This is a genomic window from Halorubrum sp. SP9, assembly GCF_005435015.1.
GTDB classification, from domain to species: domain Archaea; phylum Halobacteriota; class Halobacteria; order Halobacteriales; family Haloferacaceae; genus Halorubrum; species Halorubrum sodomense.
In genome coordinates this window covers 135,214-185,880 of the sequence record NZ_SGXU01000002.1, presented here as the reverse complement: position 1 = coordinate 185,880, position 50,667 = coordinate 135,214, and the positions used below count along the sequence as shown (strand labels likewise).

General features: G+C 70.8%; 54 protein-coding genes. 36 read left to right on the top strand and 18 right to left on the bottom strand.

Annotated elements, in window-relative coordinates; all coding sequences use genetic code 11:
* Nucleotides 1–299, bottom strand: a 299-nt coding sequence (locus EXE45_RS20280) for a hypothetical protein (protein WP_199233590.1), incomplete at its 3' end; no start/stop codon positions are given.
* Between the two features lie 417 nt (nucleotides 300–716).
* Between EXE45_RS20280 and EXE45_RS02700 the strand changes: the two genes are divergently transcribed.
* On the top strand, nucleotides 717–1,379 hold the full coding sequence (locus tag EXE45_RS02700; RefSeq protein WP_321167244.1) for a transcriptional regulator: 663 nt from the start codon (nucleotides 717–719) through the stop codon (nucleotides 1,377–1,379).
* A gap of 452 nt (nucleotides 1,380–1,831) precedes the next feature.
* On the opposite strand, the gene EXE45_RS02695 is transcribed toward EXE45_RS02700, so the two are convergent.
* The 4 genes from EXE45_RS02695 to priS are packed head-to-tail and all read right to left on the bottom strand — an operon-like array spanning nucleotide 1,832 to nucleotide 6,033.
* On the bottom strand, nucleotides 1,832–3,082 hold the full coding sequence (locus EXE45_RS02695; RefSeq protein WP_137693443.1) for an MBL fold metallo-hydrolase: 1,251 nt from the start codon (nucleotides 3,080–3,082) through the stop codon (nucleotides 1,832–1,834).
* A gap of 25 nt (nucleotides 3,083–3,107) precedes the next feature.
* Nucleotides 3,108–3,767 carry a DUF998 domain-containing protein gene (locus EXE45_RS02690; RefSeq protein WP_092919990.1) on the bottom strand — a complete coding sequence of 220 codons (660 nt, stop codon included), beginning with the start codon at nucleotides 3,765–3,767 and terminating at the stop codon, nucleotides 3,108–3,110.
* Between the two features lie 9 nt (nucleotides 3,768–3,776).
* Nucleotides 3,777–4,853 (bottom strand): hypothetical protein, encoded by a 1,077-nt coding sequence (locus EXE45_RS02685; RefSeq protein ID WP_092919991.1) that lies wholly within the window; start codon nucleotides 4,851–4,853, stop codon nucleotides 3,777–3,779.
* Between the two features lie 16 nt (nucleotides 4,854–4,869).
* On the bottom strand, nucleotides 4,870–6,033 hold the full coding sequence (gene priS, locus EXE45_RS02680; protein WP_137693442.1) for a DNA primase small subunit PriS: 1,164 nt from the start codon (nucleotides 6,031–6,033) through the stop codon (nucleotides 4,870–4,872).
* 516 nt (nucleotides 6,034–6,549) lie between these two features.
* On the opposite strand from priS, the gene EXE45_RS20275 reads away from it, so the two are divergent.
* The 6 genes from EXE45_RS20275 to EXE45_RS02655 all read left to right on the top strand — a co-directional run bounded on the left by EXE45_RS20275 (nucleotide 6,550) and on the right by EXE45_RS02655 (nucleotide 11,657).
* Entirely contained in the window at nucleotides 6,550–6,696 is a 147-nt protein-coding gene (locus EXE45_RS20275) for a hypothetical protein (protein ID WP_167603289.1), read from the top strand.
* Nucleotides 6,697–7,164: 468 nt separating this feature from the next.
* Nucleotides 7,165–7,440 carry a helix-turn-helix transcriptional regulator gene (locus tag EXE45_RS02675; protein ID WP_092919993.1) on the top strand — a complete coding sequence of 92 codons (276 nt, stop codon included), beginning with the start codon at nucleotides 7,165–7,167 and terminating at the stop codon, nucleotides 7,438–7,440.
* A gap of 130 nt (nucleotides 7,441–7,570) precedes the next feature.
* Complete coding sequence (gene gatD, locus EXE45_RS02670) at nucleotides 7,571–8,893, top strand: Glu-tRNA(Gln) amidotransferase subunit GatD (RefSeq protein ID WP_137693441.1); 1,323 nt, start codon at nucleotides 7,571–7,573, stop codon at nucleotides 8,891–8,893.
* Nucleotides 8,890–9,927, top strand: a complete 1,038-nt coding sequence (locus tag EXE45_RS02665) for a GNAT family N-acetyltransferase (protein ID WP_137693440.1) — start codon at nucleotides 8,890–8,892, stop codon at nucleotides 9,925–9,927. Before gatD ends, EXE45_RS02665 begins: the two co-directional genes overlap by 4 nt.
* Nucleotides 9,928–10,033: 106 nt before the next feature.
* A complete protein-coding gene (locus tag EXE45_RS02660; RefSeq protein WP_092919996.1) occupies nucleotides 10,034–10,246 on the top strand; it encodes a hypothetical protein in 213 nt (70 codons plus the stop codon).
* 115 nt (nucleotides 10,247–10,361) lie between these two features.
* A complete protein-coding gene (locus tag EXE45_RS02655; RefSeq protein ID WP_092919997.1) occupies nucleotides 10,362–11,657 on the top strand; it encodes a DUF6498-containing protein in 1,296 nt (431 codons plus the stop codon).
* A gap of 6 nt (nucleotides 11,658–11,663) precedes the next feature.
* Here EXE45_RS02655 and EXE45_RS02650 read toward each other — a convergent pair whose 3' ends face one another.
* Entirely contained in the window at nucleotides 11,664–12,200 is a 537-nt protein-coding gene (locus tag EXE45_RS02650) for an HPP family protein (RefSeq protein WP_137693439.1), read from the bottom strand.
* A 161-nt stretch (nucleotides 12,201–12,361) separates the two neighbouring features.
* Here EXE45_RS02650 and EXE45_RS02645 point away from each other — a divergent pair, with 161 nt between their 5' ends.
* Nucleotides 12,362–13,372, top strand: coding sequence for an A24 family peptidase (locus EXE45_RS02645; RefSeq protein ID WP_137693438.1), 1,011 nt, complete (start codon nucleotides 12,362–12,364; stop codon nucleotides 13,370–13,372).
* Nucleotides 13,373–13,584: 212 nt separating this feature from the next.
* Here EXE45_RS02645 and dnaG read toward each other — a convergent pair whose 3' ends face one another.
* Nucleotides 13,585–15,141 (bottom strand): DNA primase DnaG, encoded by a 1,557-nt coding sequence (dnaG, locus tag EXE45_RS02640; protein WP_092920000.1) that lies wholly within the window; start codon nucleotides 15,139–15,141, stop codon nucleotides 13,585–13,587.
* Between the two features lie 177 nt (nucleotides 15,142–15,318).
* On the opposite strand from dnaG, the gene EXE45_RS02635 reads away from it, so the two are divergent.
* Nucleotides 15,319–15,618: a hypothetical protein gene (locus EXE45_RS02635; RefSeq protein ID WP_241988305.1), complete on the top strand. Its 300-nt coding sequence runs from the start codon at nucleotides 15,319–15,321 to the stop codon at nucleotides 15,616–15,618.
* On the top strand, nucleotides 15,615–17,099 hold the full coding sequence (locus EXE45_RS02630; RefSeq protein WP_092920001.1) for a sodium:solute symporter: 1,485 nt from the start codon (nucleotides 15,615–15,617) through the stop codon (nucleotides 17,097–17,099). Before EXE45_RS02635 ends, EXE45_RS02630 begins: the two co-directional genes overlap by 4 nt.
* Before the next feature lie 44 nt (nucleotides 17,100–17,143).
* Here EXE45_RS02630 and EXE45_RS02625 read toward each other — a convergent pair whose 3' ends face one another.
* Entirely contained in the window at nucleotides 17,144–17,575 is a 432-nt protein-coding gene (locus tag EXE45_RS02625) for a DUF1810 domain-containing protein (RefSeq protein ID WP_092920002.1), read from the bottom strand.
* Nucleotides 17,576–17,717: 142 nt separating this feature from the next.
* On the opposite strand from EXE45_RS02625, the gene EXE45_RS02620 reads away from it, so the two are divergent.
* Together EXE45_RS02620 and EXE45_RS02615 are read left to right on the top strand one after the other, a co-directional pair.
* Nucleotides 17,718–18,578 carry a YqcI/YcgG family protein gene (locus EXE45_RS02620; protein ID WP_092920003.1) on the top strand — a complete coding sequence of 287 codons (861 nt, stop codon included), beginning with the start codon at nucleotides 17,718–17,720 and terminating at the stop codon, nucleotides 18,576–18,578.
* Entirely contained in the window at nucleotides 18,571–19,140 is a 570-nt protein-coding gene (locus tag EXE45_RS02615) for a cysteine hydrolase family protein (RefSeq protein ID WP_137693437.1), read from the top strand. Before EXE45_RS02620 ends, EXE45_RS02615 begins: the two co-directional genes overlap by 8 nt.
* A gap of 16 nt (nucleotides 19,141–19,156) precedes the next feature.
* Here the strand turns inward: EXE45_RS02615 and EXE45_RS02610 are convergent, their stop codons facing one another.
* Entirely contained in the window at nucleotides 19,157–20,623 is a 1,467-nt protein-coding gene (locus EXE45_RS02610) for an MATE family efflux transporter (protein WP_137693436.1), read from the bottom strand.
* A 268-nt stretch (nucleotides 20,624–20,891) separates the two neighbouring features.
* Between EXE45_RS02610 and EXE45_RS02605 the strand changes: the two genes are divergently transcribed.
* Complete coding sequence (locus EXE45_RS02605; RefSeq protein ID WP_137693435.1) at nucleotides 20,892–22,361, top strand: HEAT repeat domain-containing protein; 1,470 nt, start codon at nucleotides 20,892–20,894, stop codon at nucleotides 22,359–22,361.
* Between the two features lie 130 nt (nucleotides 22,362–22,491).
* Nucleotides 22,492–24,168, top strand: coding sequence for a phospholipase D-like domain-containing protein (locus EXE45_RS02600; protein WP_137693470.1), 1,677 nt, complete (start codon nucleotides 22,492–22,494; stop codon nucleotides 24,166–24,168).
* 36 nt (nucleotides 24,169–24,204) lie between these two features.
* On the opposite strand, the gene EXE45_RS02595 is transcribed toward EXE45_RS02600, so the two are convergent.
* On the bottom strand, nucleotides 24,205–26,178 hold the full coding sequence (locus EXE45_RS02595; protein ID WP_137693434.1) for a DHH family phosphoesterase: 1,974 nt from the start codon (nucleotides 26,176–26,178) through the stop codon (nucleotides 24,205–24,207).
* A gap of 139 nt (nucleotides 26,179–26,317) precedes the next feature.
* On the opposite strand from EXE45_RS02595, the gene EXE45_RS02590 reads away from it, so the two are divergent.
* From EXE45_RS02590 to EXE45_RS21660, 6 genes are all read left to right on the top strand, one after another.
* The gene (locus EXE45_RS02590) at nucleotides 26,318–26,833 is read left to right on the top strand and encodes a Mov34/MPN/PAD-1 family protein (protein WP_137693433.1); all 516 of its coding nucleotides are present in this window, start codon (nucleotides 26,318–26,320) and stop codon (nucleotides 26,831–26,833) included.
* A complete protein-coding gene (locus tag EXE45_RS02585) occupies nucleotides 26,830–27,282 on the top strand; it encodes an adenylyltransferase/cytidyltransferase family protein (RefSeq protein ID WP_092920009.1) in 453 nt (150 codons plus the stop codon). Before EXE45_RS02590 ends, EXE45_RS02585 begins: the two co-directional genes overlap by 4 nt.
* Nucleotides 27,283–27,378: 96 nt before the next feature.
* Nucleotides 27,379–28,782, top strand: a complete 1,404-nt coding sequence (locus tag EXE45_RS02580) for a heme o synthase (protein ID WP_137693432.1) — start codon at nucleotides 27,379–27,381, stop codon at nucleotides 28,780–28,782.
* 80 nt (nucleotides 28,783–28,862) lie between these two features.
* On the top strand, nucleotides 28,863–29,105 hold the full coding sequence (locus EXE45_RS02575) for a SelT/SelW/SelH family protein (RefSeq protein WP_092920011.1): 243 nt from the start codon (nucleotides 28,863–28,865) through the stop codon (nucleotides 29,103–29,105).
* 321 nt (nucleotides 29,106–29,426) lie between these two features.
* On the top strand, nucleotides 29,427–29,711 hold the full coding sequence (locus tag EXE45_RS21195) for a hypothetical protein (RefSeq protein ID WP_241989414.1): 285 nt from the start codon (nucleotides 29,427–29,429) through the stop codon (nucleotides 29,709–29,711).
* Nucleotides 29,681–29,806, top strand: coding sequence for a hypothetical protein (locus tag EXE45_RS21660; protein WP_274595464.1), 126 nt, complete (start codon nucleotides 29,681–29,683; stop codon nucleotides 29,804–29,806). The genes EXE45_RS21195 and EXE45_RS21660 overlap by 31 nt, the downstream gene beginning before the upstream one ends.
* A gap of 13 nt (nucleotides 29,807–29,819) precedes the next feature.
* On the opposite strand, the gene EXE45_RS02565 is transcribed toward EXE45_RS21660, so the two are convergent.
* Both EXE45_RS02565 and EXE45_RS02560 read right to left on the bottom strand, forming a co-directional pair.
* Complete coding sequence (locus tag EXE45_RS02565; protein WP_137693431.1) at nucleotides 29,820–32,243, bottom strand: cation-translocating P-type ATPase; 2,424 nt, start codon at nucleotides 32,241–32,243, stop codon at nucleotides 29,820–29,822.
* 105 nt (nucleotides 32,244–32,348) lie between these two features.
* Nucleotides 32,349–32,549, bottom strand: a complete 201-nt coding sequence (locus EXE45_RS02560) for a hypothetical protein (RefSeq protein WP_092920013.1) — start codon at nucleotides 32,547–32,549, stop codon at nucleotides 32,349–32,351.
* A gap of 97 nt (nucleotides 32,550–32,646) precedes the next feature.
* Between EXE45_RS02560 and EXE45_RS20270 the strand changes: the two genes are divergently transcribed.
* The 8 genes from EXE45_RS20270 to EXE45_RS02525 all read left to right on the top strand — a co-directional run bounded on the left by EXE45_RS20270 (nucleotide 32,647) and on the right by EXE45_RS02525 (nucleotide 37,583).
* Complete coding sequence (locus EXE45_RS20270; protein WP_167603291.1) at nucleotides 32,647–32,823, top strand: hypothetical protein; 177 nt, start codon at nucleotides 32,647–32,649, stop codon at nucleotides 32,821–32,823.
* A 6-nt stretch (nucleotides 32,824–32,829) separates the two neighbouring features.
* Complete coding sequence (locus EXE45_RS02555) at nucleotides 32,830–33,339, top strand: cytochrome c oxidase subunit II (RefSeq protein ID WP_092920014.1); 510 nt, start codon at nucleotides 32,830–32,832, stop codon at nucleotides 33,337–33,339.
* Nucleotides 33,336–35,126, top strand: a complete 1,791-nt coding sequence (locus EXE45_RS02550) for a b(o/a)3-type cytochrome-c oxidase subunit 1 (protein WP_137693430.1) — start codon at nucleotides 33,336–33,338, stop codon at nucleotides 35,124–35,126. Before EXE45_RS02555 ends, EXE45_RS02550 begins: the two co-directional genes overlap by 4 nt.
* Nucleotides 35,123–35,338 (top strand): CbaC protein, encoded by a 216-nt coding sequence (locus tag EXE45_RS02545; RefSeq protein ID WP_092920016.1) that lies wholly within the window; start codon nucleotides 35,123–35,125, stop codon nucleotides 35,336–35,338. The genes EXE45_RS02550 and EXE45_RS02545 overlap by 4 nt, the downstream gene beginning before the upstream one ends.
* A gap of 82 nt (nucleotides 35,339–35,420) precedes the next feature.
* Nucleotides 35,421–35,672: a hypothetical protein gene (locus tag EXE45_RS02540; protein ID WP_137693429.1), complete on the top strand. Its 252-nt coding sequence runs from the start codon at nucleotides 35,421–35,423 to the stop codon at nucleotides 35,670–35,672.
* A gap of 134 nt (nucleotides 35,673–35,806) precedes the next feature.
* Nucleotides 35,807–36,202 (top strand): co-chaperone YbbN, encoded by a 396-nt coding sequence (locus EXE45_RS02535; protein ID WP_137693428.1) that lies wholly within the window; start codon nucleotides 35,807–35,809, stop codon nucleotides 36,200–36,202.
* 129 nt (nucleotides 36,203–36,331) lie between these two features.
* Nucleotides 36,332–36,754 carry a Fe-S cluster assembly sulfur transfer protein SufU gene (gene sufU / locus EXE45_RS02530; protein ID WP_092920019.1) on the top strand — a complete coding sequence of 141 codons (423 nt, stop codon included), beginning with the start codon at nucleotides 36,332–36,334 and terminating at the stop codon, nucleotides 36,752–36,754.
* Nucleotides 36,755–36,845: 91 nt separating this feature from the next.
* A complete protein-coding gene (locus tag EXE45_RS02525; RefSeq protein ID WP_137693427.1) occupies nucleotides 36,846–37,583 on the top strand; it encodes an Sjogren's syndrome/scleroderma autoantigen 1 family protein in 738 nt (245 codons plus the stop codon).
* 92 nt (nucleotides 37,584–37,675) lie between these two features.
* Here EXE45_RS02525 and EXE45_RS02520 read toward each other — a convergent pair whose 3' ends face one another.
* Nucleotides 37,676–37,963, bottom strand: coding sequence for a hypothetical protein (locus EXE45_RS02520; RefSeq protein WP_092920021.1), 288 nt, complete (start codon nucleotides 37,961–37,963; stop codon nucleotides 37,676–37,678).
* Nucleotides 37,964–38,131: 168 nt separating this feature from the next.
* Nucleotides 38,132–39,496, bottom strand: coding sequence for a phosphoglucosamine mutase (gene glmM / locus EXE45_RS02515; protein ID WP_137693426.1), 1,365 nt, complete (start codon nucleotides 39,494–39,496; stop codon nucleotides 38,132–38,134).
* Nucleotides 39,497–39,626: 130 nt separating this feature from the next.
* Between glmM and EXE45_RS02510 the strand changes: the two genes are divergently transcribed.
* Nucleotides 39,627–40,217, top strand: coding sequence for a hypothetical protein (locus EXE45_RS02510; protein ID WP_092920023.1), 591 nt, complete (start codon nucleotides 39,627–39,629; stop codon nucleotides 40,215–40,217).
* 47 nt (nucleotides 40,218–40,264) lie between these two features.
* Here the strand turns inward: EXE45_RS02510 and EXE45_RS02505 are convergent, their stop codons facing one another.
* From EXE45_RS02505 to EXE45_RS02490, 4 genes are all read right to left on the bottom strand, one after another.
* Nucleotides 40,265–40,873, bottom strand: coding sequence for a hypothetical protein (locus EXE45_RS02505; RefSeq protein ID WP_092920024.1), 609 nt, complete (start codon nucleotides 40,871–40,873; stop codon nucleotides 40,265–40,267).
* 43 nt (nucleotides 40,874–40,916) lie between these two features.
* Nucleotides 40,917–41,309 (bottom strand): hypothetical protein, encoded by a 393-nt coding sequence (locus EXE45_RS02500; protein ID WP_092920025.1) that lies wholly within the window; start codon nucleotides 41,307–41,309, stop codon nucleotides 40,917–40,919.
* On the bottom strand, nucleotides 41,309–42,004 hold the full coding sequence (locus tag EXE45_RS02495) for an RAD55 family ATPase (RefSeq protein WP_092920026.1): 696 nt from the start codon (nucleotides 42,002–42,004) through the stop codon (nucleotides 41,309–41,311). The genes EXE45_RS02500 and EXE45_RS02495 overlap by 1 nt, the downstream gene beginning before the upstream one ends.
* A gap of 130 nt (nucleotides 42,005–42,134) precedes the next feature.
* Complete coding sequence (locus EXE45_RS02490) at nucleotides 42,135–42,608, bottom strand: chemotaxis protein CheW (protein WP_092920027.1); 474 nt, start codon at nucleotides 42,606–42,608, stop codon at nucleotides 42,135–42,137.
* 102 nt (nucleotides 42,609–42,710) lie between these two features.
* Here EXE45_RS02490 and cheB point away from each other — a divergent pair, with 102 nt between their 5' ends.
* The 7 genes from cheB (at nucleotide 42,711) to EXE45_RS02455 (ending at nucleotide 50,628) form a co-directional block, all read left to right on the top strand.
* The gene (gene cheB, locus EXE45_RS02485) at nucleotides 42,711–43,805 is read left to right on the top strand and encodes a chemotaxis-specific protein-glutamate methyltransferase CheB (protein ID WP_199233588.1); all 1,095 of its coding nucleotides are present in this window, start codon (nucleotides 42,711–42,713) and stop codon (nucleotides 43,803–43,805) included.
* Nucleotides 43,805–46,222, top strand: coding sequence for a chemotaxis protein CheA (locus tag EXE45_RS02480; RefSeq protein WP_137693424.1), 2,418 nt, complete (start codon nucleotides 43,805–43,807; stop codon nucleotides 46,220–46,222). Before cheB ends, EXE45_RS02480 begins: the two co-directional genes overlap by 1 nt.
* Entirely contained in the window at nucleotides 46,219–47,034 is an 816-nt protein-coding gene (locus EXE45_RS02475; protein ID WP_092920030.1) for a protein-glutamate O-methyltransferase CheR, read from the top strand. Before EXE45_RS02480 ends, EXE45_RS02475 begins: the two co-directional genes overlap by 4 nt.
* Nucleotides 47,034–48,248, top strand: coding sequence for a HEAT repeat domain-containing protein (locus EXE45_RS02470; RefSeq protein WP_092920031.1), 1,215 nt, complete (start codon nucleotides 47,034–47,036; stop codon nucleotides 48,246–48,248). The genes EXE45_RS02475 and EXE45_RS02470 overlap by 1 nt, the downstream gene beginning before the upstream one ends.
* Nucleotides 48,249–49,121 (top strand): CheF family chemotaxis protein, encoded by an 873-nt coding sequence (locus tag EXE45_RS02465; protein ID WP_092920032.1) that lies wholly within the window; start codon nucleotides 48,249–48,251, stop codon nucleotides 49,119–49,121.
* Between the two features lie 86 nt (nucleotides 49,122–49,207).
* Nucleotides 49,208–49,921 (top strand): HAD family hydrolase, encoded by a 714-nt coding sequence (locus EXE45_RS02460; protein WP_092920033.1) that lies wholly within the window; start codon nucleotides 49,208–49,210, stop codon nucleotides 49,919–49,921.
* The gene (locus tag EXE45_RS02455; RefSeq protein ID WP_092920034.1) at nucleotides 49,918–50,628 is read left to right on the top strand and encodes a class II aldolase/adducin family protein; all 711 of its coding nucleotides are present in this window, start codon (nucleotides 49,918–49,920) and stop codon (nucleotides 50,626–50,628) included. The genes EXE45_RS02460 and EXE45_RS02455 overlap by 4 nt, the downstream gene beginning before the upstream one ends.
* Nucleotides 50,629–50,667 lie beyond the last annotated feature (39 nt).

Below are 50,667 nucleotides of genomic sequence, written 5' to 3'. Positions count from 1 at the left end.
AACACAACGACGAGCAATACGTCGGCCAGTAACACAACGACGAGCAATACGTCGAGTACCAACACAACGACGAGCAATACGTCGAGTACCAACACAACGACGAGCAATACGTCGGCCAGTAACACAACGACGAGCAATACGTCGAGTACCAACACAACGACCAGCAACACGTCGAGTACCAACACAACGACCAGCAACACGTCGGGTAGCAATACGGACGCTAACCCGACCACTGAGAGATTTGGCAGTGAGGGTTTAGAGGCGCGAGGTTCAGCGGAAGCGTTCTCGGAGACTACCACTTCACATCCCCTATCTGGCGGACTATCACGGCCCGCGTCAGCGAGTCCGGACGCGGATCTGAGCAGGCGGACAAGCGAGGTGAACGTGTGACCGGTTCCGACTGATTTTTGAACTCTGTCAGGACATGAGGCCGTCGACTGGAAAGAGCGAAGTACGGTCTATTCCGAGCGGCTCTGGCTAGCAGTACCCTGAAATCTTGGGCCGGATCTACGGCTTCTCAGACACGCGAAAAGTGACTCCAGCCAATGACCTCAACTTTAGGATAACATCTCAACTGCTGTAGAAGCATTAAGAAATACCATACCCAGCAAATATCGCTGTAAGACCTCCCTACGTCGTCGCTAATGCGATCGGATACAGCAAAGTAACATCGGATAAAATAAATTATCAAGAAAATAATAACGACAATTTATAATATGGGTGTTCGAATTGGCTATTGGTTCCTGTCAAGCGTACTGGACGAACTGGCGATGAGAAATGAAACAATGAACGTACCATTTGTCAACGGCACAGGAGAGGAACCGAACCTACCAGGAAGTGAACTATCTAGAAATGAGTTATTCGACCTGCTATCGAACCGACGACGGCGGTTTGTTCTCCATGCGCTCAAACGCATGGAAGAACCAGTTGAGCTCACCGAGCTTTCCACGCATGTTGCCGCGTGGGAGATGGAAATGGAGCCGGAAGAGATCGATGGCGAGGACCGACGAAGCGTCCACGTGACGCTCCGGCGAACACATCTCCCAAAACTGGATGAGAAGAATGTGATACAGTTTAATGAGTCGGAGAATACGATCCGATCAGCAGATCTACTCGACGACATAGAGGTGCATATCGAGGTGCTTCAAGAAGAAGAGATCTCCTGGAGCTTATACTATATCGGACTCGCCGGTGTCTGCGGTCTGTTATTGATCGCAGTCATCACGGAGGCACCGATATTTGATGCGTTCGAACCGCTCCACGTCGGTTGGCTCACCGCCATCGTGTTTGGAGTGTCGGCTGTCATCCATCGGTACGTCGAACAGCACAGTCGACTCGGCGTAACGGAGCAGCCACCGGAAGTCCATCAGCTAAACTAGCCTGATACCCAATCGGACGGGAGCCCGGGTTCGTCCGTTCGATCGCCACAGTCTGCCTCGATCGCTCTTCGAACAGTACGAACCGGCTGCTAACCACTCGGAACGGTATCAGGTTCGCGACACCACATCGACCATTGCGAGGATGCTCACTCGTGCTACTAGCAGTCACGTCACGATCTCCCTCGATGGTCTGCGAGGCAGAGCCTACCAAGCAGGTCCATCGCGCATGTGACGACACGGGCTTGATTACCGGCCTGCCTCCCCCCGGTCGTCGATCACTCGTTCGCGTCTCGTTCGTGGCGTCGGTCCTCTGCGTCTGTCTGCGGTGGACCGCGCGCAGACGAGTACTCAAAAAAAATATCGTTTCGTATTGAGCGCCGCGGTCGAGAATCACCGATATACGGCTACAGCGACAAGAGGAGTGATCGAGGCCGTCTCAGGCGTCCCCGTCCCTACAACTTGACCCGCTCGCCGACCGCCGGCGCGCTCGTGTCGAATCCGTCCTCGCGCAGATCCGCGGCGAACGCCTCGCAGCGGTCGCCGTGGTTCACCAGCACGCGCGCCCCGCGATACGACGCCAGGAACGACTCCAGCCCCTCGCGGTCGGCGTGCGCGGAGAAGTCGTACGACTCCACCCGCGCGCTGACGGGCTGAACCCGTCCGTTCAGCTCCAACTGCCCGCGCTCCTGAAGCTCGCGGCCCGGCGTCCCCTCGACCTGATACCCCGTCAGCGTCACGAGGTTCGTCGGGTTCGTCCGGATCTCCGGGAGGTACGTCTGGACCGGGCCGCCGGCGAGCATCCCCGATGTGGTGACGACGAGCGCGTTCTCGGCCGCGATCCGCTCGCGCTGTCCGTCGCGGCCCGTCACCGTGCGCGCCCGGCCGACCGCCTCGCCGAACGCGTCCGCGTCGCGCAGGAACGACGGGTACCGCCGGAGGGTCTCCGTCACCTCGACGCCCATCCCGTCGACGTACGGCGTGAGGTCGTTCGCGGCCGCGACGAGGAGCAGCTCCTGCGTCCGGCCGATGGCGAACGCGGGCGCGACGACCGTCCCGCCCTCCCAGATCGTTCGCTCGACGCCCTCGGCCCACGCCGACTCCACCGCGGCGCGGTCCTCGTGGGTCACGTCCGCGTAGGTGGACTCGCAGACGACGACGTCGGCGTCCGGGCGCGCGGTCGTCCCCGCGACCAGCCGCTGGTCGTCGGTGTGGAAGTCGCCGGTGTACAGCAGGCGCGTCTCGCCGTCGTCGACGAGGACGTGCGCGGAGCCCGGGATGTGGCCGGCCGAGAACAGCGTCACCTCGTACCCCCCGTCGTCGATCCCGCCGGCGACCGCGAAGGGTTCCTCGTAACCGTGCCGCCGCTCCACCTCGCCCAGCCGAGCGATGTGTTCCGCGCCGAACGGACACAGCGGGCTGTTGCCGTGGAGCTTCAGCGTGTCCTCGGCGAGCGTCCGCGCGAGCTCGCCCGTCGGCGGCGTCCAGTGGACCGGCGGTCGCCGGTCGCCCTTCAGCAGCGCGGGGACGGCGCCGACGTGGTCGAGGTGCCCGTGCGAGACCACGACCGCGTCTGGCTCCGGGTCCCGAACCGGGTACTGCGGCGGGTCGGCGGTCTTGAGTCCGTAGTCTAGGAGGAGGGTCTCGTCGACGAGGAGGGCGCTCCGACCGACCTCGCGGGCGCCGCCGAGGAGCTCCAGTTCCATCGGAGATCCGTAGCCGCCCGCGGGGTTAGTGTCCGTCGGTCGGGTCGCCGGCGGGAGACCGAACCGCTTCGGTGACCGGCGCCGGCCCGACGACCCAGACCCACGCGGCGAGCATCAGCGCGCCGGGGAGCTCCGGCAGCGCGAGCCCGGTCACGGGCCACCACCCGGCGACGAACGTCGCCCAGACGGCGACGTGGACCGGGGCGAACGCGAGCGCGACGCGGCCGGTCGCCTCGCCTCGCCTGAGCCACCCGTCGACGGCGAAGACCGCCGTGATAAGTCCGTAGAACCCGACTGCCGCAGGGCCGTGAAGCGGCTCGGTGAGATCGAAGGTGCCGATCCCGGCCATCGCGACCATCGCGAGCGCGAGCAGGAGCGCCCGGAGCGGTCGACCGGCTCGTCCGAGGCCCGCGGCGTAGCAGACGCCCGCCGCCCCGCCGACGATCAGTCCCCAGTTGAACGCGACGGCGCTTCCGTCGCGGACGCCCAGGTCGGAGAGGGCGTCGGCCGTCCACGAGAAGGTCGGATCGAGGAGCACCGCGAGCGCGATGCCGCCGAGCGCCGAGAGCGTCGCGACGGCGCCGAACGCGGCCGCGACACGCCCGAATTCGTCGACTTCGGGAGAACGGGAGTCCGCGTCGGTGCCGGCCCGACCGTCGGCTGAGGAGGGCACGGAGGGCGCCATCGACCGCGGTCAGTCGAGCCGCTCGGCCGCGTCGCGCTGGACCAACGGGTCGGCGTTCTCGACCGGGAGGGAGACGACGTCCTCGCTCGCGAGCTCGTACTCCCGCTCGTCGACGCCGAAGATGGCCCCGACGTCGCGGGTGATCCGGACGGTCGCTCGCTCGGTTCCTGCGGCCGGGTCGGCGTCGGCGGTCGTCGGCGAGTCGGCCGCCGGCTCGCCGGCTGGCGCTCCCTCGGGCACCGCTCCGCCGTCCGTCGTCGCGTCAGCGGTCGATTCCTCGTCGGCGTCGCCCGCGGGAGTCCCGTCGCGCTCCTCGTCGACGCCGACCGCTCCCGGAGGCGCCGGATCGGGCGGCACCGGCGTCGGCTCGTCGCCGTTCGCCCCGGTTCCTTCGGCCGGCTCCGATTCGGAGGGATCCGGGCCGCTCTCGGTCGGCTCGGGCGGCGTGGGCGGAGCGTCGGCGGACGGATCGGACTCCCCGCCGCCCATCGCACCGGCGAGCGCGTCCGAGGCGGCGGGGCCGTCGGCGGCGTCCGCCACCTCGGTACTCGGATCCGTCGGCTCCGCGCCCGTCGGGGACGCATCGGTTTCGGATGTCGGGTCGCTCGGCGTCGGGTCGCGCGACCCCGCGGCGTCGGGTGCGGCAGCGGTCTCGTCGGCGATCTCGTCGGTGGTCTGGGAATCGTCCGGGACCGGTGACTCGCCCGCGAGCACGTCGAGCACCTCCGACTTGTTCGCGGTGATGCGCTCGACGAGGTCGTCGAACAGCCGCCGCTCCTCGGTCGTCATCCCCTCCTCGTCGACCGACATGTCGGCCGCGGCGAAGGAGGCGAGCTTGACGACCTTGCCGACCCGGCGCTCGTAGAGGGCCTCCGCGACCTCTTCGGCGGTCTCGACCTCGTCGGAGAGCCGACGGATGTCGTCGTCCTCGAAGGGGTTGTCGACCTGCTCGGCGCGGCGGTCGCGCGCGGCCCGGAGGTCCGCGACGTACGCGCCCACGTCGTCGTAAAACGAGTCCCGCAGGTGCTGGAGGCTGTCCTTCCGGCGCTCTTTCGCCTGCGCGGATCGGAGTTCGTCGAGGTTCATTCGTCGGTGTACTCCGTCATCGTTCGGGGGCTTTCCGCGCCTCGCCGCGGGCCATCAGGAAGACCCCCGCGAACTCCGGCACGGTGTCTCTACCGGATTCAACTCTGACGCGCTCGCCGTTTAATTCTACCGTCCGATCCGCGTCGGTCTCGATCCGTATCTCGCGGCCGACGAACCGGTCGGGAACCGCGTCTCGGAGCGGGTCGAAGTCGGCCAGTTCGCCGCGGTCGAGCGGCGTGACGACGAGCCCGGACCCGCCGTGGAGCGTCCCCGGCAGCCGGATGAGCCGACGGGTGTCGGTGGTCACCGGCTCGTCGATCGGCGCCGCGTCCTCGGCGGCGACGCGCGTCGCGAGCGCCGAGACGAGTCGCCTGACGCCCGGACCGCCCGCCTCCACGTTCCCCTCGCGGACCGCGGTCGGGTTCCGGTCGAACGCGCCGAGGATCGTCTCCGCGCGGCCCTCCCCGATCCCGTCGAGCTCCATCAGCCGCTCGCGGGCGGCCTCCTCGTCCATCTCGCGGAGGTCGTCGGCGTACTCGACCAGGGCGTCGTGGACGCGCGCGCCCCACCCGCCCTCGGTCCGGAGGACGCGCTTCGTCGTCCCGCGCTCCGAGACGGTCCGGATCAGGGCGTCGGTGTCGAGGTCGATCGCGCGCACGTAGTCGACGATCTCACGGCGCGCGTCGCTGTCTAACTCCCGGACGCTCTGATCGCGGACGTGGACGTGGTAGCCGCGCCCCCCGGAGAAGACGACGGTCACGTCCTCGAACGCGAAGTCGTCGTCGAGGAAGTCCAAGAGCCGAAAGAGGGCGTCCTTACACGCCGCCAGCATCTTGGGGTACGAGGTGGTCTCGGGGTCGACGCCGGGGAGGTGGTCGGCGTCTAAGTCGAAGACGAGGTCGGCGTTCCGCCACCCCTTCTGTCCCATCGTCGCAGCCCCCGGCTCGTCGTAGCGCGCGGCCGAGAAGTAGGCGTGTCGCGGCGCGTTGTCCGCGAAGAACGTGTCGACGTCGCCGAGGTCGAACAGCGACCGGTGGCGGACCATCGTCGTCCCCGACCCCGGGGTCCACGGGATGTGGCCCCACTCGCGGAGGTTCGCGTCGGGCGGGAGCGACAGCGACACCGACCGGTAGTAGTCGCCGAACCGCCCCCGGAGGTACTCGCGGGTCCGGTCGTCCATCGTCTCCTCTCGTACCCGCGGTCGACGTATCAACGTTACCGTTCGCGGGCGACCGCGGAAGAAGCGAGATGAGCACGGGGGAAGAAGCGAGATGAGCGCGGGGGGACGACGGATCACGACCCGAGACGCGGTGGCGCGTGCCTGCGAGCGGCCGGAGCGAAGCGGAGGCCGCGAGGAGCACGCGCGAGGGAGTCGGTCGCCCGAGCGGAGCGACGGGCGACCGACGAGGCTGGGGAGGTGTGAGGCTGCGGTGCCGTGTGGGGGGTGGGGCTCAAAGGGGCAGCCGCGAGGGCGAAGCACGACGACGCAAGCACTGGAACGAGGGAGTGAACGGAGTGAGCGACCGAGTGAAGCGCGCAGCGAGTCGCGCGAGTCCTCGCGGCTGGGGCTTTGGAAGTGTTTGCCGCGGCGACGTTACCGACGTACCGGTGAGCATCTGAGACTTCGACGTCGACAGTCGGGTTCACCACCACCTTCGGCCAAACACTATCCGGGACGGCTCCCTATCCCTCTCGTATGCGATCCGAAGAGGAGGTCAGAGAGCAGTACGAGTTCCTCCGCGAGCAGCTGGACGACGAGGAGATGAGCCACCGCGGCGTCGAGGAGCTGTTCACCCACTACAAGCGCGCGATCGGCTGGGTGTTAGAAGAAGAACATATGTGAGCGCCGTACGACACGTTTATGACTCTCTACGCTGTACAGTCTAGTGACGCTTCGTCTGGAGGGCCGAAGCGTCAGCGGGGACCAATCGGCAGGCCTGACGCGGCTTTTTTCCGCGTCGGGCGTGCCTTCTTCGGAAACTCGACCCCTTAGCGTTCCGCTCGTCGCCTCGCGCCCGAGCGGAGTCGCGCGCAGTTCCACGTTCCACGCCGAGCGGCGCCGCCGAGACGCGGCGAGGTTCCGTTTCCGCCTTGCCACGGCAGGTGGTACCGTTCGACTCTCGAACGGATGCGTATCAGTAGATCGAAACGAGTTCCGGCCGCGAGCACGCGGTCCGGACTCGCGTGACAGTTACGGAATTGACAGAACGGACGTCGGTGTTCCGGGGACGTAAGCCCCGCTGTTCGGTCGTACGTGGACTGATATAACGGTATATTTATTTATTTTCGACAGGTATGTATAGTCAGTTGTATGTACGACCTCACAGGTTTTCAGCGCGACCTGCTCTACGTGATCGCGGGGCTCGACGAGCCGCACGGGCTGGCCATCAAAGAGGAGCTCGAAGGGTACTACGAGAAGGAGATCCACCACGGCCGCCTCTACCCGAACCTCGACACGCTCGTCGAGAAGGGGCTCGTCGAGAAGGGCCAGCGCGACCGCCGCACGAACTACTACACGCTGACCCGCCGGGGCCGCCGCGAAATCGAGGCCCGCACCGATTGGGAAGCCGAGTACATCGAGCACTGACGCGGCCGCCCGTTACCCCCGCGACCGGCCGATAGCCGCCGGCCTCCGTCTCCTCTCCTGTTTCCCGCCGGCCTCCCGCCCCGCGCCGCGAACGGTTGGATTCAAGTCGACCCCGAGGGAACTCCGTCGTATGCAACCGGGAGATCGCGTCCGCGTCGACCGCGGGGGCGTCACCAACGAGGGCGTACTGCTCCCCTCCACGACGCGCGACCACCTCGTCGTCAAGCTCGACGGCGGGTACAACGTCGGCATCGACCGCGAGGAAGCCGACGTCGAGGTGCTCGAATCCGGCGTCCGCGAGGTCGACCCCGCCGCCGAGACCGACGACGCGGGCGAGGCGACCTCCGAGATCACCTTCGACGACGGCCTGCCCACGATTTCGCTCATCTCGACCGGCGGGACCATCGCCTCCACCGTCGACTACCGGACGGGGGCCGTCACGGCCCAGTTCGACGCCGAGGACGTCCTCCGGGCCGTGCCCGAGCTCGCCGGGCGCGCGAACTACCGCGGCCGAGTCGTCGCGAACATCCTCTCGGAGAACATGGAGCCGTCGATCTGGCGCGAGCTCGCCGAAGCCGTCGCCGAGGAGATCGAGGCCGGCGCCGACGGCGTCGTCGTGATGCACGGCACCGACACGATGCAGTACTCCGCGTCCGCGCTCTCGTTCATGCTCGACTCGCCGGTCCCGGTCGTGTTCACCGGGAGTCAGCGATCCGCCGATCGCCCCTCCTCCGACAACGTGATGAACGCGGTCTGCGCCGTCGAGGCCGCGAAGGCCGACCACGCCGAGACGCTCGTCTGTATGCACGCGGGCCCCTCCGACGACGCCTGCGCGCTCCACCGCGGCACGCGCGTCCGCAAGAACCACACCTCTCGCCGGGACGCCTTCGAGACGGTCGGCGCCGCGCCACTCGGGCTGATCGACTACGCGGCCGCCGCCGAGGCGGGCGCGGAGGGCGACGCGGCCGACGCGGCGATCGAGTGGAACCGCGAGCCGCGTCCGCGGGGGGCGGACGACGCGGACGCCGCCGGGACCGACGACGCCGCCCCGGAACTCGCGCCGGACCTCGCGGGCGACGTCGAACTCGTGAAGTTCACGCCCGGGATGGACCCGGCCGCGTGGGCGTACCTCGACGACGCGGACGGGGTCGTGATCGAGGGGACCGGGCTCGGTCACGTCCACACCGACCTCATCCCCCGGATCGAGGAGCTCATCGCGGGCGGCACCGTCGTCGCGATGACGAGCCAGTGTCTCGCGGGCCGCGTCTGCGACCGGGTGTACGACACCGGCCGCGACCTCCTGGACGCGGGGGTCGTCGAGGCCGGCGACACCCTCCCCGGCACCGCGAAGGTGAAGCTGATGTGGGCGCTCGCGAACGCCGCCGACCCGGCCGACGCGATGACCCGGGACCTCGCGGGCGAACTGACCGAGGAGTCGCGCCCCTGGCGATGACGGGGGCGGGAGGCGAGTCCGACGTCGTCGTCCGCGAGGCCCGCCCCGCCGACGCCGACGCGGTCGCGGCGTTCACGCGCGACACCTGGGGCGAGCGCCACGACGACTACATCCCGCGGGTGTTCCCCGACTGGGCCGCCTCCGACGACCCCGACCGCGGCACCTTCGTCGCGACGCTTCCCCCGGACGCCGTCGACGTCTCCGGCCTCGACGGCCGAGAGCCGGGCGACACGCACGTCGCGGGCGACGGCGCCGGCGCCGCCGACGCGGAGCCCGAGGCGGTCGTCGGCTGTATTCAGGCCGTCTCGCTCTCGGAGTGGGAGGCGTGGGGACAGGGGATCCGCGTCGACCCCGCCGCGCGCGGCCACGGCGTCGGCACCGCGCTCTCGGCTGCCGCGCTCGACTGGGCCCGCGACCGCGGCGCCGCAGTCTGCCGAAACATGGTCTTTTCGTGGAACGTCATGGGACTCGGCCAGTCGCGCGCGGTCGGCTTCGAGCCCGAGACCGAGTTCCGGTTCGCGGAGCCGGAGCCCGATCCGGACGCGATCGACGATTCGGGGGTCGATCTCGAACCCCTCGTCGACCCCGACCCGAACGCCGCGTGGGCGTTCTGGAGCGACAGCGACGCCCGCGACCGCCTGCGCGGCCTCGCGCTCGACCCCGACGAGCCGTGGGCCTGCTCCCAACTCACCCGAGAGCGACTCGCGACCGCGGCCGCCGAGGACCGACTGATCGCGGTCGCCGGTCCGAGGTCGGTCGCCGGCTTCGCGGTCCGGACCCGCGTGACGGAGCGCGAAGCCGACGGGGAGACCACGCGGACCGCGACGTACGGCGTCGCCGCGTGGCGCGACCTCGACGCCGCGGGGGCGCTGTACGACGCCGTCGCTGCCGACGCCGCGGCCGCCGACGCCGACGCCGCCCGCGTGCTGATACCCGAGACGGTCGAGCACGTGAGCGACACCGGCGCGAACCGCGTCCCGGTCGCGGCCGAACCCGACTTCGTGATGTCCGCGGATCTCACCGGCGGGTCGTGAGCGGTCGCCGACGGCGAACCGACCGCCGGGTCGTGAGCGGTCGGTTTCTCACGACCGGATCCCCCCGATCGAAGGGCTCAATCCGTTCGACCTCCACTAGTGGGGTATGACCCTCTTCGGCGTCGCCCTCCCGTGGTCGCTCCCGCTCACGCTCGTGATCTACGGCGTCGTCGTCGCCGCCGCGGCGTGGATCTTCCGCGACGCGAGGGCGCGCGGGAGCCGCTACGCGGTCGTCTGGGGGCTCTCGACGCTCCTCTTCACGATCGTTCCGGTGCTCGCGTACCTGTACCTTCACCGCCGCGCCGGTCCGGCGCGCTGAGACGGCCGCCTCGCGCGGGAGGGAGGTCGGTCCGGTGTCGCGCCGACCCGGTCCGCCATCGCGACGCGCGACCGCTCCGGACCGCTTATGTGCGGCGCCGCGGAACGACCGGCGGATGCCCTCCCTCCGCTCTACCGACCGACTGCGCGCGCTCGGTCGCGGTCGCCGGCCGCGCGCGCTCTCCGTCGCGCTCGCCACCCTGCTCCCGCTCGTCGGCGTGGTCGCGCTCGGCTGGAACGCGGCCGCGCTGATGACGCTGTACTGGTTCGAACTCGGCATCACGTCGCTCTGGGCGCTCGTCCGCGCGCTGTTCGCCGGGCGCCCCTCGGAGATCGAACGCGACGGACTGATCGTCGGCCCGCTCGCGCAGCGACGCGCCGGGCTGTCGATCCCGTGGACCGGGGTCGAGATCCGGGTCTCGTCGCTGCTCGTCCTCCCGATCGCCGCGCCGATCCTCGCGGCCGTCTGGGCCGTCGTCGGCGCGCTCACGGTCGGCGTCGTCGCGGACGGCGGGCTGTCGGCCGACGCGCTCGACACCGTGACGCTCGCGGTCATCGCCGTCTTCGTCGGCGAGGCGGCGACGACGCTCGTCGAGTACTTCGGTCGCGGCGAGTACCGCGACCACAGCGCCCAGACCGCGATCCAAGGGGTGTTCGCCCGCGGCGCGGCGATCTTTCTCGGCGCGCTGTTCACCGTCACGATCGTCGCCGCGAGCACGCTGGAGGGCGACACGCCGATCTCCGCGCTCGACCCCGACGCGATCGGGCTCCCGCTCCTGCTCGGCATCGTCGCGGTGAAGTTCGCCTTCGACCTCGCGGGGCTGTACGGCGACCGACTGGCGGCGTTCGACGAGTCGTCGGCGCTCGACCTGGGATTCTCGTACGACCCGCCCGCGGCGGAGTCTGTCGACGGCTCGACCGCGGAGCCGGTCGAAGCGGTCCGACAGCCCGGCCGCGCGCGACTCGCCGGGGCGTCGGCGACGCTCGTTCGCCACCCAGGGCTGTGGTACCTCGCGGCGCTCCCCGCGCTCGTCGGCGTCCTGTTCGCGATCGGTGGCGACCGGGGGACCGCCGCCGCCCTCGCCGCGGTCGCGGTCGCGCTCCCGCTGGGGCTCGCCGCGCTCGACCGCGAACTCCGGTACGGGCTCGTCGAGTACCGCGCCGCCGACGGCGCGCTCGTCGCCCGCGACCGCCTGTTCGGCGTCGTGCTGTGGCGCGTCGAGCCGTGGGACGAGACCGACCTGCGGGTGGAACGCGGGCGGCTCGACCGACGGCTCGGAACCGAGACCGTCGTGATCGAACTCCGCGACGACGAACACCGGATTCCGGGACTCGCCGATCCCGAGCCGGTCCTCGACGTGTTCGACAGGCGACCGGACCGCCCCGACGGACCGGACCGACCGGACGAGTGAGTCGCGTCAGCCGTTCGCATCGCCCGCGTCGTCGCGCCCGTAGAGGGGGTGTGCGTCCCCGGCGAGGCGCTCGAACAGCAGGACGACGGCCCCGTGGAAGGCGACGAGGACGGTCACGCTCGCGACGATGATCGCCACCTCGGCCGGCGTCGAGAGCAGGCCGAGCGAGACGATGAGCGTCGTCGCGCACGCCGGCGGGTGGACCGTCTCGGTCGCGATCATCGCCCAGCTGGTCGTCACGAGGGAGACGACCGCGCTCGCGGTCAGCCGGAACCCCTCGGGGGAGAAGGCGGGGGGCGTCGCCGTCAGCGCGGCGCCGTCAGCGATACCCGCCCACGCCGCGAGCCCCGCGAGCCCGCCGATCAGGTGGCTCCCCACGACGCGGACGGCGCGCTCGCGCTCGCTCCGGCGGTCGAACGCGAGGACGAACGCGGACGGGCCGAGGCTCGGAAAGACGAACGGCTGGCCGGTCGCCCACGCGACCAGACCGAGGACGGTGAAGAGCAGGCCGGCGTAGAGGCTCGTCCCGAGGCGGCGACGCATTGCGCCCCGGTCGACCGGCGACCCACAAATGCCCGGCGGATCGGCCTCGGCACCCCGCGAATCGGCCGCGACACCCCGCGGATCGGCCGTCGGGAACCGGCGCTATCGCTCGCGATAGCCGAACCCGAACGCCTAATTGGTCCCGTCTCGCCCGTGGAGACATGTTCGCGACGCTGCCGGACCTCCTCCGACTGCTCGTCGTCCCCGTGTTCGGGTGGGCGGCCCTTCGGGACGTCCGGACCCGCCGCCTCCCGAACCGGATCTGGCCGCCGCTGTACCTGTTCGGCGCGCTGCTCCTGATCTGGGAGGTCGCCTCGCTGTGGCCGTTCGCCGGGTACGACGGGCGGATCTTCCTCCTGCGGGCCGCGATCAGCCTGCTGTTCGTCGCGCCGCTCGGCTACGCGTTCTGGTACCTCGGCGCGTTCGGCGGCGCCGACGCCAAGGCGATGATCGCGCTCGCGGTGATATTCCCGACGTTCCCGGCCTACGAGATCGGGGCCTTCGCCCTCCCGCTCGTCGACACCGAGGTCGGCGTGTTCTCGCTGACGATCCTCACGAACACCGTCCTGCTCGGCCTCGCGTACCCGGTCGGTCTCGCCGCTCTCAACCTCGTCCGCGGCGAGGCCTCGCCGAGCATGTTCTTCGCGCGACCGGTCCCGACCGACTCGCTGCCCGACCGGCACGGGCGACTGTTCGAGGCCCCGGACGGGCCGACTCGGAACGGTCTCGACCTCGACGCGCTCCGGATGTACCTCCGCTGGCGCGGCCTCGCGCTCGCGGACCTGCGGGCCGACCCGGAGGGGCTCCGCGATCCGGCCTCGGTCGACGAGACGTTCGACCCGACCGACGGCGGGACCCACGTCGGCCCTCGGACGGACGGCGGGACCGCGGTCGACGCCGAGGCCGGCGGCGACGCGGAGCGAGGCGCTCCGTCCCGCTCCGACTTCGACGACCCGTGGGCCGCCGAGCGCTTCCTCGACGAGATCGACCACGGCGCCTACGGCACCGACGCCGCCACGCTCCGCGACGGCCTCGACGTCGTCGCCCGCGAGGCCCGCGTGCTGGTCTCGCCCGGGATGCCGTTCGTCGTCCCGATGGCCGTCGGGCTCGTCGTCTCGCTGACGTACGGCGACGCGCTGTTCGCGGTGCTCGGCGCGGTCGGGCTGGTGTGAGCCGACGGGACGAGCGTATTTATAAATAGAACCGCGGTGGCGCGCGAGCGACCGAGTGAGGACCACAGCGAGTGTGCGCCCGCCTCGCGACTGGGGCTTTGAAAACAATCACCCTACCAAGAGCGATTTATAAACGACTGAGTGGGGAACTCGGGGATTCTCTGTCCGGCTTCGCGAGTCGCTATTTATATATGACCGACGACGGCCTCGTCTTAATTCCCGGCCCAGACGTCGTCCGCGGCGAGGACGCGCGTGCCGACCGGGCGCTTCACGAACTCGCCGAGGTCGCGGCCGACCAGGTCGCCGACGCCGCGCTGGGCGGCCACGTCGAGCAGCCGCTGGTCGACGATCCCGTCGACGACCACGGCGTGCGGCGCGGGCTCGGCGCCCTCGACCGCGTCGAACGCCTCCGCGGCGTCGACCTCGCTGAGAACCTCGAATCCGTCGTCGAGGAGCCGCGCACGGCCGGTCTCCCCGTCGACGACCTCGTCGACATGCGCCGCCATCGATCCCGGTTCGTCGGACTCGCCGTCGCGCTCTGTCCCGGCGGCTTCGTCGCGGTCGGCTTCGGCGCACTCGTCGGATTCTGATTCCAGATCGGCGTCCGTGTCGGGTTCGACGGTTGAGGCCGCGTCGGTGTCGGGCGTCGAGTCGAGCTCGTCCTCGTCGGTCGGCGTCGACTCCGGCTCCGGCGCTTCGCTCGTTCCGTCGGCCGGGGGCGGATCGCCGGTCTCGGTCGCCGCGTCGCGCGCTTCGGACCCTTCGGACTCTGACGGTTCGGACTCGTCCGATTCGGTCTCCGGCTCGATATCGGGCGAGGCGGCCGACCGGGTCGACGGTCCGGCCGAGTCGTCGTCCGAGGAGTCGTCCGGGACCGCCCCGCCGTCGCCGACGCGGGCGACCGACCCGGGGTCGTCGCCGTCGGCGATCTCCTCGTCGCTCGCTGCGGCTCGGAGGTCGGCGGCGTCCGCGAGGCTGGCGTACGGCACCTTCCCGCGGAGCGCCTCGAAGACGGCGTCGCGGTCGAGGTCCTCGACGGACTCGCCGGGCGGCGCGAACGCGACGTAGTCGACCTCGCCCACCTGGGCGAGCTCGCGGAGGATGAGCTCGCCGCCGCGGTCGCCGTCGAGGAACGCGGTGACGGTCCGGTCGGCGGTCAGGTCGGCGACCGACTCCGGGACGTTCGTCCCCTCGACCGCGACGGCGTTCTTGATCCCGCAGTCGAGCAGCGTGAGCACGTCCGCGCGCCCCTCGACGACGATGACGGCGTCGGAGTCGCCGACGCGGGGGCCCGCCGGGAGCCCCTCGTAGTCGACGATCCCCTCGACGCGGGCGGCGTCGCGGACCTCGTCTAAGACGTCGCTGCTGGCGAGGCTCGTCTCCTCGAAGCCGCCGGCGATCAGCTCCTTCGCGCGCTCGACGACCTCGCGGCGCTTGGCCGCCCGCACGTCCTCGATGCTCGTCACCTCCACGGAGGCGTGACAGGGTCCGATGCGGTCGATGGTCTCCAGCGCGGCCGCGAGGATGGCGGTCTCGACTTTGTCCAGGCTCGACGCGACGGTGACCTCGCCGAACGACTGACCGTTCTCCGACTCGACGGAGACGTCGATTCGGCCGACGCGCGAGGACTCTTGGAGGTCTCGGAGGTCCAACTCGTCTCCGAGGAGCCCCTCGGTCTGCCCGAACACCGCCCCGACGACGTCGCTCCGCTCGACGACGCCGTCGGCCGCGATGGTGGCGTGTATCAGGTATTTTTCTGTGTCTTTCATGAGTGGTGAATGGTGATGTCGGGCGGTAGCGCCCGTCCGTGTGTGGTTGCGCTCCTCGCGGAAAGTAGTTATCGCCACGCCCCTCCGGCCGCGATTGTTGAAGAATAATTTTTTTCGATACGCATATCCGAACCCGTCCAACAGTTCTTAGTGTTTATAGACACATTATTATCTCACATGACGCGCTCACGGAGCGATCTCGTGTGGATACCGACGTTCGCGATACTCGTGGCGTTCGCCGTGCCGTGGCCGCTGTGGGGCATCGACCGCGTCGTCGCGGGGCTCCCGGTCTGGATCTGGTGGCACGTGGCGTGGCTCGGGCTGTGCGCGGCCCTGTTCGCGCTGTTCGTCCGGAGCGGCGCGTGGGAGCGCGGGATGGGGCAGCGCCCGACCGCTGGCGCCGCCGGAACCGCGGAGGAGATCACGGACCGGGCCGCCGCCGCCGAGGCCGCCGACCGGGAGGTGGAGCGCCGATGACGCTCGGCCTCTCGCTCGGCGTCGTCGTCGGGTACCTCGTCGTCGCGCTCGCGCTCGGGCTGGTCGCGTACCGCGTCTCGGAGACGACCGCCGAGGACTACTACCTCGCGAGCCGGTCGATCGGGACGCTCGTGCTGCTCTTCACGACGTTCGCGACGCTGCTGTCGGCGTTCACCTTCTTCGGCGGCCCGAACCTCGCGTACCGCGCGGGCCCCGAGTGGCTGATCGTGATGGGGACGTTAGACGGCGTCCTGTTCGCCGTGCTGTGGTACGTGATCGGCTACAAGCAGTGGCTGATCGGCGCCCGCAACGGCTACGTGACGCTCGGCGAGATGCTCGGCGACCGGTTCGGCTCGACCGGGCTGCGCGCGCTCGTCGCGGGCGTGAGCCTCCTGTGGCTGTTCCCGTACGTGATGCTCCAGCAGATGGGCGCCGGCGAGGCGCTCGTGGGGCTCACGAACGGCGCGGTTCCCTACTGGGGCGGCGCGGCGCTCATCACGGCGTTCATGATCCTCTACGTCGCCGTCGCGGGGCTCCGCGGCGTGGCGTGGACCGACACGCTTCAGGGGCTGTTCATGCTCTCCGTCGTCTGGCTCGCGGCCGCGTGGGTCGTCTCGGCGCTCGGCGGCGTCGGCGCCGCGACCGAGGGGATGCTGGCGGCCCGGCCCGAGTTCGGGGGCTTCGGCGGCGGGACGTACACGCCCGGGTTCATCATCTCGACCGCGATCACCATCGCGTTCGGGGTGACGATGTTCCCGCAGATCAACCAGCGGTTCTTCGTCGCGAAGTCGGCGGCGACGCTGAAGCGGTCGTTCGCGTTATGGCCCGTGCTGGTGCTGCTCCTCTTCGTCCCCGCGTTCATGCTCGGCGCGTGGGCGGCGGGCACCCCGCTGACCGTCCCGGAGAACGCGAACGTGCTCCCGGTCGTGTTGAACGAGTACGCGCCGACGTGGCTCGCCGCGGTCGTCGTCGCCGGCGCGATGGCCGCGATGATGTCCTCCTCTGATTCGATGCTGCTCTCGGGGTCGTCGTACTTCACCCGGGACCTCTACCGCCCGCTGATCGACGCGGAGGCCTCCGAGCGCCGCGAGGCGTGGATCGCGCGGATCGGCGTCGGGGCGTTCGCGGCGCTGGCGTTCGTCGCGAGCCTCTTCCGGCCGGGAACGCTGATCGAGGTCGGTGGCACCGCATTCTCCGGGTTCGCGCTGCTCGCGCTCCCCGTGATCTGCGCGCTCTACTGGCCCCGGACGACGCGCACCGGGATGATCGCGGGCGTCGCGGTCCCGCAGGCGATCTACCTCGCGGTGGTGCTGTCGGCGGTCGTCGGCGCCGTTCCGACGCTGCCCCGTACCGTCGCCGGCGGCTGGGACGTGGCGCTCGGGCTGATGGTCCTGTCCGGGGCGCTCACGGTGGGCGTGTCGCTCGTGACCGCGCCGAGCGAGGAGAGCGACGCCTCGCGGTTCGCGGTGGCCGGGGACTGAGTCCGGGCTCACACGGCTGCCACCGTCGGGGATCGGCTCCGACCTCAGTTGTCGCGCAGGAACCGGAGCGTCTTCGGGTCGGGCTCGTCGTAGTACCGCTCCAGCGCCGTCCCGAACGGTTCGGACTCGTCCGCGACAGAGTCGAACAGCGTCATCGACGACCGGAACTTCAGGTCGTCCGGCGACCCAAACACTTCGTGCGCTGTCCGTCCCTCCAGGGCGTTGACGATCTCCGTACACTCCCGTAGCCGCGGCCCCAGCGTCGAGTGTGCGAGGTACGCGCTCGCCTCCTCGCGGGACCCGATCGCGTAGCGCCGGGAGGTCCGGCTGCTCCCCAACCCCTCGACCTGCGGGAACACGTACCACATCCAGTGGCCGCGCTTCCGTCCCGATCGCAGCTCCTCTTTGGCCGACTCGATCACGCCGGCCTGCGCTTCGACGAAGCGGTCGAGGCCGTGGGGGTCGCCGTCGGACATCTCGTCGGACGACGTTCCCGCCGAGCCGAAATAAATCCGGGTACCGGACCGCCGGGTCTCCGTGTCTCGAACTCGACCGCGCCGGTTCCCACCGCGCCGAACCCGGCGAAAGCCAAAAGACCGTCTCGCCCCGATAACGCGCATGAACGAGCCCGGAACCGAGGGCGTGCTGCTGGACCAGGAGACGCTCCGCGGTCGGCTCGACGACGCGCCGCCGTGGCTCCGCGAGCACTACCGAACCTTCCGGGAGTCGATGCTCGGCGAGCGCGACGGGTCGCCGTTCCCCTGCTACTTCGGCATCGAGGCCGAGCGCGAGGGCGACCTCCTCTACGCGGCCTGCGAGTCGACGACGGACCCAGCCGCGCTGTTGCGGCTGCGCGACGTCCTCTTGGAGTACCTCGACACCTACGCGGACCACGCCGACCGCGCGCCGCTCGCGGTGTTCTTCAGGCCGCCGGCCGGGGACCGGGGCGAGGCGCACTACCACGAGCGGCTCTGGCACGTGCTGGAGTTCCTCCACGTCCACGACCCGGAGCCGTGGCCCGACGACATCCCGACCGACCCGGACACGCCGCGCTGGGAGTTCTGCTTCGGCGGCGAACCGCTGTTCCCCACGTCGCGGGCGCCCTTCTACGACGAGCGGAAGAGCCGGTACTCGCCGGTCGGGCTGGAGGTCACCTTCCAGCCCCGCGCCGTCTTCGAGGGGATCACGGCCGACACCGAGGCCGGCGAGCGCGCCCGCGAGGCGATCCGCGACCGGATGGGCGAGTACGACGGGGTCTGTCCCCACGCCGACCTCGGAGACTGGGGCGCCGAGGGCGACCGCGAGTGGACGCAGTACCTCTTCCGCGAGGACGACGAGGCGAGCCCCGACGCCTGCCCGCTCGACCCCGCGCGAGATCACCCGCGGGCGCGCGAGTCCCTGCTGGAACCCGGCGCGTGGCGTCGGTTCGCGGGCGGAGACCGGAGCGACCCGCCGGTCGCGGAGAGCGCGGATGACTGAGCCGATCGCGCTCCCCGACGACGCCGTCCTCCTCCTCGTCGACTTCCAGACCGGCTTCGACGAGCCGGGCTGGGGCGAGCGCAACAACCCCGACGCCGAGGCGGTCGCGGCCGCCCTCCTCGACCGCTGGCGCGCCACCGGCCGCCCCGTCGCGCACGTGCGACACGCATCGACGGAGCCGGACTCGCCGCTCCGCCCCGACGCCCCCGGCTTCGCGTGGAAGCCCGAGACGGCCCCCGCCGACGGGGAACCGACGTTCGAGAAGTCGGTCAACGGCGCCTTCCTCGACTCAGGGCTCGACGAGTGGCTCCGCGAGGCGGGCCACGAGTCGCTCGTCGTCTGCGGGCTCACCACGGACCACTGCGTCTCGACGACGACGCGCGAGGCCGAGAACCGCGGCTACGACGTCCGCGTGGTCGCCGACGCGACCGCGACTCACGCCCGCGAGGCGCCGGACGGCGAGCGGATCGACCCCGAGACCTCTCACCGCGTCGCGCTCGCGCACCTGCGCGGCGAGTTCGCGACGGTCGTCGAGAGCGCGGAGCTGCTGGCGGAGGCCTGAGCCGAGGCGCCCGCGGTTAGTCGTCGTCGGCCGTCCCGGCGACCGCTTCGCCGCCGCTCGCGCGCTCGGCGGCGTTCGCGAACATCCCGCGCCGCGTCGCGTACAGGAAGTACGCGCCGAGGCCGAGGAAGCCGAGGACGTTCGAGGCCGCGACCGCCCAGAAGACGGCCGCGACGCCCCAGCCCAGCCCCGGCGTCACCGTGACGCCGAAGGCGCCGAACGTCGTCGCGGCGGGAACGGCCGCGAGCGCGATCGGGAACCGGACCGCCCAGTACTTGATCAGGTCGGCGGCGAACGAGGTGCGGGTGCGGGAGGCGCCGTTGAACGCGGCTAACAGGGTGTAGGTCCCGCCGAGCGCCCAGTACGAGGCGCCGAGGATCCGGAGGTACGTGACCGCGAGGTCGCGTCCCGCCGCGGTGAGGTCCGGGGCGAGCAGGTCCGCGATTCCCCCGGCGAACAGGAACTGGACGGCGCCGAGCGCGAGGAACCCCGCGACGACCATCGCGGTGCCGACGGTGGTCGTCCGGCGGGCGCGCGCGGGAGCGTCCGCGCCGACGTTCTGCCCGATCATCGACTGGGCGGCCTGCTGTATCCCGAGCGCCGGGACGATCGCCAGCGTCGCGACCCGCGCGCCGACCGTGTACGCCGCGACGCCCGCCGTCCCGCCGGCGATCGCGACGAGGCCGACGACGAGGACCCTGACCAGCTCGCTCACGCCGCGCTGGCCGCCGAGCGGGAGGCCGACGGAGACGACCTCGCGGACGGTCGCGGGATCGAACGCGAACGCCCGGCGGGTGAGCCGGAACGTGTCGCGGCCGATCCCCGCGGCGTACCCGAGGATCCACAGGAGTCCGGCGACGCCGGCGAGCGCGGTGCCGATCGCGGCGCCGGCGACGCCGAGTTCCGGGGCCGGCCCGACCCCGAAGATGAGCACCGGCGCGGCCACGAGGTTGACGAGGACGCCCACGAGGCTCACGTGGAACACCGCGCGGGTGTCGCCGTACGCCGTGAAGCAGTTCTCGACGGTGTCGCCGACGGCGCCGACGGGGAGGACGGCGACCACGATCGCGAGGTACGTCGCCGTCGTCCCGGCGAGCGCCGGGTCCGCCCCGAGCAGCGTTACCACCTCCTCGGCGTAGACGACAACCGGAACCGCGACCGCAGCGGTGACCGCGAGCGCGACGAGCGCGCCGTTGACCGCGACGCGGCGCGCGCCCGCCTCGTCGTCGTCGCCGGCGCGCTGCGCGACGAGGATCTGGGTGCCGACCGCGCCGATCACGACCGTCGCGCCGAGCAGCGACTGGATCGGGAGGCTGAGGCCGACGGCGGCGACCGCGTCCTCGCCGACCCGCCCGAGCCAGAACGTGTCGATCAGCGCGTTGGCGACGTACACGACGTTCTGCGCGACGAGCGGCGCGGCGAGGACGAGCAACACGCGCCCGACCGGCCCGTCGGTGACCGCCTCTCGGTCGACGTCCCACATCGGATCGTTTCGGTATTAGAAGGAGATAATAAAAGAGTGCTGGTCGTGAACACGACACTCGAACCGGAGGGTCCGCCGTCGGTTCGTCCCGGCTCACCGGCGGTCCGACCGTCCCGCGGCGGCGGTCGGTCTCCGGTCGCAGGCGGTCTGTCCGCCGCGCACACCGTCCCGGTTCCGCGCGCTCGGCGCCGGCCCGGTTCCGCGCACAGGCCGCTTGCCGCCCGCGAAGGGAAACCTCTTAATGGACTACACACGGACTCTGTGATATATGAGCAACGGCGACGACGACCCGGCCGACGCCTCCGAGGAGGCCGACGCCGCGGACGACGGCGGGGACGCCGGCGAGTCGGCGGAGACGGCCGCCCCGACGCTCCCCGATGACGCGACCGAGGAGTCCCTGACCGAGTACCTCGACGAGATCGCCGGCCGCCTCGAGGCCGCCGAGACGGAGGCCGACCTCGACGACGTCGAGGCGCTCTTAGACGACGCGGAGACCGGGATCGAGGAGGCGGACCTCCCCGAGCCGGACGAGGACGACGAGGACGCCGACGACCCCCGCGGCGACCTCGAAGCCCGCGTCGCGGAGCTCCGCGAGGGGGTCGAAGACGCCCGCGGCCCCTACGGAGAAGACGTCGTCGACGCGGTCGAGGCGGCCGCCGGGACGGTCGAGGACACGGAGTGGACCGACGCCGGGCACGACGACGTCGCGGCCGCCGTCGCGTCGTTCGTCGCCGAGGCCGCCGACGCGATCGACGACGCGGCCCCTGACGCGATCGACGTGGCGCCCGACGCGATCGACGGGGCCGAGGAGGACCCCGAGGCGCTCTTAGACGAGGTCGCGGACGGCGAGGAGACCGACGACGCCCCCGGGCCGATACCCGTCGATCGGCTCACCGCGGCGCTCGACGCCGTCGCCGCGGCGGTCGCAGACGCCGGCTTCGACGCGGACGACGACGCGGACGTGATCGCCGCGCTGCTGGAGGCGACCGGCGACCTGGAGGCCGCCCTCGACGACGCCGAGGAGTGGGACGACCTCGAGACCCACGAGCAGCTCCGGGCGCAGGAGTACTACGACGTGCTCGGCCACTACAAGGACTTCCCGGTGGAGTGGGCCGCGCTGAAGGAGCACGAGGCGCGGGGGAACGTCGACATGATCCTGCTCGCGCTCGACTCGCTCCAGTCCGAGTTCATGGAGCGCCACTGCCTGGAGGCGTTCGAGCGGATGGGCAAGCGCGGCAAGACGGACGACTCCGTCGAGGAGGTCCTCGGCCGCGCCGAGAAGCGCGACCGGCCCGCGATCCGGATACTCGGGAAGATGGCGGCCGCGGAGGCGACCGACACCCTGATCGAGTACGTCGGCGAGGACTCGAACCCGCAGCTCCAGAAGGCGACGTTCAAAGCCCTCGGCGAGATCGGCGCGCCCGAGGCGGTCCAGCCGCTCGCGGACCGGCTCGACCCCGACGGCGACACCGACGAGCTGGTCCGTCCCCACGCCGCCCGCGCGCTCGGGCTGATCGGCGACACCCGCGCCGTCAAGCCGCTCGCCGACGCGCTCGAAGCGCACCCGTCCGACGACGTCCGCGCGGCCGCCGGCTGGGCGCTGCGGCAGATCGGCACCCGCGAGGCGCTCGAAGCGGTCGCCGAGTACGCCGACGAGCGCTCGTTCGTCGTCTCGACCGAGGGCGAGAAGGCGCTGGACGCGCTCGACGACGAGACCGAGCCCGCGGCGACGGCCTGAATCGCCCGCGACTGTCCGTCTCGGGTCCGAGTAATCGTCCCGGTCGCGAACCCTTTTATCAGATACCGGCGACAGGTCCCCCGTGTCGCTCCGTCCTCCGAAACGCCCGTCTCGCGTCGCGACGCTCGTCCTGCTCGTCGCGGTGACGAGCGTCGCCTGCTGTTCCACGGCGGCTGCCGCCCCTCTCGACGGGGGTGAACCGACGCCGACGAACGCGTCCGACGCCGCCCGTGAGCCGCGGATCGTCGAGCTGTACCCGAACCCGGCGACGGAGGAGGACCGCGGCGAGTACCTCGTCGTCTCCCTCCCGGAGCGCGGGAACTGGTCGCTCTCCGACGGCTACTACGACGCCGACATCCCGGCGAACGCGAGCGGAACCGTGACGCTGTCGATGGCGCCGAACCGGACCGCGTCGATCCTCGGCGGCTCCGCGGGGGATACCGAGGCGACGGGTCCCGACACCCCGGAGATCCGTCGCCTGAACGACTATTTTCCCCTCTCGGCCTCGGGCGAACGGATCGAACTCCGTCGTGACGGAGCCGCGGTCGACGTCGCCGCCTACGACCGCGCCAGCGAGGGGGACCGCTGGCGGGCCGCGTGGGGGGAGTGGCGGCCGCGAGGGTACGAGCCCCGGTCGCCACGTCGAACGCCGGGCGCCGCCGTCACGCCGTTCGTCCTCCCGGACAGTCCCGGGATGCCCGTCGAACCGTTCCGAACCGCCGACGACCGCCTGTTCGTCGCCGGCTACACGCTGGCGTCGGAGCGGGTCGTCGAGGCGCTCGCCGCCGCGGCCGACCGCGGGGTGCGCGTTCGGGTGCTGCTGGAGGGCTCGCCGGTCGGCGGATTCTCGTCGCGGAGCGCGAAACTGATCGACCGGCTGACGGCCGCCGGCGTCGAGGTCCGGATCCTCGACGGCGAGGTCGAACGGTTCCGGTTCCACCACCCCAAGTACGCGGTCGCGGACGACGACGCCGTCGTCCTCACGGAGAACTGGAAGCCGTCCGGCACGGGCGGGCGGAGCAACCGCGGGTGGGGAGCGCTCGTCGAAGGCGACACCGGTATCGAGGGGAGCACCGGGACCGAGGGGGGCACCGCCTCCGAGCGCAACGCGACCGTCGCGGACGACCTCGCCGCGCTGTTCCTCGCCGACTTTCGGGCGCACGACGCGCGGCGGTGGCGCGATTTTCGCGCCGATACCGAGTTCTACGACGGCGGGCGGGCGAACGGCTCGTTCCCGACCCGGTTCGAGGCTCCGAGGGAGCCGGCGGCGGCGAACGTGACCGTCCTGACCGCGCCCGGCAACGCGGCCGACCGGATCGTCGCGCGGATCGACGCGGCCGACGAGCGGGTGCTCGCGGTCGTGCCGCGCGTCGGCGGTCCCGACGGTCGGATCGTGCGCGCGCTCCGACGTGCGGCCGACCGCGGCGTCGACGTTCACCTGCTCCTCTCGAACGCGTGGTACGACCGCGAGGAGAACCGGAACCTCTCGGCGGCGCTCGCGAACGAACCGATCGCGGTCGACCTCGCGGCGCCGCGCGGTCGGTACGGGAAGGTCCACGCGAAGGGACTCGTCGTCGACGACACGGCGATCGTCGGCAGCCTCAACTGGAACCCGAGCGCGACGACGAACAATCGGGAGGTCCTGATCGCGATAGAGAACGAGTCCGTCGCGGACTTCTACGCCCGCGCGTACGCCGCCGACTGGCGCGGCGGCGGCGTTCACCTCCCGATCACGCTCGTCGCCGGGTTCGGCGTCGCCCTCGCGGGGGCCGGTGCCGTCGCTCGGCGCGGAGTCGAGTTCGGCTGAAAACGACGTCGACTGTCGGCGGTCGCGGCCGCCGGCTCAGTCGTCGAGCGCGATGGTCGACGAGAGCGCCTCGTCGATCTCGGCGCCGGCCATCTTCTCGACGAGCGCCTCGATGACCTCGCTCCGGCGGCCCTTCACGAACTTGATCGAGCCGACGACGAGGTGGCCGCCGCCGGAGACGCCGGCCTCGGGCAGCTCCTCGTTCAGCTCGGTCACCATGTTCGGGATATCGAGCCGGACCCCATCGGAGCGGAGCACGCAGAAGTCGGGCCCGTAGCCGATGGTGATGACCGGGTCGCCCGTCTCCTTCACCCGCGCGTCGTGGAGCTCGCCGGTCGTCTTCCCCGGCGCGGGGTAGGTGAACCGGTGGGCGTACTCGTCTAGGTCGATCCGGTAGAGGTGCGCGCCGGAGGCGAGCCGCTCGTGTTCGACGTGGTCGTCGACGGCGTCGAGCTGGCGATCCACGTCGCGTTCGGCGCGCTCCGAGAGGAACTCCACGAGCTCCTCGTGACGCTGTTCGTCGTCGCAGCCCACGTTCAGGGCGTCGTTGACCAGCGTCTTCCCCTCGGAGTAGCGGAGCCAGTGGGCGGCGTAGTCGAGCGCCTCGCCGATGTCGAGGAGGTCGGACTCGTCGTACCCCGCGCCCGCGGCGAGCGCGACGTAGTCGTCCATCGCCTCCGCCTTCGAGCGGTCGGAGAGGCCGGCGACCGCCGGCACGTGTTCGAGCTCCTCGGTGAGCGACGGGTCGATCAGGCGGGCGAGCTCGACGCACATCATCCCCGTCGTGACCCGGTAGTCCTCGCCGTGGAGGTAGGGATTAACGTGGGCGTCGAGCAGCGGCTCGACCGCCTCGGGGTCGGGGTGGTGGTGGTCGACGGCCGCGATGGGGATGTCGTAGTGCGCGAGGTTCTCGTAGGCCGGCACGTCCTCCTCGGTCGACCCGTTGTCGAGCATCAGCAGGAAGGGGAGCTTCTGCCCGTGGCGGGCCCGGCCTTCGAGCGCGAAGTTGAGGTCGCGGGTGACGTCCTCCATCTCGTAGTAGGGCGCCTTGCTCGGGAGCCGCTTGAACAGGTGGCGCGCCGCGTCCGGGTCCCCGTGGACCTCCTCGATCAGGTTCTCGACGGCGAGCTGGACCGGGATCGCGGCGCACATCCCGTCGCCGTCGGCGTGGTGCCGGACGCGGATCGGGCGGCCGGCGAGGACGGTCCGGCGGAGGAGTCGCGCGAGCTCGCGGAGGTCCTCGTGGATCGGCTCGAACGCCTCCCACTCGACGAGCGGGTCGACGTCGGCGGGCTCGGCGCGCTCGTCGAGGGCCGTCTCGTAGCGCTCGCGGGCGTCGCCGGCGCGCTCGTCGGAGAGCCGCTTCAGCGAGTCGACCTCGAGCTGGAGCGCCTCCTCGCGGCTCTCGATCGTCCCCGAGGCGTGGACCATGTCGCCGACCTCGACCTCGGGGTACGCCCGGACGCCGGCGGACTCGAAGGCGGCACAGGAGAGGACGCCGGAGGCGTCCGCGACGGCGAACACCGTCGGGCCGCCCGTCTGTTTCGCTTGGACGACCTCCCCCTCGACCGTGACCTCGTCGCCCGGGGTGAGCCCCCGGACCCGCGAGACGGTCGGTTCGTGGGCGACGACTTCGGTGCGGTAGTCGTCGGGGTCGACGTCGTCGAACGCCACGTCGCCGTTCTCCTTCACCTCGGTGAGCCGGACGATCAGCCGGTCGCCGACCGCGTACTCGCCGTCGAGGTTCGACTCGTGGACCAGGCCGCTCACGGCGTCGGAGAGGTCGACGAACACGCCGTAGTCGACGACGCCGTTGACCTCCGCGTGGTACAGGGCGTCGACTTCTGCGTCTTCGAGGGTGCAGTCCGGCGCCAGGTCGTAGACGGTCGGGCGGTCGCCGGTCGCGCTCTCCGCTCGCTCGTCCTCGGCCGTCCCCTCCGCCGCGTCGGCGTCGAGTTCGGGGCTCGAATCGCCCCGCGTGCCGGAATCTCCGGCGGTGTTTTCGCTCATGGACACGTCTCGGGAACGGCCGGTGTTAAGCCTGTTCTCTCGGGGCTCACGGCACCGGACTCGATCGTCGACGGCCGAGAGACCCATCCGCGTCCCGCGGTCCGGAACCCCTATGAGGCGACGGCGACTTGTCTCGTTCATGCGACTGTTCCGCTCGGACGAGCTCCTCGGCATCGCCCGAGAGACCCTAGAGTTCGTGCTCGAGGCGAGCGAGGAGACGCACCCCAACGAGTACATGGGGTTCCTCCGCGCGGACGACGCCCGGAAGCTGGACCTCGACCGGGAGGGTCAGGTGATCACCGACGTGCTCGTCATCCCGGGGACGGAGTCGAGCCCGACGAGCGCCACCGTCCGCACCAACATGAAGCCGAACGACATGCGCGCGGTCGGGTCGGTCCACTCGCACCCGAACGGCGCGCTGCGCCCGAGCGACGCCGACCTCGCCACCTTCGGACAGGGGAAGGTGCACATCATCGTGGGCGCTCCCTACGGGTGGGGCGACTGGAAGGCGTTCGACAACGAGGGGGCCCAGACCACCCTCGACGTGCTCGACGTGGCGGTGCCCGACGAGCACTTCTTCGATTTCACCCAGGCGGACATCGACCGCGAGCTGGACGACCGCGACTCCGGCGGCTTCCTCTCGTGGTTCAGATGACGCGGGTCGTCGCGCAGGGGACCTTCGACCTGCTTCACCCCGGCCACGTCCACTACCTGGAGGACGCGGCGACGTACGGCGACGAGCTCCACGCGATCGTCGCCCGCCGCCCCAACGTCACGCACAAGCCCGCGCCGGTGCTGTGCGCCCGCCAGCGGCGCGACATGGTCGACGCCCTCGACGCGGTCGACGAGGCGCACCTCGGGGACCCCGAGGACGTGTTCGTCCCCATCGAGCGGCTCGACCCCGACGTGATCGTGTTGGGGTTCGACCAGCACCACGACGAGGCCGACATCGCGGCCGCCCTCGACGCCCGCGAGATCGACTGCCGCGTCGAGCGCGCCTCGGGCCGGGAGCCGAACTACGAGGACGAACTGCTCTCCAGCGGCGACATCGTCGACCGGATCCTCCGCGAGCGCGGCGACGAGTCGGACGCGACGCCCTCGTGACTCGCCGCCGGAGGACCCGGTCGACCGCCACGCGCCCGAACTCGCCCGGGGGCGGAAGCGCGGCATCTAAATGGGCTGACTCCCAAATCGAGGTGAGTGAATATCCCCGATAAGTTCCCCGCGGTGTTGGCCGCGGCCGCGATGGGCGTGTACCTCCTCGTCGTCGTCGGTGCGACCACCTCCCTCACGGAGGCGGCGACCGCCTGTGGCGGCTGGCCCGCCTGCGGGGACGGCGCCGCGCTCCCGACGGCGACCGAGGGCTGGATCGCCCTCGGCCACCGCGTGCTCGCGGTCGCCGTCGGGCTCCTCGTCGCCCTCTCCGCCGCGCTCGCGTGGCGGAACGGTGCCGACCGTCGGGTTCGCGCCGCGCTCGCGCTCGCGCTCGTCGTCTACCCGGCCCAAGCGGGCGTCGGGGCTCTCGTCGCGGTCGACGGGCTGCCGGCCGCGCTCGAGTCGGTTCACCTCCTCCTCGGCGTCGGCATCTTCGGCGCCGTCCTCGCGGCGCTCGCCTGGTGGCTGGAGAGCGAGACCGGCGTGCCGGACGACGCGCCCGACGACTTCGAACCCGGTACCGACGACCTTCCGCCGATCGAGGACGCGCCGGAGCCGGAGATCCCTTCCGCGACGCTCCCCCGGCTGAAGGCGACCGCGGCGGCGTACTTCCGACTGATGAAGCCGCGGCTGATGTGGCTGCTCTGCCTCGTCGCCGCGGCCGCGATGGCGCTCGCGGGCGGGTCCGGGTTCACGCCCCGGGTCGTGGCCGCGACGCTCGCCGGCGGCGCGCTCTCCATCGGCGCCTCCGGGACGTTCAACCACGTCCTCGAACGCGACGTCGACAAGCGGATGCAACGCACCAGTGACCGCCCGCTGGCGACGGACCTGGTCCCGGTCACGAACGCCCTCGCGTTCGGCGGCCTGCTCGCGGTCGCCTCCCTCGCGCTGTTCTGGACGGTGAACCCCCTGACGGCCGCGCTCGGGCTGGTCGCCATCGCGTTCTACAGCGTCGTGTACACCCTTGTGTTGAAGCCCAACACGGTCCAGAACACCGTCATCGGCGGCGCGGCCGGCGCGCTCCCGGCGCTCATCGGTTGGGCCGCGGTCACGGGCGAGGTCGGCGGCGGCGGGCTGCTGCTCGCCGCGGTGATCTTCCTGTGGACGCCGGCGCACTTCTACAACCTCGCGTTGGCGTACAAGGATGACTACGAGCGCGGCGGCTTCCCGATGATGCCCGTCGTCCGCGGCGAGACCGCGACGCGCCGTCACATCCTCTGGTACCTCGGCGCGACGCTCGTCGCCGCGGTCGCGCTCGCCGCGGCCGCCGACCCGCTCGGCGCGCTGTACGCCGTCGTCGGAGTGGCCGTCGGAGGGGTCTTCCTCTGGGCGGTCGTCCGGCTCCACTACGAGCAGACCGAGGGGGCGGCGTTCCGCGCGTTCCACGCCTCGAACGCCTACCTCGGCCTGCTGCTGTTCGCGGTCGTCTTCGACGCGCTGGTGGTCTGAGGCGGTCGGCGGCTCGCTCGGACGATCCGGGGCCGACCGCGACCCTCCCCTTTAATCCGGTTGGCGTACTACCGTCGAGTATGACACGCGTCGAAATCGAGTACTGCGTCCCGTGTGGCATGTTGAACCGCGCTCAGGACGTCTCAGAGGCGATCCTCAAACAGTTCGGCGAGAGCGTCGACGAGGTCGCCCTGGTGACCGGCGACGCGGGCGTGTTCATCGTCCGCGCCGACGGCGAGGTCGTCTTCGACAAGGAGGAAGACGAGTACGACGTCGACGCCATCGTCCGCGCGGTCAAGCCGCACGTCGGCGCGACCGCGTAACATCCGACCGCGGTCTCGGCGTCGCTCTTCTCGTCGACGCAACGCCTCGAAATTCCTTGCGGATAGTTCACGAGGCGCAAGCTAACTGTCGCTCGGCCGCGAACCGCCCCGGCGACGTCGGACGCATCGGAGTGGGCGCGCGACGAACCTCCCGCCGAGCACCCGACCTCCGGGACCGACGATCCGACGCTGGCGGGTGACCCCGCGTCCGGCGCGGACGACCGACCGTAGCTCGCGCGGACTCGGTATCGGTCCCGGCTCGGAACCGCCGTCGTCGCCGTCGCCGTCCTCCTCACCGCCGCGCTCACGGCCGCGGCGTCCGTGGCCGTCGACGCGCCGTACGCGGGGGTCGAGGGCCTCGGTCCCGGGATCGTCCCCCCCGTTCGTCGCCCTGTTCACCTGCTCGGCGGGCTGGGATTCGTCTCCACCGCCCTGATCGAGCGGTTCGACGCCTCGGTCGGCAGGCTCCTCCGGTACAACCTCCGGCTGCCGGCCCCGCTACCGCTCGGCGTCGGGGTCTACCTGCTTTCGAACCTCGTCCTCGGACAGGGCGTCGACGACGTGCCGCTCGCGCCGTGCTCGTCCTCCTCAGCGGGCTGTACGTGAACCTCGCGTACAAGCGCCTCGCCGCGCTGGCGCGCCGGCTCCTCCCCCCGGAGAGCGGTCGGAGCGAGGGCGGCACCGGACAGGGCGGGAACTGACCGGCCCGGGGCCTCAGTCCGGGTCGAACACCGCCCGCGCGGAGTTCGTCACCACGAGGAGGCTGCTCGACGCCATCGCGAGCGCGGCCAGCAGGGGATTGAGGACGCCCGAGAGCGCCAACGGGATCGCGACGGCGTTGTAGACGAACGCCCAGCCGAGGTTCTGCTTCAGCCGCCGGTTCGTCCCGCGCGTGACGGCGAACAGCTCCGGGACCGCGGAGAGGCGGTCTTCCAGTAGGACCGCGTCCGCGGCGTCCGCCGCGAGGTCCGTCCCGGAGGCGATCGAGACGCCGAGGTCGGCCGCGGCGAGCGCGGGCGCGTCGTTGCTCCCGTCGCCCACCATCGCGACCGAGCCGTCGGCGCGGAGGCGTCTGACGGTTTCGGCCTTCGCCTCCGGCGGCACCTCCGCGAACACCTCGTCGATCGCGGGGTGGTCCGCGAACCGCGTCGCGGCCGCTGGCGCGTCGCCGGTGAGGACGACCACGCGCCGCCCGTCCGCGTCGAGTTCGGCGACGACCGCCTCCCACCCCTCGCGCACCTCGTCACCGACGGCGAGGACCCCTCGCACGCGACCGTCCCAGCCGACGTAGACGGGGACGTTCCCGCGGTCGCGGGCGGCCGTCCCCGCCTCGCGGAGCCGATCCGCGGCCGGCCAGCCGCGCTCGTCGAAGCAGTCGGGGTGGCCGACGAGGACCTCATCGCCGTCGACGACGCCGGAGACCCCGCGGTCGAGGACGTCGACGTCGGTCGCGGCGGGGCCGTCGAGGGCGTCGGTCACGTCGGCGGTCGGATCCCCGGCGGTCGCGGCCCCGCCGTCGGCCGCGGCCCGTTCCTCGTTTCGGCCCGTCTCGTCTCCCAGCACGCCGGAGACGATCGCCTCGGCGACCGGATGGATCGAGGCGCGCTCGACGGCGGCCGCGCGACTCCGGACCCGGTCGACCGGGGTCCCCGCCTCGGCGGTCGCGTCGAGCAGCCGCATCTCGCCGTCGGTGAGCGTCCCGGTCTTGTCGAGGACGACGGTGTCGACGTCGGCTGCCGCCTCGAAGACGGCGTCGGAGACGACGACGATGCCCCGCTCCGCCGCGTCGCGGATCCCGGCGGCGACCGCGAGCGGGGTCGCCAGCCCGAGCGCGCACGGACACGAGACGATCAGCACGGTCAGTCCGACCAAGGCGGCGTCGATCGGCGCCGAGCCGAGGGCGAGGGTGGCGGCGGCGCCGACGGTCGCGACCGCCACGACGAGGGGGACGAACACCGTCGCCAGCCGGTCGACGAGCCGCTGGATTCCGGACCGCGAGCTCTGGATCTCCCACAGCAGGCGCACGAGGGTGTCGAGGGTGTTCGCCGCGTCCTCGCCGACCTCGATCACGACGGGCGAGTCGGTGACGACGGTGCCCCCGCGGACCGGGTCGCCCTCGCGTTTCGTCGCCGGGAGCGACTCGCCCGTGACCAGGGCCTCGTCGACCGCGGCGGTCCCCTCGGCGACGGTCCCGTCGAACGGCACGCGCTCGCCGGGGCGCACGAGCAGGCGGTCGCCCGGGTCGACCGCGTCGGCGTCGAGTGGCTCGCCCGCCTCGGTGCGCACGGTGCGGTCCTCGGTCGTCGTCAGGTCGGCGAGCATGCCCGTCGCCCGGCACTTAATTATCGACTCGTAGTGGTTGCCGGCAGTGACGACCAAGATCACGGCGATGGTCACGTCGAAGTAGAGGTCGGTCCGACCGACGAGCAGCGCGAGCGTGCTGTACGCGTACGAGCTCGTCGCCGCGAGCGACACGAGGAGGTCCATGTTGGGCTGTCGCGCCCGGAGGCTCACGTACGCGCCGCGCAGGATCGGATAGCCGGTGTAAAACAGCACGATGGAGGCGAACAGCCAGATCTGCGCGAAGAGGTAGGTGCCCGAGACCCCGCCCAGCTCGATGATCGGCTCGTAGCCGAAGTAGGTCGGGTACAGGAAGACGACGTACCACAGCATCGCCATCATCCCGAAGAAGCCGCCGCCGATCAGGAACCGGACCACGGCGTCGTCGCCGTCGTCGGCCGGGTCCGCGCGGTCGCTCGCCGAGTAGCCCGCGACAGAGAGCCGGTCCGGGAGCTCGTCGGCGCTCACGGCGTCTGGGTCGTAGTCGACCCGGATCGTATCGGTGGCGTAGCTCGCCTCGGCGGCCGCGACGCCGTCCTGCTCGCCGGCCGTCATCTCCAGGAAGGACTCGCAGGTCGCGCAGTGCATCCCGTCGACGTGGAGGAACGTCGTCTCGCCGTCGAACTCCTCGTCCGGCGTCGCGTCCGGGCCCCGCTCGTCGAGGTCGTCGAGATCCTCGACGTCGTCGAGCGAGCGCGCGACCGTCAGGCAGCCGCGGCAGCAGAACTCGCCGTCGACGTCGGGGGCCGTGTGCGGGTCGTCCCCGGTCGGGAGGTCACAGAGGGTACAGCCTGACATGCGTGATGGTGTCCGTCGTTCCGCCGAGCGGCGCGTTCCCGGACCGTCGGCCGCTGGGCGGCGTGCCCTCGGCCCGTCCGTCGCCTCGCGGTGCGTCCCGACCGGTTACGCCTGATCCGGTTCGGTCGTGTCGCCCCCGAATCCCGGTAGGCTTCCGCCGGTCGCGATCCGGAGGCTCGCCCAGATGAGCAGGACGTTCACCAGCGTGACCGCGACGACGAACTCCGCGCGGTCGGCGATGAACACCGCCGCGGGAACGAGCCCGCCAAGGACCAAGAGGACGGCCTGTTGTAACGAGAATCGCATAGAGTCGCTACGCTTCTGGTAGTCATAGATAACGGCAAAGTTCTCACGAGCTGGGAACGAGTCGATCGTATATATTACGAGGGTCGTAATCCGGGGTATGGCTCGAAGCGAGACCGCACGCGCCGACACGGACGACGTGGGCGGCGACGGGGAGGAGTTCGACCCGATCGGTACGCTCACGCTCATCGGGATCTACTTCGTGATTCTAGTGCTCGCATGGGTGTACATCTACTTCGTAGAGTTCCTGGGACGAGATCTCGTCGTGGTGGGGTGATCAGAGGTGCACATCCACGCGTACGAGAAGCTCTGGCTCGCGCTCTCGATCGTGTTGATCCTCGCCCTTATCGGGACCGTGACGTACGGCGCCGTCGGCCCGGGCGTGGCGATGGTCGCCGACTCGCAGTCAACGATCGACCCGGCGGCGCTCGACGAGGACGAACGGTTCTCTGAGCCTCGAGTCGAGCAGGTCGGCGAGAACGAGTACGAGGCGTACGTCGTCGCCCGACAGTTCGGGTTCCAACCCGACCCGATCGTCGTGCCGGCGAACAGCACGGTGACGTTCTACGTCACCTCCGCCGACGTGATCCACGGCTTCGAGGTGGTCGGCACGAGCGCGAACACGATGGTCGTCCCCGGCGAAGTCTCGGAGATCACGGTCGAGACCGACGAGCCCACCGAGTACGGGATCGTCTGTAACGAGTACTGCGGCGCGGGTCACCACGTCATGCAGGGGAAGCTCCACGTCGTCAGTCAGTCGCAGTTCGAGAACCGAGGAGGTGACTCGGCGTGAGCACGGCCCTCGAGTCCGAGCGGACGTTCGTCGACAAGTTCCCCGACGAGGCGCGCGTCGTCCGCGCGGCCTTCCTGAGTTCGTTCTTCGCCCTGTTCCTCGGCGCGGTGTTCGGGATCATCCAGACGCTCCACCGGACCGATGTCGCGCGGATCATCCCCTCGACGGATTACTACACCGTTCTCACCGCGCACGGCGTCTTCATGGTTATCAGCTTCACGATCTTCTTCCTCGTCGGGTTGTTCACTTGGGCGATAACTCGGAGCCTTGACCGGCCGCTGTTGAACATCAAGATCACGTGGACGTGGTACGGACTGATGGCGACCGGCATGACGCTCACCGGCGTCTCGATCCTCGCCGGGTTCGTCGACTCCATCGACATGAGCGCGGACGTGCTATACACCTTCTACGCGCCGCTTCAGGCCCACCCGCTGTTCTACGCCGGGCTCGTTGTGTTCATCGTCGGCACGTGGATCGCGGGGGCGGACTGGTTCCGGACGTTCCTCGCGTGGCGGCGCGACCACCCGGACGAGCGGATCCCGCTCCAGACGTTCATGGTGTTGACCACGATGACGATGTGGTACATCGCCTCGTCCGCCGTCGCCGCCTCCGTGCTGCTGTTCCTCCTGCCGTGGTCGCTCGGCTTCATCGACCAGGTGAACCCGACGCTGACCCGGACGCTGTTCTGGTTCTTCGGCCACCCGGTCGTCTACTTCTGGCTGATGCCGGCGTACATGCTCTGGTACACCGTCCTGCCGAAGATCGCCGGCGGGCGGCTGTTCAGCGACCCGCTGGCCCGGGTCGTGTTCGTGCTGTTCGTCCTCCTCTCGACGCCGGTCGGGATCCACCACCAGTACCTCGACCCCGGCATCGCGGAGGGGTTCAAGTTCATCTCGATGACGAACACGATGTTCCTGCTGTTGCCCAGCCTGCTCACCGCGTTCACCGTCGTCGCGAGCGTCGAGTACGGGGCTCGCAAAAACGGCGGCACCGGACTGCTCGGCTGGCTCACGCACCTCCCGTGGCGGAAGCCGGAGTTCACCGGCATGATGCTCGCCGGGCTCATGTTCGCGGCCGGCGGCTTCTCCGGGATGGTGAACGCCGGGATGAACATCAACTACCTCATCCACAACACGCTGTGGGTACCGGGCCACTTCCACCTCACCGTCGGGACCGCGGTCGCGCTGACCATGATGGCCGGGACCTACTGGCTCTGGCCGCAGATCAGCAACAAGCCGATCTACAGCAGTCAGATCGGGCTGTTTCAGGTCGTGCTCTGGTTCATCGGCATGGCGCTGATGTCGAACGCGATGCACGCGCAGGGGCTGCTCGGTGTGCCGCGTCGGACCGCCGAACCGGAGTACTCCGGCTTCGACTACCCGACGATGTTCGGCGGCTTCGAGGAGCTGAACATCCAGATAGCGATCGGCGGGACGCTGCTTTTCGTCTCGACGATCTTCTTCCTCGGGAATCTCGTGTTGACGATGGGGAACCCGACGGCCTCCGGCCTCGCGGAGACGCTGCCGACGCCGGTCTCCGGGCCGGAGGACGCCCCGCAGGTGCTCGATAACCTCCGCCTGTGGGTGAGTATCGCGCTCACGCTCGTCGTCCTCGCGTACGCGCTCCCGCTCGCCGCGATCATCAACCGCGGCGGCCTGCTCGGCCCCGGCGTCGGCACGTACCCGGTGTGGCTCGCGCCGCTGTTCGACGCCCTCGCGGACGCCGCCGCGCCGCTGCTCGGCGCGGTCACCGACGCGTCGGCCGCGCTCGTCGAGGTGGGCCGATGACCGTCGACGTGAGCCGCGGCGGACTGCTCGTGACGCTCGCGATCTTCGGGGTGATCGTCTACGAGTTCCGGACGGTGCTCGACTTCGTGGGGGTCGAACTGCCGCTGATCCCGTACATGGCGGGCGTCTTCCTCCTCGCCGCCGGCACGGTCTGGTACGTCACGCTGAGGGGCGGGTGGCGAACCGAACCCGACGGCGACGAGGCGGCGTAGCGGCTCCCGTTCGATTCCTTCCTGCGTGACCGGTCTCGCCTCGGACCGCGACGGTTATGTCTGCTCGGCACAAGACGCCGCCATGGACGAAACGCGCGTGACGGTCCGGTGTCGCGACTGCTCGCTCGCGGCGACCCACGACGCCCTTCGCGACGCCCGAGTCGCCCTGAACGACCACGAGTCGACGACCGGTCACGCGGTCGACTGGATCATCGAATCGCTCGATTCCGGTGTCTCGCAAGCCGGCGCCGACGCCGGCGTTTGCGGTCGCCCCGAGCGCGCGAACGAGGACTCGCCGCTCGTCCGTCCGCCGGCGTCGGAGACGGACTCGTAGCGTCCGTCGGCGTCGGAGCGATGTCCGCCCGTCTGCCCCGTGCGCGTCGGCGCCGTCACAACCCTCCTCTCCGCGTCCGAAACCGGATCCCCGACGACGCGAGCGTTTATCCGTCTCCGGCGACAATAGTGTGTATGAAAACCAATACTACGGCGAGCGACGCCGGAGATCCCGGAGCGGCCGGCGAGGGTGCGTCGGGCGCCGACCGGCCGGTCTCGCTGGCCGACGAGAACGCTCTCGACGGGTTCGTCGACGATGCGGGCGTCGCGCTCGTGGAGTTCTACACCGACGGCTGCGGCATCTGCGCAAGCATGGAACCGGTCCTAGGCAACGTGGCACGCGGCGTCGAGACGGACCTCGCGGTCGGGCTGATCAACCCTCGCGACGACGCGCCGCTGATCGAGCGGTTCGACGTGCGGAGCGTCCCGCTTTTCGTCCTCTTCGTCGACGGCGAGCCCGTCGCGCGGCGCGCCGAGGGGTTCGTCCCGGGCGACGACCTGACGGCGTGGATCGACGACCACGCGGCGTGAGGCGAACGGTTGCGAGCGGGCGCGCGGGCCCGCGACCGAGGCGGCTCCCGCGATGAACCGTCACCGATTACGGCCGAGGTTCGGCCCGACGGAACCCTTTTGAGCCGGACCGGCGTACTCGGAGCCAGTATGGGACTGGGCTCGGACATGTACCGGCAGCAGATCCTCGACCACTACAAGAACCCCCGTAACTACGGGGAACTCGAGGATCCGGACTTCACGCACGTCGGCGAGAACCCCTCCTGCGGCGACACGATCCGGATGGACGTCCAGCTCGACGACGCCGAAGAGACCGTGGAGACGGTCCGGTTCACCGGCGACGGCTGCGCAATCTCGATGGCCTCCGCGAGCATGCTCTCGGAACGGCTCCACGGGATGTCGGTCGACGAGTTAGACGCCCTCGACACCGACGACATCACCGAGATGCTCGGCGTCGACATCTCCCCGATGCGCGTGAAATGCGCGGTGCTCGGCCGACAGGTCGCACAGGACGGCTCGAAGATCCACCGCGGCGAGCTCGACCCGGACGACCGCACGATCACGGAGGAGTAGCCTCGACGCTCCGAGGAGGGCGTCGACCGCTCTCGCGGTTCGCCGTCTCGAGCCCACCGGACTTTTGCCCGCGAAAGACGTTCGTCCGCCCATGAGCGACGGCTTCGACAAGGAGGCGGAACGCGAGAAGCTCCGCGAGAAGTTCGCGGAGGACGAGAAGAAGCGCGAGCACACCCAGCGGATGTCGGAGCTCCTCCTGAAGGGCGCGACGATGACGAACCGGCACTGCGAGGAGTGCGGCGATCCCATCTTCCGACACGACGGCCGCGAGTTCTGCCCCACCTGCGGGAACGAGGTCGGCGGCGCGGCCGGCGCGGGCGACGCGGTCGACGCTCCGGACGACGCGACCGAGGCCCGGGACGCTCCGGACGACGCGACCGAGGCCCGGGACGCTCCGGGCGACGCGACCGAGGCCCCGGACGGGGCGACCTCGACGTCGGCCGACGAGAGCGTGGAGGGCGCCGTCGACGCCGCGGCCGAGAACGGCGCGGTCGGCTCCGACGCGGTCGACTCCGACGCGGTCGACTCCAACTCGGTCGGTTCCCGCGCGAACGGGCCCGCCCGGCCGCAGTCGCCTCCGTCGGCGGCCGGGTCGTCGGGAGGGTCGGCGTCGCCACGGGAACGGTCGCCGCGGGGGTCCGAGCCACAGCGGTCGCCCCCGTCGCAGTCGGCCGACGACGAAGGGATCGGAGCCGCTCGCGCGTCGCTGACGCGCACGCTGACTCGGTTCGCTCGCGCCGCCGAGGAGACGGACGACCCGCGGCGCGCCCGCGACCACCTCGAAGCGGCCCGCGAGGCGGCCGAGGCGCTCGCAGCGCTGAATCGGTAATCGGCGGTGAGACACCGCTTCGGGGGAACTGTTGGAGGGACCGAAGAATCGGAGAGCCGGCGGATCGGGGATTCGGTTCGGTAGCGCTGACGTTAGGCCCGAACCGGCGAGCCGGCCGGCTCCGCCTCGGCCCAGCTCGGCTCGTCGCGCAGCAGCGCGTGGACGATCCGGACGACCGCGTCGAGGTCCGCCTCGCCGTCGATCTCGCCGCGCTCCGCGCGCCGGACGAACCGATCGACTTCCTCCAGCGTCACCGATCCCGCGGCGACGGCGCCGGTGATCGTCTCCGTGTCGCTTTCGAGCGCGTTCAACAGTTCGGGCGACGGGTCCGGGTCGGACGAGGCGGGGCGCGACGAGCGGTCTGCCTTTGCGGCTGTCATTCTCGATAGTTACTACATATCGAGTTAATATATTATTACCGGTACTAGTCGGTTTTCTGTCAGTTCTGTGCCGGTCGTCGAGCGAGGCGAACCGACGCTTCGGCGCTCGAACCGGACACGCCGAGAGAATTCCCACACCCCCGGTCGATCCGTGTAATCAGATGGCCGCTACCGCCCGCTCTCGACGGCGACTCGCATGTCCTTCGCCAGCCGCTCGGCGCGGTCGGCGTCGGCGGACTCGGCGTAGATCCGGATCTTCGGTTCGGTGCCGGAGGGACGGACGAGCACCCACGCGTCGCCGTAGTCGAGCCGGTAGCCGTCGGTCGTGTTCGGCTCCGCGTCGGCGGTCTCGACGTAGGCCCGGGCGGCCGAGAGCATCTCGTCGCGCTCGTCGTCGTCCGCGTACTCGACGTTCGCCCGCACGAAGTGGTAGTCGGCGTACGGCGCGATCACCTCGCTGACGGGGGCGCCGTCCGCGGCCGCGAGCAGTTCGAGGAACTGCGCGCCGATGTACGCCCCGTCGCGTGAGAGCCGATACGGCGGGAAGAAGACGCCCCCGTTCCCCTCGCCGGCGACCGGGACGTTCGTCCCCTCCTCGTGGAGCTCGCGCGTCCGGGTGACGATGTTCGTGGCGCCGATGGGCGTCAGCTCGAGGTCCGCGTCGTTGTCGGCGCAGACGTCGACGAGCCGCTGCGAGACGTTGACCGCGCTGACGACCGCGTCGCCCGGTTCGAGACAGGCGTCGGCCATCGCCGCGAAGGAGGTGTCGCCGTCGACGAACTCCCCCGCCTCGTCGACGAAGACCGCCCGGTCCGCGTCGCCGTCGTGCGCGATCCCGACGTCGGCGTCGGAGGTCGCGACCAGCCGGGAGAGCGCCCCGAGGTTCTCCGGGACCGGCTCGGAGTCGCGACCGGGGAAGTGGCCGTCCGGCGTCGCGTTCACCGTCAGCACCTCGCAGCCGAGTTCGCGGTAGATCTGCGGTGACGCCACGGAGGCCGCCCCGTGACCGGGGTCGACCGCGACCGTGAGGTCGGCGTCGGCGATCGCGCCGCGGTCGACCGCGGCGATAAGCTGGTCGACGTAGTCGTCGACCGCCCCTTCGATCGGCGTCGTCGCGCCGGCGGACCGCCAGTCGGCGTGATCGTACTCGTCGTCGAGGACGCGCCGTTCGATCCGTTCTAACACGTCGACGGAGAGCTCCACGCCGTCGTCGCCGACGAGCTTGATCCCGTTGAACTCCGGGGGGTTGTGCGAGGCGGTGACGAGCACGGCGGGGATCCCCGCGGCCTCGCAGTAGTTGCCGACCGCGGGCGTGGGGACGACGCCGAGGCGGTCGACGTCGCACCCGACCGCGGCGAGCCCGCTCGCGGCCGCGTTCGCGAACAGCTCGCCGGTGGTCCGCGTGTCGCGCGCGACGGCGACGCGGTCCGCGTCCCACACTGTCCCGGCCGCCTTCGCGATGTCGAGGACGAGCGCGGGCGTGAGGTACCGCAGCGCGACCCCGCGGATGCCGCTGGATCCGAACAGCTCCATGCGGGGCCATCCGCCGGCCGAGGGGAAAGCGGTTCCGAACCGGTCCGGCGCCGACGTGTCGACCGGGTGACTCCCGACTCGATCCGTCGCGACGCGTGCGGTTCATCCCGATGGCGCTCGTCGGTCCCGTATGGACCACACGCGACGCGACGCGCTCGTCGGAAGCGCGCTCGCTCTCTCGGTCGCGACGGCGGGCTGTCTCGACTTTGCCGCGGGCGAGGGGCCGCAGGGGCCCGACGGGACGCCGCCGACGCTGGACTGCGACGACGACGCGTTCGTCCGCCTCGATCGGCCGTTCGAGGGGTCGGTCACCGAGACGGTCGTCGAGACCGACGCGACCACGCTGGAGCTCTCCACCGAGGGGACGACCGAGACGTACGGGCAGTCGCTTCGGCTCATCCTCCGGAACACCGGCGACGACCCGGCGCCCACGCTCGGCGAGTTCGCGTACTCGATCCAGCGCGAGACGGGCGACGGGTGGCTCGACGTCCGCGGGTCGACGACCGGCGAAGCGGTCGAACTGCCCCGAACCGAGGTGTCCCTCGACGCCGGTTCGACGTACTCCTGGGACCTCACACTGACGGAGGCGGGTATCGCCGACGCGGTCGACGGCCTCGATCTGACCGTCTGTCCGCCGCTGGGGCCGGGGATCTATCGGTTCGTCTACTGGGGGGTCGTCGGCGCGCCGCCGATCGGCGCGGAGTTCGAACTGGTCGGGTGAGGCCGGCTCGCCGCCCGTCGGTCCCGGACCGCACCGCGGCACCCGGTTCAGAACGGCTGCCAGTCGGAGGGTTTGCCGACCCGGCCGCGGACGCGAAACTCTCGCTCGTCGTCGTCGACGCGGGTCTCGACGACGACTTCGAACGGCTCGTGGAGGGTGTGGACGACCTGTTCGTCGTGGGCGGTCGAGCCGACGACGCCGACGAACGGCCACCCCTCCCCGGAGGTCTGGGAGGTCATCACCCGGGTGAACCGGTAGATTCGCTCGGGGTCCCAGTACATCAGCAGCTGGGACAGCGAGTAAACGCCGACGGCGCGGTCGCGGCCGGCCGAGGACTCGACGACGTCGGTGAACTTGATCCCGATATCCGTGAGGTTACCCGCGCTGGCGACGTACTTCGTCGTCGGCGTGTCGTCGCGCTTGTCGCCCTGCTCGTGGGTGACGCAGTCGATGACGACTACGTCGTCGCCGTCGTTTCCCGTGAGCTGCTCGTAGTCGCTGCGGACCTTCTCCGCGGTCCGCCCCGTCGAGATGACGACCGGCCCGTCCGACCACGCCGCGAGCAGCCGGTTGAACAGGTCGTACTTCCCGCTCATCGGGGGACCGCTGATGAGGACGCTGTCGGCACCGCGGACAGCGTCGGGAAGCGCGGTCATGGTGAAGACGTGAGTGAGTGTCGGGTAAAACCCTTCGGAGCGATCACTTTCGGAGCATGGAGGGGAGGTCGAGCGACGACGGCGGCCCCTCCCGCGGCCCCTCGGTGAGTGTCAGTTCGCGTATCGCACCGGGGAGCGCGGCCGGAACCGGCGACTCGCGCGGCGCCCCGGCGCCGTCGACGAGCGACCGCCAGACCGCCTCGTCGTCGGGGTCGTCCCGCTCGGCCTTCGCCTCCAGCGCCTTCGTCCGCCCCTCGTCGTACGCCAACTCGACGATGCTCCGGTCGTAGCTCCCCGGGAACGCCTCCAGCACCCGGTCCAGTTCCCCCGGGCGCGGGCTGTCGACCCCGGCCGCCACGCCCAGCGCGAAGGCGCGCTCGACGGCCTCCTCCCGGGAGAGATCGTCCCACTCCGTGTCGAACGTGCGGTCGTACATCACTGGGTCACCGTCGCCGCCGAGCCGACTCGCAGTCCGCCGTCGGTGAACTCCACGTCCTGGATGTCGGTGTCGACGTCCGTCCCCCGCATCTTCAGCACCTGGACCCCGCGGCGCATCCCCCCGTCCTCGAGGTAGTTGTGCATGAAGACGACGCCGTGCGCCAGGTAGTGCTCCTCCGAGTAGGCGCTCGGATCGGTCATCTCGGAGATCAGGAGCGTCGTGGCGTCGGTCCGCTTCAGCGAGGAGAGCAGCTGGATCATCGTGTCCTCGTCGTCGTCCAAGAGGAACCGCAGCAGCATCGTCGAGTCGAAGACGACCCGGTCGATGTCGCGGGAGTTGATGAACCCCGTGAGGCGGTTGGTGACGCCGGAGCGGTCGCGGCGGTCGCCGGGGAGCCCGAAGAAGCGCCGGCCGTCCGACGAGAAGGAGTCGAGGAAGGTGACGCGGTCGGAGTCGAGCGCGCGGTCGAACCCGAAGTCGTAGCCGCTCATGTCCTCGCGGATACCCTCTTTGGTCTCGTGCATGCTGATGTAGAGGATATCCTCCCCGTTCCGGGCGCCCTGGGCCGCGAACTGTGAGCAGAAGGTCGTTTTGCCGCTCCCGGGCGGACCGCTGACAACGTACAGGCGGTCCGCGGGGAACCCGCCGTCGACGATGGCGTCGAACCCGGGGACGCCGCTTGAGACGCGCATACGTACGGAACCCATCGGGCGGCTGATAAGCGTTGGCGCCCGGTTCTCACGGGTGAGAACCGATCGCCCGCCGCGGGTCCGGCGTCCCCTCCGCTGCGCGACCGAACGCGGGTCGACCGCCGCGTCCCGCCTACGCCTCCGCGCCCTCGACGTCGTCGAGGTCGGCGGCGAGCGCGTCGTCGACGTCCGGCGAGACCCACACCACGAACCGGTCGTCGGACTTGACGATGCCGCGGACGCCCTCGTCCTCGACGGTGGTGCTCTGGTCGACGTCCTCGGGCGAGACGTCGCGGACCTGGAACACCTCGTCGACCATCCAGCCGACCGTGCCGCCCTCGTCGATCTCGGCGTCGTCGAAGACGACGATCCGCTCTCGGGGCCCCGCCTCGTCGATGTCGAACAGCGTCTTCGGGTCGACGATCGTCGTCGTCCGGCCGCGTAAGTCCATCACGCCCTCGACGTGGTCGGGCGAGTTGGGGATCCGCGTGAGCTCGCCCGCGTCGACGATCTCGTCGATGACGCCGATGTCCAGACAGTACGTCCCGTCGCCCAGACCGAACTCCAACACCTTCGTCGGTTCGGCCTCCGCCGCTGTTGCTGCCATGCCCGTAGGTGTGGCGAACCGACAGATAATCGTGTCCCCTGAATTATCAGGGGTGATTACTGGGTCCGTGGATTTATGCTGATTCTGGGCCCGCTCTGGAACATGAGCAGGACGACGGATCGGCGCGGCGGTCGGGACGGGTCGCCGCGGGTGGTGGTCGTCGACGACTCCCCGTTCATGCGGGGGCTGATAAGCGACCTCCTGAGCGACGCCGGGGTCGCGGTCGTCGGCGAGGCGGGGGACGGGGAGGAGGCGCTCTCGGTGGTCGCCGAGACGCGTCCCGACGTCGTGACGATGGACGTCGAGATGCCCGGGATGGGCGGGCTCGAGGCCGTCGAGCGGCTGATGGAGGAGACCCCGACGCCGGTGTTGATGCTGTCGGCACACACCGACGAGGGGGCGGAGGTCACCTTCGAGGCGCTCGACCGCGGCGCGGTCGACTTCTTCGCGAAGCCCGGCGGCGAGGTGTCGACCGGCGTCTCGCGGGAGTCGGAGCGGCTCGTCGAGGCGGTGCGCTCGGTCGCGGACGCGGACCTCGACGCCGCGACCCGCGAGCGCGACGACCCGCATTCGGCGGCGTCGCCCTCCGCGAGCGCCGGCTCCGAGGTCGACGCCGCCGAGATCGACGGGCCGCTGACGGTCGTGATCGCGGCCTCGACCGGCGGTCCGAACGCGGTCGAGCGCGTGCTGTCGGCGCTACCGATGGCCGACTGCCGCGTGGTGGTCGTCCAGCACATGCCGGAGGCGTTCACCTCGCGGTTCGCGGACCGGCTCGACGCCGCCTCCGCGTACGACGTGCGCGAGGCCAGCGACGGCGCGCGGATCGGCGCCGGCGAGGTGCTCGTCGCCCGCGGCGGGAGCCACACCCTCATCGACAGCTACCGGGCAGGCCGGCTCCGGGTCAGGCTCGACGAGGACGACGACTCCCACACGGTCACCCCCGCGGCCGACGTGACGATGCGGTCCGCGGCCGAGGTCATAGACGACCCGCTCGTCGGCGTCGTGTTGACCGGGATGGGATCCGACGCCGCGGAGGGCATCCGCGCGATGGCCGACGCCGGGGCGCGCACGCTGGCGCAGAGCGAGGACACCTGCGTCATCTACGGGATGCCGAAGCGCGCGGTCGAGACCGGCGGGGTCGACGCCGTGTACGACCTCGACGACGTCGCCGGCGCGATAGTGGGGGGTGAGGCCTGATGGACTCCCACCGCGCCGCGTTCGTCGCCGAGGCCGAAGACGGGATCACCGACCTCAACAACGCCCTGCTGGCCCTGGAGGCCGACCCCGAGGACGCCGAGGCGATGGACGACGTGTTCCGCGTCGCCCACACCCTGAAGGGGAACGCCGCGGCGATGGGGTACGAGGACGTCTCCGACTTCGGGCACGCCCTGGAGGACCTGCTGGACGCGGTCCGGCAGGGCGACCGCGAGGTGAACCCCGAACTGATGGACCTCCTCTTCGAGGGGGTCGACACCGTCGAGGCGATGGTCGACGAAATCGCCGAGACCGGCGAGGTGTCGACCGACCCCTCCGACCTGGAGTCGCGGCTGCGCGAGATGGAGGAGCACGGCACCGTCGGCGGCGGAGACGGAGGCGACTCGGCGGACGACGCCGTCGACACCGCCGAGGAGTCCGGCGACGACGCCGAGGAGTCCGGCGACGACGCCGCAGACGCGGGCGACGACGCCGCAGACGCGGGCGAGGACGACGTCGACGTCTCGGTCCCCGAGCCGCCCGCGGCGGCCGACCTCCCCGACCCGGTCGCGTACGCGGACGTGACGATCGGCGACGCCCAGATGGCGGGCGTCGACGCGGCGCTCGTCCTCCAGGCGCTCGACGAGCAGTTCGACGGGCACGCGACCGACCCCGACCCGGAGGCGCTGGAGGACGGCGAGTACGACGAGGGGTTCGACGCCTTCGTCGGCGGCGCCGATCCCGAAGTCGTCGGCGAGGGGCTCCGGGCGCTCACGCAGGTCGAGGCGGTGACGGCGGTCGCTGTCGGCGGCGCGGACGACGCGGCCGCGGCGGACGAAGCCGCGGACGCGGCGACGGAGGGGCCGGCCGACGATGCTGAAGCGGCAGGCGACGCGGACGCGGAGCCCGACGACGCGGACGCGGAACCCGACGACGCGGACGCGGAGCCCGACGACGCGGACGCGACGGACGGCGACGAGTTCGAGCCCGCCGAGCCGGAGACCGCCGACGCGGCGTCCGCCGACTCCGCGGACGACGGTACCGACCCGGAACCCGAGGCCGACGCCGAGACCGACGACGCCGGCTCGGAGTCCGGCGGCTCGAACGGGTCGTCCGGCGGCTCGAACGGGTCGTCCGGCGGTTCGGACTCCAAGTCCGGCGACGAGATCAAGTCGATCCGCGTCGACGTCGACCAGGTCGACGAGCTGTACGGGCTCGTCGAGCAGCTGGTGACGAGCCGGATCAAGCTCCGCCGGGAGATCGAGGGAACGGACGCGGAGTCGGACGCCTTAGACGAGCTCGACAAGCTCGCATCCAGCCTCCAGGACACGGCGATGGACATGCGGCTCATCCCGTTCTCGCAGGTGTCGGACTCGTTCCCGCGGCTCGTCCGCGACATCTCGCGGGACCTCGACAAGCGGATCGACTTCGAGATCGAGGGCGACGACGTCGAGCTCGACCGCACGATCCTCACGGAGATGCGCGACCCGCTCGTGCACGTCCTGCGGAACGCGGTCGACCACGGGATCGAGCCGCCCGCGGAGCGCGAGGCCGCCGGGAAGGACCCGACCGGCCACGTGGAGCTCACGGCCGAGCGCGAGCGTGACCACGTGATCATCGAGGTCTCGGACGACGGCGGCGGACTCGACCCCGACCAGCTCCGCGACAAGGCGGTCGACGAGGGGGTCAAGAGCCGCGAGGCGGTCGAGGCGATGGAGGACGACGAGGTCTATGACCTCGTCTTCCACCCCGGCTTCTCCACCGCGGAGGAGGTGACGGACGTCTCCGGCCGCGGCGTCGGGATGGACGTGGTCCGCACGACCGCGCGCGACCTCGACGGCTCCGTCTCGATCGAGAGCGAGCCGGGCGAGGGGAGCACGGTCCGCTTCCGGCTGCCGGTCACCGTCGCCATCGTGAAGGTGATGTTCGTCGACGTGGGCGGCACGGAGTACGGCATCCCGATCAAGTCGATCGCGGAGGTCGCGCGCGCCAACGATGTCGAGGAGGTCCACGGCGACGAGGTCGTCAGACACGAGGACGACCTCTATCCGGTCGTCCGGCTGAACGAGCGCCTCGGCGAGATCGACTCGACGGCGGCCGCGGACGCCGCGGCCGCGGCGTCCGCGAACGAGACCCCGGCGGCCGACGGCGGCGTCGCGGCCGACGAGCCGGGTGACGACGGGTTCGTCCCGGCGGATCCGACGACCGAGTCCGACGGCGAGCCGACGGACGACGGCATGCTCGTCCGGATCCGCGAGGAGACGCGGCAGGTCGCGCTCCACTGCGACGCGGTGTTGGACCAGGAGGAGGTGGTCGTCAAACCCCTCGACGGCCCGCTCTCGGGGACGCCGGGACTCAGCGGCACGGCGGTCCTCGGCGACGGGGACGTCGTGGCCGTGCTCGACGTGGTGAGCCTATGAGCGGATCGGTAGACGACGAGACGGCGTTCGAGGGCGTCCTCCGGCAGATCGACGACACCGTCCCGTTCGAGCCGGGGTACTACAACGAGTCGTACCTCGACCGCCGGATCACGGCGCGGATGCGCCGGCGCGACACCGAGTCGCACGCCGAGTACGAGCGCATCCTCCGCGAGGACGCCGACGAGCGGCAGGCGCTGATGGACGCGCTCACGATCAACGTCACGGAGTTCTTCCGCAACCCGGAGATGTGGGACGTGCTCCGAGACGTGTTGCGCGAGCGGACCGCCGATCAGCGGCGCGTCCGGGTGTGGTCGGCGCCGTCGGCGGACGGCCGCGAGCCGTACTCGGTCGCGATGTTGGCCTGCGACGACCCCGAGATCGACGAGTCGCGCGTCGAAGTGCTCGGCTCCGACATCAGCGAGGAGGCGCTCGACGACGCCCGCGAGGGCGTCTACCATACGACGCGGACGACCGACATCGCGGAGGAGCTGGAGCCCCTCTCCGATCCCGACCGCTACGTCGAACGCGACGAGGACGCGTTCCAGGTGCGCCCCGCGGTCAAGCGGCTCGTCGAGTTCGAGACGCACGACCTGATCCGCGACGGCGCCCGCGACCCCTTCGACGTGGTGTTGTGCCGGAACCTGCTGATCTACATCGACGTCGACCACAAGGCGGCCCTGTTCGACACGCTGGAGGCGTCGCTCGCGGACGACGGCGTCCTCGTCTTGGGGATGACCGAGAGCGTCCCCCCGGACCGAAGCGACCGCTACGAACCGATCGACAAGCGACGGCGGGTGTTCGGGAGGCGCTGATGTCGCTGTACCAGCACGCACGGGACGGGAACGCGGAGCGCCTCCGAGACGCCCTCGACAGCGACAGCGCGGCCGTCCGGCGGCGCGCGGCGGAGTTCCTCGGCGAGATCGGCGCGGAGAGCGACCAGCCGACGATCGACGGGCTGCTCCGGGCGGCGACGACGGACGACGACCCCGAGGTCCGCGGGGCGGCGGTCGACGCGCTCGACGAGGTCGGCGAGGCGGCGCTCGAACAGCTCCTCGAGGAGCTCACCGGGGGCGGCGGCGACGCCGAGGCCGAGTGGGTCACCGCGCGCAAGTTCGCGCGCGCGCTCGAGGCCGACCGCCCGGAACTTCGGATGGCCGCCGCGAACGCGCTCGGGCGGCTCGACGACGCGAGCGGCCTCCAGCCGCTGGTCGGCGCGCTCGACGACCCGGACGCCCGCGTCCGGCTGCGGGCGGCGCAGGCCTGCGGGACCTTCGCGGACGCCCGGGCGGTCCCCGGCCTGCGCGAGCGGCTCGAGGACGAGGACCCGCGCGTGCGGCGCGCCGCCGCGAACGCGCTGGGAACGATCGGGACGGACGAGGCGCTGTCGCCGCTCCTGAAGCTGCTCGACGACGGCGACGAGTCGATCCGCCGGATCGCGGCCGGCGCGCTCGGCAAGGCGGGCACCCCGGAGCCGGTCGAACCGCTCGCCCGCGCCCTCGGCGACGAGAGCGCGGTCGTCCGGAACGCGGCGGTGTACTCGGTGATCGAACTGCTCTCGAACGTGCCGACCGGGCAGAGCCACGCGGTCCGCGACCAGGTGGTCTCGGAGCTGAGGGCGGCCGACGACGCGACCGTCGTCGAGCCGCTCGTCGAGATCCTCACCGAAGGCCAGCAGTCCCGCCAGCGCCGGAACGCGGCGTGGATCCTCGGTCGGGTGGCAGACCCGGACACGGCGACCGCGGTGGAGGCGCTCGCGGACGCGCTCGCGGACGACGACCCGCAGACCGCGCAGTTCGCGGCGACGAGCCTCAAGAGCCTCGGGGGCCCGGTCGTCGAGGACCGCCTGCTCGACAAGCTGGGCCCCGAACACCCGGAAGAGGCCCGGGCGAAGGCGGTGTTCGTCCTCGGACAGATCGGCGGGCAGGAGACGCTCACCCGCCTCGAGGAGTACGCCGACGACGACAGTCAGGCCGTCAGAAAGCGCGTGTTCTCGGCCGTTTCGAAGCTGCGCGCCGGAGGTCCGTAAATGTCCCAGAAAGACAGCGAGTACAAGATCACCGACACGCAGGCGAAGTTCGCGGTCGCGGTCCGCGAGGGCCGGAAGGTGAGCGACGTGTCGTGGACCCCCGGGCGCGTCCTGCTCTCGAACCGGCGGCTGATACTCGCCGGCAACGACGGGAAACGGACCGTCCCGCTGTCGAAGCTGGAACGGCTCGGCGGCCGCCACGACGCGAACCAGACCGTCGCGCGCGTCTCGAACTACGTGAGCTTCGACCTGGGCGAGCAGGTGTTACTCGTCGCCGCGTCCGACCACGAGCCGTTCGAGCGCGACGTCTACCGCGCGCTGCTCGACCAGAAGACCGTGATGGTGAAACACCCCGCCATCGAGGGGGGCGTCGTCACGGACACCGAGTGGGAGCAGGCCCGCGTGAAGATCGACGAGAACGGGCTCAACGCGGCCCTGGAGCGCGGCGCGTTCGTGGAGTTCGACCTCGACGACATCAGCGGCCTCGACGCGGCGAAGCGCACCGTCAACGGCGAGAAGAAGCCCGTGATCGAGGTGTCACACACCGACGACGAGGGGACGAGCATCGAGACGCACGTCGCGGGCGACCCGAACCGGATGCGGTTCGTCGAGTCGTGGCTCCGCAAGGGCGAGGAGCGCAGTTCGACGAACGTCGACCTCTCCAGCCGCGACCGAGAGGTGTTGATGGCGCTGTACTCCGGCGTCTCGCCGTTCGAAATCCCCGCGTTCCTCGGGATGGACGTCGACGACGTCGAGGAGACGTTCGAGCGGCTGGTCGAGCTCGAGGTGGTCGAGGAGGTCCGGATCCGCCGGGAGGTCGCACTCAACTCCCGCGGTCGCAACATCGCCAGCGAGGCGATGAACGAGCAGTAGCGGAGCGATTTGCCCCTTCGAGCTGACGGCGGATCCCCGTCGGCGCGTCGAACCACGCTTAAGTCGGTGCCGCGCCGAGTCGCTCCATGAGCCACGAGGCGGTTCTCTTCGACCTCGACAACACGCTGTACCCGTACGCCCCGTGTAACGAGGCGGGTAAGCGGGCCGCGCTCGACGCCCTCCGCGAGCGGGGGTACGAGCTGGACCGCGCGGCGTTCGACGACCTGTACGCGACCGGCCGACGGGAGACGAAGCGCGAGACCGGCGGCACCGCGGCCTCTCACTCCAGGCACGTCTACTTCAAGCGCGGGCTGTACCGGCACGCCGGTGACCCCGACCCCGCGGGCGCGCTGGCGGCCGGCGACGCCTACTGGAACGGCTACCTCGCGGCGATGTCGCTCTGCGACGGCGCCGAGGACCTCCTCGACGCCCTCGACGCGGCGGGGACCGACGTCGCGGTCGTGACGAACCTCACGACGCGGGTCCAGCTGCGGAAGCTCGTGCGCCTCGGGATCGACGATCGGATCGACCTCCTCGTCACCTCCGAGGAGGTGGGCCGCGAGAAGCCGAGCGCGCTCCCGTTCACGGCCGCGCTCGCCGCGTTCGACTGCCCGCCGAGCGAGGCGCTAGCCGTCGGCGACAACGCCGAGACGGACGTCGCCGGCGCGAACGCCGTCGGGCTCGACTCGGCGCTGTTCGTCGCCGACGGCGAGGCACCCCCCGAGGGGGAACTCGACGGCGACCGGCGCCCGGACCACCGGCTCGACGCGCTCGCCGACCTGACTGAGGTGGCGGCGTGACCCGCGACGGCTCGGGCGGCGGATCCGGATCCGCGGGCGACTCCGACCCGGACGCGAACCCGGACCTCCTGCGCGAGGCGCGCGAGGCGGTCGTCGAGTACGCGCCCGCCCTCGCAGACCTGACGCCCGGCCGGACCGGGAACCTGAGCGTCCGCGACGGCGACGCCGTGGCGGTCACGCCCACGGGCGTCCCGTACGACTCCTTCGACGCCGCCGACGTGCCCGTGGTCTCCTCGGAGGGCGAGCGGCTGGCCGGGCGGATGGCGCCGTCGAGCGAGGTGCCGATGCACGCGGGGATCTACGAGCACGACCGGCCGGGCGCGATCGTCCACACCCACTCGCCGTGGGCGACGACGATGGCGACGCTCCACCGGAAGTTGCCGCCGATCCACTACATGATCGCCGCCGTGGGCCGCGAGGTCCCCCTGGCGGACTACGCGCCGTACGGCACGGAGGAGCTGGCCGCGAACGTCGTCGCCGCGATGGCCGAGGCCGACTCCGACGCCGCGATCCTCGCGAACCACGGGCTCGTCGTCACCGGCCCCGACGTCGAGACGGCGGTCGAGAACACCCGCCACGTCGAGGACATCTGCCGGCTCTACCTGCGCGCGTCCGCCGTCGGCGAGCCGCACGTCCTCACCGACGAGCAGATGGCGACGGTGGAGGAGCGGTTCGAGAGCTACGGGCAACAGCCTGACGCGGAGTAGTCGCCTGACGCGGAGTAGTCGCCTGACGCGGAGTAGTCG

Bases quoted from the DNA above. Each gene is read 5' to 3' on its own strand.
- EXE45_RS02700 (WP_321167244.1), top strand. From the start codon at position 717: ATGGGTGTTCGAATTGGCTATTGGTTCCTGTCAAGCGTACTGGACGAA.
- EXE45_RS02695 (WP_137693443.1), bottom strand. From the start codon at position 3,082: ATGGAACTGGAGCTCCTCGGCGGCGCCCGCGAGGTCGGTCGGAGCGCC.
- EXE45_RS02690 (WP_092919990.1), bottom strand. From the start codon at position 3,767: ATGGCGCCCTCCGTGCCCTCCTCAGCCGACGGTCGGGCCGGCACCGAC.
- EXE45_RS02685 (WP_092919991.1), bottom strand. From the start codon at position 4,853: ATGAACCTCGACGAACTCCGATCCGCGCAGGCGAAAGAGCGCCGGAAG.
- priS (WP_137693442.1), bottom strand. From the start codon at position 6,033: ATGGACGACCGGACCCGCGAGTACCTCCGGGGGCGGTTCGGCGACTAC.
- EXE45_RS20275 (WP_167603289.1), top strand. From the start codon at position 6,550: ATGCGATCCGAAGAGGAGGTCAGAGAGCAGTACGAGTTCCTCCGCGAG.
- EXE45_RS02675 (WP_092919993.1), top strand. From the start codon at position 7,165: ATGTACGACCTCACAGGTTTTCAGCGCGACCTGCTCTACGTGATCGCG.
- gatD (WP_137693441.1), top strand. From the start codon at position 7,571: ATGCAACCGGGAGATCGCGTCCGCGTCGACCGCGGGGGCGTCACCAAC.
- EXE45_RS02665 (WP_137693440.1), top strand. From the start codon at position 8,890: ATGACGGGGGCGGGAGGCGAGTCCGACGTCGTCGTCCGCGAGGCCCGC.
- EXE45_RS02660 (WP_092919996.1), top strand. From the start codon at position 10,034: ATGACCCTCTTCGGCGTCGCCCTCCCGTGGTCGCTCCCGCTCACGCTC.
- EXE45_RS02655 (WP_092919997.1), top strand. From the start codon at position 10,362: ATGCCCTCCCTCCGCTCTACCGACCGACTGCGCGCGCTCGGTCGCGGT.
- EXE45_RS02650 (WP_137693439.1), bottom strand. From the start codon at position 12,200: ATGCGTCGCCGCCTCGGGACGAGCCTCTACGCCGGCCTGCTCTTCACC.
- EXE45_RS02645 (WP_137693438.1), top strand. From the start codon at position 12,362: ATGTTCGCGACGCTGCCGGACCTCCTCCGACTGCTCGTCGTCCCCGTG.
- dnaG (WP_092920000.1), bottom strand. From the start codon at position 15,141: ATGAAAGACACAGAAAAATACCTGATACACGCCACCATCGCGGCCGAC.
- EXE45_RS02635 (WP_241988305.1), top strand. From the start codon at position 15,319: ATGACGCGCTCACGGAGCGATCTCGTGTGGATACCGACGTTCGCGATA.
- EXE45_RS02630 (WP_092920001.1), top strand. From the start codon at position 15,615: ATGACGCTCGGCCTCTCGCTCGGCGTCGTCGTCGGGTACCTCGTCGTC.
- EXE45_RS02625 (WP_092920002.1), bottom strand. From the start codon at position 17,575: ATGTCCGACGGCGACCCCCACGGCCTCGACCGCTTCGTCGAAGCGCAG.
- EXE45_RS02620 (WP_092920003.1), top strand. From the start codon at position 17,718: ATGAACGAGCCCGGAACCGAGGGCGTGCTGCTGGACCAGGAGACGCTC.
- EXE45_RS02615 (WP_137693437.1), top strand. From the start codon at position 18,571: ATGACTGAGCCGATCGCGCTCCCCGACGACGCCGTCCTCCTCCTCGTC.
- EXE45_RS02610 (WP_137693436.1), bottom strand. From the start codon at position 20,623: ATGTGGGACGTCGACCGAGAGGCGGTCACCGACGGGCCGGTCGGGCGC.
- EXE45_RS02605 (WP_137693435.1), top strand. From the start codon at position 20,892: ATGAGCAACGGCGACGACGACCCGGCCGACGCCTCCGAGGAGGCCGAC.
- EXE45_RS02595 (WP_137693434.1), bottom strand. From the start codon at position 26,178: ATGAGCGAAAACACCGCCGGAGATTCCGGCACGCGGGGCGATTCGAGC.
- EXE45_RS02590 (WP_137693433.1), top strand. From the start codon at position 26,318: ATGCGACTGTTCCGCTCGGACGAGCTCCTCGGCATCGCCCGAGAGACC.
- EXE45_RS02585 (WP_092920009.1), top strand. From the start codon at position 26,830: ATGACGCGGGTCGTCGCGCAGGGGACCTTCGACCTGCTTCACCCCGGC.
- EXE45_RS02575 (WP_092920011.1), top strand. From the start codon at position 28,863: ATGACACGCGTCGAAATCGAGTACTGCGTCCCGTGTGGCATGTTGAAC.
- EXE45_RS02565 (WP_137693431.1), bottom strand. From the start codon at position 32,243: ATGTCAGGCTGTACCCTCTGTGACCTCCCGACCGGGGACGACCCGCAC.
- EXE45_RS02560 (WP_092920013.1), bottom strand. From the start codon at position 32,549: ATGCGATTCTCGTTACAACAGGCCGTCCTCTTGGTCCTTGGCGGGCTC.
- EXE45_RS20270 (WP_167603291.1), top strand. From the start codon at position 32,647: ATGGCTCGAAGCGAGACCGCACGCGCCGACACGGACGACGTGGGCGGC.
- EXE45_RS02545 (WP_092920016.1), top strand. From the start codon at position 35,123: ATGACCGTCGACGTGAGCCGCGGCGGACTGCTCGTGACGCTCGCGATC.
- EXE45_RS02540 (WP_137693429.1), top strand. From the start codon at position 35,421: ATGGACGAAACGCGCGTGACGGTCCGGTGTCGCGACTGCTCGCTCGCG.
- EXE45_RS02535 (WP_137693428.1), top strand. From the start codon at position 35,807: ATGAAAACCAATACTACGGCGAGCGACGCCGGAGATCCCGGAGCGGCC.
- sufU (WP_092920019.1), top strand. From the start codon at position 36,332: ATGGGACTGGGCTCGGACATGTACCGGCAGCAGATCCTCGACCACTAC.
- EXE45_RS02525 (WP_137693427.1), top strand. From the start codon at position 36,846: ATGAGCGACGGCTTCGACAAGGAGGCGGAACGCGAGAAGCTCCGCGAG.
- EXE45_RS02520 (WP_092920021.1), bottom strand. From the start codon at position 37,963: ATGACAGCCGCAAAGGCAGACCGCTCGTCGCGCCCCGCCTCGTCCGAC.
- glmM (WP_137693426.1), bottom strand. From the start codon at position 39,496: ATGGAGCTGTTCGGATCCAGCGGCATCCGCGGGGTCGCGCTGCGGTAC.
- EXE45_RS02510 (WP_092920023.1), top strand. From the start codon at position 39,627: ATGGACCACACGCGACGCGACGCGCTCGTCGGAAGCGCGCTCGCTCTC.
- EXE45_RS02505 (WP_092920024.1), bottom strand. From the start codon at position 40,873: ATGACCGCGCTTCCCGACGCTGTCCGCGGTGCCGACAGCGTCCTCATC.
- EXE45_RS02500 (WP_092920025.1), bottom strand. From the start codon at position 41,309: ATGTACGACCGCACGTTCGACACGGAGTGGGACGATCTCTCCCGGGAG.
- EXE45_RS02495 (WP_092920026.1), bottom strand. From the start codon at position 42,004: ATGCGCGTCTCAAGCGGCGTCCCCGGGTTCGACGCCATCGTCGACGGC.
- EXE45_RS02490 (WP_092920027.1), bottom strand. From the start codon at position 42,608: ATGGCAGCAACAGCGGCGGAGGCCGAACCGACGAAGGTGTTGGAGTTC.
- cheB (WP_199233588.1), top strand. From the start codon at position 42,711: ATGAGCAGGACGACGGATCGGCGCGGCGGTCGGGACGGGTCGCCGCGG.
- EXE45_RS02480 (WP_137693424.1), top strand. From the start codon at position 43,805: ATGGACTCCCACCGCGCCGCGTTCGTCGCCGAGGCCGAAGACGGGATC.
- EXE45_RS02475 (WP_092920030.1), top strand. From the start codon at position 46,219: ATGAGCGGATCGGTAGACGACGAGACGGCGTTCGAGGGCGTCCTCCGG.
- EXE45_RS02470 (WP_092920031.1), top strand. From the start codon at position 47,034: ATGTCGCTGTACCAGCACGCACGGGACGGGAACGCGGAGCGCCTCCGA.
- EXE45_RS02465 (WP_092920032.1), top strand. From the start codon at position 48,249: ATGTCCCAGAAAGACAGCGAGTACAAGATCACCGACACGCAGGCGAAG.
- EXE45_RS02460 (WP_092920033.1), top strand. From the start codon at position 49,208: ATGAGCCACGAGGCGGTTCTCTTCGACCTCGACAACACGCTGTACCCG.